The organism is Mycobacterium sp. E735 (assembly GCF_001666955.1).
In the GTDB taxonomy this organism is placed as follows: domain Bacteria; phylum Actinomycetota; class Actinomycetes; order Mycobacteriales; family Mycobacteriaceae; genus Mycobacterium.
Window position 1 is genome coordinate 1 of sequence record NZ_LZIX01000228.1, and the last position, 47,085, is coordinate 47,085.

Consider the following 47,085-nt stretch of genomic DNA (forward strand, 5'->3'; position numbering starts at 1 on the left):
CGCGGAGCTCGGGTGGCGTCAGCGCCGGATTCATCAGCGCGGCCGCGGCGCCGATGCGGGCCGCCCCGAGCACGGCCGCGATCGAGAGCAGGCTTCCGCCGTCGACCACGGCGACGCGTTGGCCGGCCACCACACCGCGGTCGGCCAGGCCGGCGGCGCAGCGGCGCACGGTCGCGGCCAGCTCGCCGTAACCGATCGCGGCCCCATCGATGATGAGCGCCACGCGAGCGGGGTCAGCCGCCTCGGCGGCCTCGAGCATTGTTCCGATATTCATGCGCGCGGCTCAGTACAGGGGTGACCACGCGGAGGTGCGCAGCAGGCGGCTGGTCCACTGGTCTCGCAGGTCGAGGGCGTCGTGCAGCCAGGTGCCCGGCGCCCGGTGTTCGGCGGGAATGCGGGTCTGCAGCAGCGCCAGAAGCCGTTCGGGCCGCTCGATGCGCTGCATCAGGACGACCTCGCGATGCAAGTGGCTGCCCAGTGCGAGCTGAAAAGCCGCCTGGATCAACAGCATTGACGACGGCCGGTCCAGGCTTTGGGCGTACACGTCACCGCTGCGCTCGATGTATTCCTCGAACTTGCCCGGGAAGGGCCACATGGTGTCTTCCATGTAGAGGCTGAGTTCGTGCTCCTGACCGTCGACCGGCACCTCCCCCAGTGGCAGCTCCCGCAGCGGCGACCACGGCAGTGGTGCCATCAGCTTGGCCTCGACGTCGTAGCGCAGTTCGTCCAGCTCGCGCATCCAGCCCCGCAGATCGCCCTGTTGCACCCGCAGCGCCAGGCGCTCCCACGCGGCGCCGTCGCGGACCGCGGTGACGGTCACGACGGTGTAGGACGGGCCGCTGCCCTGGGCGTGGTCGGCGTACCAGAGCAACCGGGCGTCATCGCCGGCGGCGAGCATGGGCAGCCAGCCCCGCCGGAAGGCGGCCTCGAAGTCGTCTTCGCAGCGGCCGCGGACCTTGTGCACCTCGTGCATGAACAGCATGCCGAGACCTCCCACCGGGCGCGCTCGGCCGTGAGCGCCCCGTCCAACGGACGCTAACGCCGTGGAGTTGTCGTGTCCATGGGCGGTTTTGCGGCACCCTGGACAGCCGGGGGGCGAACTGGTTTGCTCGACTCAGTAACTACCTCACCGGGCAGGAGTCGCCGATGGCCCGTCTCACCGTGCCGGATGGCCCGGGCGGCGAAGCCGCGATGATCTGGACGCTGCGGCCGCAACTCGGCGACATGGTGGAGCGGATGATCCGGGGCGCCTATCAGCAGAGCGTGTTGCCCGCCGACGAGCGCGAGCTGGCCAGGATGCGGATCGCGCAGATCAACGACTGCGTCGCCTGCTCCGGATTCCGGGCGCAGTCGGTGCTGGACGCCGGCGTCGCAGCGGAGCTCTACGACAACGTCGCCGCGTACGCGAGCTACCCCGGCTACACGCCGCGCCAGCGGCTCGCGATCGAATTCGCCGAGCGCTTCGCCACAGACCACGCCTCCCTGGACGACGGCTTCTTCGAGCGGCTGCGGGAGTCCTTCTCCGACGCCGAGATCCTCGACCTGACCCTCTGCGTCGCGGTGTTTCTCGGCCTGGGCCGGTCGTTGACCGTGTTGGGTGTCGATCAGTCCTGCGCAATCGATCTCTAGTGAGGAACACCGGATGGACCTGGCCACGGTCGACGAACTGCTGACGACGACGCGGTCGGTGCGCAAGCGCCTCGACCTCGACCGCCCGGTCGGCCGCGACGTGATCCTCGAATGCATCCGGCTCGCGATGCAGGCGCCCACCGCGAGCAACACGCAGGACTGGCGGTGGCTGGTGATCACCGATGCCGACAAGCGCGCCGCGATCGCCGAGATCTACCGCAGCGTCGGTGCCGAGTATCTGGCGCACGCCGCCAAGGAGGCGTCGGACCCCCAGACCCGGCGGGTGTACGCCAGCGCGTTCGCCCTGACCGACACGCTGGGCAAGGTTCCCGTGCATGTGATCCCCTGCCTGGCCAACCGCATCGACAACTCCAACCTGCTGGTCGCCGCGTCGGCCTGGGCGTCGATCATCCCGGCGGGCTGGAGCTTCCTGCTCGCCCTGCGGTCCCGGGGGCTGGGCTCGGTGTGGACGACGATGCACCTGGCCAAGGAGCGGGAGGTCGCCGAGCTGCTCGGCATCCCCGACACGGTCACCCAGGCCGCGTTGTTCCCGGTGGCCTACACCATCGGCACCGACTTCCGGCCCGCCGCGCGCCCGCCCGCCGAGACCGTCACGTTCTGGGACGGCTGGGGCTGATGCAGTCCTACACCGTGCGGTTTCACGTCGACGCGCCACCGGCGAAGGTGTGGCGGGTGCTGCATCCGCCCGCCCCGCCCGACGCGCCGCGGCCGCGCGTCCTCGAGTGGCCCGGCGGCAGCATGGAGATCCTCAACGAGGGCAACGAGGCCGGCGAGGGCCTGGTCCGCACCTGCGTCTACGAGGTGCCCAAGTACCTGCTGTCGGGCGGCCGGGCACGGTCGTGGGAAACCGTCACGGAGGCCGAGAAGAACAAGCTGTCGCGGTACGTTGCCGTCGGCGCGCCGCTCTGGTCCCGGGCCGAGGGCTACCACCGGCTCGACGAGCAGCCGGACGGGACCACCGTGCTGACCTTCCACGAGACCTACCACGCCTACAACCCGGTGCTGCGGTTCCTTCTCGAACGGCCCGTGCACGCGCGGATTTCTCGCGACAACCTCAAGACGTACGAGCATGCGCTCGGCTATGCCGGCCGCGTTCGGCGCCTGACTTAAAGGTTCCGACCAGGGCTAACGTGCCCGACGGGAGCGACCGGCGTATGCCGCATTGTGTGATTTACGGTGCCCGCCCCGGTACGCTGGCGTGCTATGGGGTTTGAGGCTGGTGTTCCTACCGCGGCACGGTTGGCCGTCGCGGGACTGATGATCGCGGGTTGGACCGCCTCGGCGGGGTTCGCGGGGGCCGACCCGGACCAGACGCCTGCGCCGTCACCGTCGCCGGCAGCCTCGCAGGGGCCCCCACCGGGCCCGCCTCCATCATCTGCCTCGCCGGCGCCCGCGCCGGCCGCCTCGTCGGCGCCCTCACCCGCGGCCTCCCCCGGAGCCTCACCCGCCGCCACACCGGCACCGGGACCGAAGACGACGATCGATAAGGACGGCATCTACAACGTCGGCTCCGACATCGCCCCCGGCATCTACAGCTCGGGCGGCCCCGTCAACAACGGCACCTGCTACTGGAAGCGGACGGGCAACCCCGACGGCAACATCATCGACAACGCGATGAGCAAGAAGCCACAGGTGGTGCAGATCGACCCGACCGACAAGGCGTTCAAGACCTCGGGTTGTCAACCCTGGCAGCTGACCCCGGACGCCGCCCTGCCCCCCACCGCAGCGCCCGGCAGCGTGCAGGGCACGCTCGGGATCCTCAACGGGTTGCTCGGCGGTCAGGGGGGGCAGCAGCCTCCCCATTCCTGACGAGCGCTGACGCGATTTCGCCCGGTTTCGTTACGGTGGCGCCGTGGCCAATGCGCAACAGATCGTCGTCGTCGGTGCGGGAGTAAGCGGGCTGACGTCGGCCGTGTGCCTGGCCGAGGCCGGCTGGCCGGTGCGAGTCTGGACGGCCGCCCCGCCGCAGCAGACGACGTCGAAAGTGGCGGGCGCGGTGTGGCTGCCGCCGCGGCCCGCGGAGCGGGCCGGCGACACCCTGGCGTGGACCGCGCACTCGCTGCGGGTGTTCAGCGAACTCGCCGACGATCCCGGCTCCGGCGTCCAACTGGCCCCGGCGATGGCCGTCGGTGAATTGACGGCCACGGAGGCGATGTCGTCCGCGGCGGCGCTGATCCCCGACCTGCGGCCGGCCGATCCGGCCGACCTCCCGGACGGCTTCGGCAACGGCTTTCGAGCCACGCTGCCGATGATCGACATGCCGCACTATCTCGACTACCTGACCCGGCGACTGGCCGCGGCCGGCTGCGACATCGAGGTGCATCCGGTGCGGTCGCTGGCCGAGGCCGCCGACGCCGCGCCGATCGTGGTCAACTGCACCGGCCTCGCCGCGGGACGACTGAGCGGTGACGACAGCGTGCGCCCACTGTTCGGCCAGCACGTGGTGCTCACCAATCCCGGTCTGCGCCAACTGTTTCTGGAGTTCGACGGCGGCCCGGAATGGACCTGCTATTTCCCCCATCCTCAGCGGGTGGTGTGCGGCGGCATCAGCGTCGCCGGGCGCTGGGACACCGCCGCGGATCCCGATGTGACCGAGCGAATCCTGCAGCGCTGCAGGCAGATCGAGCCCCGCCTGGCCGAAGCACAGGTGATAGAGATCATCACCGCGCTGCGCCCCGACCGTCCCACGGTGCGGGTGGAGGGCGAGCCGCTGGATGGTGTCCACGGCGAGGCTTGGTGCATCCACAACTACGGCCACGGCGGCAACGGCGTGACCTTGTCGTGGGGTTGCGCGCGCGACGTGGTCCGGCTGGCCGGCCAGGCGGCGCAGTGAGCATCGACTACGCGCTGGACGCGCACATCGCCACCATCACGATCAACCGCCCCGAGACGCGCAACTCGCTGGACATGGCGCATTTCCGCGACCTGGCCCACGCGTGGGAGGCGTTCCGCGACGACGCCGACGCGTGGGTGGCGGTGATTACCGGGGTGGGGCAAGACTTTTGCACGGGCGCGGACCTGAAAAAGTTCATTCCCGAACTCACGGGCGAACTACCGCAGCCGGAAGGGTGGAACAAGGAAGACGCCATTCACGCCGTCCTGCACCGGTTTCCCGTCTACAAGCCGATCGTCGCCGCGATCAATGGCACCTGCGTCGCGGGCGGCTTCGAGATGCTGAGCTCCACCGACATCCGGATCGCAGTACCCGCCGCGCGATTCGCGGTGATGGAGCCCAAGCGTGGCCTCTTCGCCGGCGGCGGTAGCACCGTGCGACTGCCGCGGCAAATGCCCTACCCGTTGGCGATGGAACTGCTGCTGACCGCCGACATGGTGGACGCGGACCGCGCCCTGGCGATGGGGCTGATCAATCGGGTGGTGCCGCCGGAGCGGCTGATGGACACCGCGTACGACTACGCCGAGCGCATCGCGGCGAACGCACCGCTGGCGGTGTACGCGACGAAGCAGTCCGCCGTCGAGGGGTTGGCGCTCGACCTCGAGTCGGCGTATGACAACGAAACCCGGCACAGCGACCGCATTTTCGAGACGCAGGACGCCAAGGAGGGGCCGCGCGCCTTCGCCGAAAAACGACCACCGCGCTGGCAGGGCCGCTGAGCCCTCAGGCCCGGGTGCGGCGGCCCACGTCGCGAATCACCAGCGACAGCAGCCAGCTCACGATGGACAACACGATCGCCGCCCAGATCGCCGTCCACCAGAAGTGATCGATCTGCAGACCCCAGTGCGTGGTGTGCTCGGTGATGCGGGCGGTGAGCCACAACATCAGCGCGTTGACGACGATGTGGAACAACCCAAGGGTGAGGATGTAGAGCGGGATGGACAGAATCTGGACGATCGGCTTGATGAACGCGTTGACCAAACCGAAGATGACGGCGACGACGAAGATGATGCCGACCCGCTGAAGCTTCGTGTCACCGCCGACGAACGTGATCCCGTGCACGAATTTCGTCACCAGCCACAAGGCGAAACCGGTCAGTGCGGCGCGAAGCAGAAAGGGGCCCATGCCCACGATCCTCTCACCACCGGTGCGAGAACGGCAGCCGTTCAGCTCACCGCCGCGCTAAGCGTCACCGCGCTGCGACGCCAAGTGCTTCACCATCTGGCAGAGGTTGACGACGGCGGCGCTCAACTTGGCAATGGTGGCGTCCCGATCCGCCACACAGGACTCCCAGTCGGGAAACTCCTGCGGGGGTCTCTGGTTGTCCGCATTGAGATGGATTTTCTCCTCGATCTGGTCGCAGACGTCCGCAAGGGTCAATTGTCCCGGCGCGCTGATGTCGGAGAACCACTTGTCAGCCATGCAGAACCTCGTCTCGACGCAAATTTCCGTATCGTCCGAGGCTATCGGGTCGCTTGACACGACGTTTGTGCGGGAGGCCGGCGACAACGCGGTACATCCGCGACCATCATTGAGCCAACGGTCGCTGGTTGCCAGTCGCCAACCAGCAGAACCTAATTCAGGTTGTAGAAGCGCTGCGCGTTCAGCCCACCAATTTTTTCGCGCGCCTCGTCGCTGATGTCCGGGCGGGTCCGCAGGTGCTTGGTGCTTTCCGGCCATTCGCCGTCCCAGTGCGGGTAGTCGCTGGCGAACATGATGAAGTCGGCGCCTAGCACGTCGATCACCCCGGGCAGGATGGGCTCCTCCGGCTCGCACGTCACCCAGATATTGCCCGCGGCCAGATATTCGTGCGGATCGCGGCGCCAGCCGCGTTCGACCCAGTCGCCTCGCTTCTCGTAGTGCTCGTGCAGGCGATCCATGAAGAACGGGACCCACCCCGCGCCGGCCTCGAGGAAGGCGACGCGCAACTGCGGGTGGCGCTCGAAGACACCGCCGGACACCAACGCCGTCATCGCCGTCATCTGGTCGAACGGAAAACTGATGCAATGCACCTGAATGTAATTGGTGAACCGGTCCACGCCGATCTTCGGCAGGTGAATGCCCGGGGCGCCGTGGATGCCCAACGGCATCTCCAGATCCACCGCCGCGGCGTAGAAGGGGTCGAGGTCGGGGTGGTCGAGGTTTCGCGTCTTGAGCGCCGGCGGCACCAGGGTCGCCACCAGCCCAAGGTCTTTCGCTTCGGTCATGACGTCGATCGCCGCCTGGCCATGCTCGATCGGGGTCACGGCGACGCCCCGCAACCGTCCACCCGACGGTGCGCAGTAATCCGCGATCCACTGGTTGTAGAGCCGGGCGAACCCGGCGGCGAACTCGGGATCCTCGAGGGTGGGCGCGCACAGGCCGAGGCTCGGGTACAGCACCATCGTGTCGATGTGGTCGCGGTCGGCGTCGCCCAGCACGCCCTCGGTGGATCGACAGTTGATGTCGGGCGCATCGCTGATGCCGTGCTCCGGCGGACACCCCGCACCCGGGCCCCGGTCCTCCGGGTAGTTGCGGCCTTCGAACGTCAACCGCATCCGCCCGTCGGTGCTGGGCTTGACGTACTGCGGCCAGCGTTTGATCGCTTCGATCGCCAGCGAGGGATTCTCGGCGACGTGTCCGTCGGCGTCGATGATGCGCATGTATCCGGAACTTACTCTCGCGGATTGCATGTGGAAACGGCTCTGCGACCGCGTGGTGAACTATTCGGATCTCATTCCGCTGCTACCGCCGTGCCCCTACGAGCACGTCGGCGCCGCGATCTACATCAACAGCGGCGGTCCCGGCGCACTATGGCGCCACAGCCTCTACGCCTATCGGCAAGGGCTGCGGAGGTTGGTGGGATGAGCGCGGTGTGAAACCCGCCGTCGTGGCACGCGGGCAGAAAGACTCGCCATCGCGCGCCCGGTAGGCCACGATGCTCAACGTGACAACACAAAGTCCTCGAAACAAGCTGACCGCCGATCAGCGGAACTCGTTCGTCGCGGCGTTGCTGGGCTGGACGATGGACGCCTTCGACTACTTCATCGTCGTGCTCGTCTACGCCGACATCGCCAAGACCTTTCACCACAGCAAGGCAGAGGTCGCCTTCGTCACCACCGCCACCCTGATCATGCGTCCCGTCGGCGCGCTGCTGTTCGGGTTGTGGGCCGACCGTGTCGGGCGCCGGCTCCCGCTGATGGTGGACGTGATGTTCTACTCCGTGGTGGGCTTCCTGTGCGCGTTCGCACCCAACTTCACCGTGCTGGTGATCCTGCGGCTGCTCTATGGCATCGGCATGGGCGGTGAGTGGGGCCTGGGCGCCGCGCTGGCGATGGAAAAGGTTCCCGTCGAGCGACGAGGCTTCTTTTCCGGGTTGCTCCAGGAGGGCTACGCGTTCGGCTACCTGCTGGCGAGCGTCGCCTCGCTGGTGGTGATGAACTGGCTCGGGTTGTCGTGGCGGTGGCTGTTCGCGCTGAGTATCGTCCCCGCTCTGGTCAGCCTGATCATCCGTTACCGCGTGGAGGAGTCCGAGGTCTGGGAAGCCGCGCAGGATCAGATGAAACTGACCAGCACCAGGATCCGCGACGTGCTGCGCGACGGGGCGATCATCCGCCGATTCTTCTACCTGGTGCTGCTGATGACGGCATTCAACTGGATGAGCCACGGCACCCAGGACGTCTACCCGACCTTCCTGACCTCGACCGCCAACCACGGCGCCGGCCTGTCCAGCGCTACCGTCAAATTGATCGTGATCGTCTACAACATCGGCGCCATCATCGGCGGGCTTGTCTTCGGCACGCTGTCACAGCGGTTCAGCCGCCGCTACACCATCATCTTCTGCGCGATGCTCGGCCTGCCGATCGTGCCGCTGTTCGCCTACTCGCGCACGGCGGCGATGCTGTGCCTCGGTTCATTCCTGATGCAGCTATTCGTGCAGGGCGCGTGGGGCGTAATCCCCGCCCACCTGACCGAGATGTCGCCGGACGCGATCCGCGGCCTGTACCCCGGCGTCACCTACCAGTTGGGAAACCTGTTGGCGGCGTTCAACCTACCCATTCAAGAGCGCCTTGCCGAGTCGCACGGGTATCCCTTCGCCCTGGCGGCGACGATCGTGCCGGTGCTGATCGCGGTCGCGTTCCTGACGCTGATCGGCAAGGACGCCACGGGCATCCGCTTCGGCACCGCCGAAAGCGCGTTTCTGCCAACCGAAATGACGTGATCGGGCGTCGCTCCTAGTCGGCCGCGCTGAGCAGTCGCAGCAGCAGGTGCATCGCCACGGTCGTCGAGCGCTCCCGGATGTCGGAGCGGTTGCCGGGCAGCCGCAGGGTTCGGGTGTCCTTGCGGCCGTCGATGAGGGTCACGTTGAAACAGACCGTCCCGACGGGTTTTTCGGGTGTGCCACCGCCGGGGCCTGCGATGCCGGTGATCGCGACGGCGGTGTCCGCGCCGAAGCGGCGGATGGCGCCGGCCGCCATCGCCTCGGCCACCGGCTCGGACACCGCTCCGTGCGCCTCGATCAGCGCCGGGTCAACGCCGAGCAGCTCCGCCTTCGCCTCGTTCGAGTAGGACACCACCCCGCCGGCGACGTAGTCCGACGATCCGGGGCGGTCGGTCAGCCGCGCGGCCAGCAGCCCCGCCGTGCAGGATTCGGCCGTTGCGATCCGGCGGCCGGCCAGCGCCCGGGCCACCAGGTCGTCGACCGTGGAGCCGTCCTCGGAGAAGAGCTGCTGAGAGTGCTTGTCGCGCACCAGCTGCATCAGTTTCGCGTAGCTGGCTGCGGCGTCCGGCTCGTAGCGCGTCACCATCTCGACCTCGCCCCGCCGTAGGCAGGTGGTGATCTCGAGCGACTCGAAGCCCGGCACCGACGTCTCGGCGTCGCGCAACGTCTCGGCCAGACCCGATTCGGGCAGCCCGAACATTCGCACGGTTTCCTGCCGATAGAGCGTTCGGCCGGCGATCGCCTGCTGCGCCGCGGGCGTCTCGATGGCCCGGCTCCACATCGGCTGCAGCTCGCGCGGCGGGCCCGGAAGGACGATGACCGTCGGCTTGCCGGGGACGACCACACCGGGCGCGGTGCCCACCGGGTCGAGCACCTGCGCTCCGGCGGGAATCATCGCCTGCTTGCGGTTGGCGGCGCGCACCGCGTCGAAGTCGACGCCCTCGAAGCGGGCCATCAGCTTCTTGAGGATGTTCGCGATCTTGTTCTCGGTCTCGTCGTCCAGCACCAAGTCGCGGCCGCAGAAGCGCGCCACCACCTCGACCGTCATGTCGTCGGCCGTCGGGCCCAGGCCGCCGCTGGTGACGATCAGGTCCATGCCTTGTTCCGCCATGAAGCGCAGCTGCGCCTCGATGTCTTTGGCGCGGTCGCCGCAGATCGTGATGTGCGCCAGCTCGACGCCCAGCTCCAGGAGGCGATCCGCGATCCAGGGACCGTTCGCATCTTGGACGCGTCCGGTGAGGACTTCGGTTCCGGTGACGACGATGCCTGCGCGTGCGCTCACCGGCATGAGCCTACTGGCAGCGCGAGAAGGCATAGCCGAGCGAGGCGTTCTGGGTTAGCCGCCTTCGAGGTAACGCTCGACGGTGGCGACCTTCTGCGTGATCGCGTCGCTGACCCCGGCCCGCCAGTCCGCCTTGATCACCGTGCTGACCCGGGGCGCGCGGGCGGCGACCGCCTCCACGGCGCGCTGTACGACCCCCATCACCTCTTCCCAGGTTTCGCCCTCGATGACGGTGAACATCGAATCCGTCCGGTTGGGCAGGCCGGATTCGCGGACCACCCCAACCGCTTCGGCGACGATCTCGCCGACGCCCTCGCCCACCCCCATCGGGGTGACGGAGAACGCCACGAGCACAGACATCCAACGAGCCTACCCAAGCTCTTCCGGCCCGGCCTGGCAGCATCAAGGCCCATGCGGGTCCTGGTGCAGCGGGTGACGTCGGCGACGGTGGCGGTCGACGGTGCAGTGGTGGGCGCCATTCGGCCGGCCGGTCAGGGCTTGTTGGCCTTCGTGGGCGTCACCCACGGCGATGATCTCGACAGGGCGCGCCGGCTCGCTGAAAAGCTCTGGTATTTGCGGATTCTCGACGACGAACGATCGGCGGCCGACGTTGGCGCGCCCATACTGGTGGTCAGCCAGTTCACCCTCTACGCCGACACCGCCAAGGGCCGACGGCCGTCGTGGAACGCGGCCGCGCCGGGCGGAGCAGCCGAGCCGCTGGTCGCGGCGTTCGCCGACGCGCTGCGGCGGCTGGGCGCCGAGGTCCAGACCGGGGTGTTCGGTGCGAGCATGCAGGTCGAACTGGTCAATGACGGTCCCGTCACGGTGCTCCTCGAACTCTGAACCGACGGGTACGTTGGATACGTCTCTTGCCGGGGCCGATTGTTGATGGGAGGGGCGATCATGAGCCCGACGCCTGAGTTTGGGTCGCTCCGTTCCGACGACGACAACTGGGACATCGTCAGCAGCGTGGGTTACACCGCCCTGCTGGTGGCCGGATGGCGCGCGCTCCACGCGCTGAGCCCGCGACCACTCGTCCGGGATGACTACGCCAAGGTTTTCATCGAAGCGTCGCGAGACCCCTACTTGGCGGCCAAGCTCGCAAACCCGGGGACCTCCGAAGACGAGCTGGCCTTTCCTCGCCTCTACGGCGTGCAGACGCGGTTCTTCGACGACTTCTTCGTCGAGGCCGGCGCCGCGGGCATCCGCCAGGCGGTGATCGTCGCCGCCGGTCTGGACTCCCGCGCGTATCGGCTCGAATGGGTCCAGGGCACAAGGATTTTCGAGGTCGATCTACCGAAGGTGCTGGAGTTCAAGGCCCACGTGCTCGCCCAGCACGGCGCCAAACCCAAGGCCCCCCGGGTCGAGGTCGCGGCCGACCTGCGCGCCGACTGGTCCAGAGCCCTGGAGGACGCGGGCTTCGACGTGGAGCGGCCCAGCGCCTGGTCGGTGGAGGGCGTGCTGCCCTACCTGACCGACGAGGCCCAGAACACGCTTTTCACCCGGATCAGCGGACTCAGCGCGCCCGGCAGCCGAATCGCCATCGGGGCGTTGGGTTCCCGCCTCGACCATGACCAACTCGAGGCCCTGGAGACGGCCCATCCCGGCGTCAACATGTCCGGCGACGTCGACTTTTCCGCCCTGACCTACGAGCCCCAGACGGACCCCGCGGAACGGCTGGCCGCCCACGGTTGGTCGGTCGATCCCGTCCGCAGCACGCTCGACTTGCAGGCCGGCTACGGAATGACCCCGCCGGACGTCGACGTCAAGATCGACAGTTTCATGCGGTCCCAATACATAACGGCCACCCGGTAGCGGGCTACGGCGTAAGCAGGATCTTCACGTCGTCGCCCGACCGAGACGCCGCCGTGGCGTAGCCCTTCGCTGCCTCGTCCAGCGGCAGCGTCGTCGTGAAGATGCCGTCGACATCCAGCCGCCCGGACTGCAGCAGCGGGATCAATTCCGGCCAGGTGCGCTGCACGGGCGCGGTCGTCATCCGCAGGGTGATGCTGCGGATCAGGCAGCCCAGGGCGTTGAGCGGGAACGGATTCATGTCGTGCACGCCGACAACCGAGACGGTACCGCCCGCTCGCACCGCATTGAGAGCGTCCGTCAGGGAGGCGTCCGTGGCGACGGCATCGATCACCGCGTCCGCGCCGCGGCCACCGGTGGCGTCGAGGATGGCCCCGACCGCGGGGGCCTTCAGGGGTGTCGCCCCCCACTTGGCGGCGCGGTCCAGCCGCCCGTCCACCTGATCGACCGCGAAAACTGTTGCGGCGCCTTGGAACAGCGCGCTGCGCAGCGAGCACAGTCCGACAGCGCCCAAGCCGATGACCGCCACGGTGCCGCCGAACGGGATGTCGGCGCGTTGCGCCGCCGCCCAGCCGGTGGCGAGGTTGTCGGTGAGCAGCAGCGCCTGTTCGGTGCTGATCGATTCCGGCATCTTCAGCAGCTGGAAGTCGGCGGCGGGCACGGCCAGCAGATCGGCCTGCGCGCCACCGAGCAAGCCGCCGCCGAATATCTGGAACCCGTTGTGGCACAAGACCGGATCGCGGGTGGCGCAGCCTGCGCAGGCGCCGCACCCGGTCACCGACGACACCATGACGAGGTCGCCCACCTTGACGGTGCGCACCTGCGGGCCCGCCTCCACCACGGTGCCGATCGCTTCATGTCCCAGCGCAATCGGCTCGGGCATCGGGAAATCGGCCTCGTAGAAGTGCAGGTCGGAACCGCAGATGCCGGCAGCGGTGACCTGGACGATCGCTCCGTCGGGGCCGGGAAGGGCGGGATCTGGCCGGTTTTCCACCCGGATGGCGCGGGGCCCGTCGACGACTACCGTGCGCATGCTGGCGTGCTCACTTCCCTTGCCGTACCACGAATTGGGACCAATCGGGCTCGCGGACCGCCGCCCAGTACTCGTTGAGGCGCCACGGACTGACGGTGTGGATCTCCCCGTCGGCGTTCTTGAAGTAGGAGTGTTTGACCGCGGGGTGCGTCCACACCATCTTCTTGATCTGGGTCTGCGTCCGCTCATGCCACGCGGCGGCGGCGTCGGGCTTCGGCTCCAGCGAGTGCACGTCCCCTTCGGCCAGCCGCGCCAGGCACTGGTCGATGTAGCGCATCTGCAGTTCGGACTGGAAGATCAGGCTGCCACCGTGGGCGAGGTGGGTCCCGGGCCCGTAGATGATGAACAAGTTGGGGAACTTCGGGACTGTGATGCCGAGGTAGGCGTACGGACGGCTCCCCCACATCTCGCGCAGGTCGACCCCGTCGCGGCCGGTGATCTTCAGCGGCCACAACACGTCGGTGTGCCGGAATCCCGTGGCGTACACGATGATGTCGGCCTCGTGCGTCTCGCCGTCTTGGGTGACGATGCCGTGTGGGGTGATCCGCCGGATGGGCGTGCGCACCAGGTCGACGTTGTCGCGTCGCAACGTCTGCAGCCAGCTGCCGTTGTCCTGCAGGGTCCGTTTGCCGCAGGCGGGATAGTCCGGCATCACCTTGCCCAGCAGTTCGTCCCCTTCACCGACCTGGCTGGTGATCCACTGGGAGAACATCATCTGGGCGGCGGCGTTGATGTCGCTGACGGCGTGGTCCTGGTCGGCGTAGTTCGGGTCGCTTTCCGCGGCGTCCAGGCCCTTGTCGGACCCGGGCCAGAGCACCAGAAACCGGTACCACCGTCCATAGAACGGCAGGTGGCGCATGGCCCAGCGCATGCCCTCGCCGACCTCGTCGTGGTACATCGGGTTGGGGAACATCCACTGCGCGGTCCGCTGGAACACGGTGAGGTGCTCGACCTCCGGGGCGATGCTGGGGGCGATCTGGAAGCCGCTGGCGCCGGCGCCGATCAGCGCGACCCGCTTGCCGTGCAGGTCGACCGAGTGGTCCCAGGCGGCGGAGTGAAATGACGGCCCCGCGAAGCTGTCGGCGCCGTCGAAGTGGGGGATGTTCGGCCGGTTCAGCTGGCCGACCGCGGTGATCAGGGCTCGCGCGCGCACGGTGCTCGTCTGGCCCTCGGCGCCGCGCAGCCGGATGCTCCAGGTGGCGTCGTCGTCGACCCACTCGGCGGCCAGCACCTCGGTGTTCCACAGCACGTGCTCGGCCAGGTCGTGCTTCGCCATGACCTTCGTGAAGTAGTCCTGCAGTTCGTGTTGTTCGGCGAAGAAATGCGTCCAGTCGTTATTGGGTTCGAAGCTGTAGCAATAGAAGTGGTTCGCGACGTCGACGCGCGCACCGGGATAGCTGTTCTCCCACCATGTTCCGCCCGGTCCGGCGTTCTTCTCCACGATGGTGAACGGAATGTTTGCCTGCTTGAGCCGGATTCCGGCCAGGATGCCCGATTCGCCGCAGCCGACGACGAGGACCGGCATGTCCGCCGCGCCGTCGGCCGGCAGGGCATGGGGGCGGCGGGGATCGACGCCGTCGAGGTCCATCTCTTCCAGGATCAGCGGCAGGTAATCGTCGGGCACGTGCTCGCAGGCCGCCCAGTCCATCATCTCCCGAATGAGGTCGAGGCTCAGGGGCTTTGGCTCTGGGCAACCGCGGTCCCGATAGTCGATGATCGCCGGCAGGGCCGCCGCGCGGGCCCGCGCCTTGTCCTCCTCGGACATGAACCCCTGAATCTCGTTGAGGAAGACGCCCATCTGTTTGAAGTCGCGGATGAACCGCGGGTCACCGGTGATGTGCACCAGCGAAAGCAACAGCGTCGGGATGCTGACGTCCGCGAGGGCGGCCTCGATCTCCGCCGTGGACGTGGTGAAGGGATCGCCGGCATAGGCGCTGCGCATCGAGCCGATCCTCTCGGAGACGGGGGTAACCCAATTACGCGACGTGCGGTGTCGTAATTGGCAGCACTACGCTACCCGCTGGCCACGGAGCGGATCAATAGTCCGATCGCTACGGCGGGTCGACGTCCTCGTCCCCGTCCGACATCAGCTTTTCGGGGTGGTGGAAGGTAGGAGTGGCCGAGAATGCGGGAAACGACATCGCTCAGCGCGGCATAGTCCGCGGCGATCTCCTCATGGTCACTCGATCGCATGTTCGAATAGTACGGCGGGCCACCGACAACAATCCGTTCGGCGACCAGACGGATGTCGAGCGGCCCCTGAATGACGAGTTTGAGCTGTCTGATCCCGCTCGCCCCGATCGCCGCTGAAACTCAAGTGGCAGAAGTGATTCCATTTCGACGTGGGGCTGGGAAACAATGGGTGCACGTCGACGCGTGCTCCCAGTGGCACGGAGATGGAGGAGCGCCATGGCCTCGTTGCTCACGGCCTGCGCCGGATTCCTGCTCGCAGTCTTGTGGATGGATCTGATCTTCGATGTGCAGGTGCTCCGATTCCGTTCTCCGCCAGCCGATCTGCCCGAGGAGGTGCTCGCTTCCATCGCGGCTTACTACCATCGCGCCACCACCACGTCTCGCCCGATGAATCGGCTGATCGCCGCCGTCATGGTGATCCTGGTGGCGGCGTTGACCTACCAGTCCGCGCTGGGGCCGGAGCCGTGGTGGCTGCTGGCACTGTCGGTCGTCCTGGCCGGGCTTCCGATCATGCTCGCGCTGACGCAAACGGTCCCCGACGCGGTGCGGCTGGGGCGGCGCGCGGACGATCCGCCCGAGCAGACCCGGCTGGCGCGCTCCGTCTGCCGGGATCACCTGGTGTGTGCCGGCTGCATGTTCGCGTTCGTGGCGCTGTGGGTCGTGCGGAGCGCCGCACTCTGACGGGGCCGACGGGTCGTAGTGACAAAACGCAGGTCAAGACCCGCTGGCCACGTCAATGCGGTTCGTACTAAACTAGAACACGTTTCAATTTGTTGAGCTTCGGTTCCGCGCCCCAGGAGTAGGCATGCACACCGCCATCTGCGATGAGCTTGGTATTGAGTTTCCGATTTTCGCGTTCACCCACTGCCGTGATGTCGTGGTGGCGGTCAGCAAGGCCGGGGGGTTCGGCGTCCTCGGCGCGGTCGGCTTCACGCCCGAGCAGCTGGAGATCGAACTCAACTGGATTGACGAGAACATCGGCGACCACCCCTACGGCGTCGACATCGTCATCCCGAACAAGTACGAGGGCATGGACTCGCACCTCTCGGCCGAAGAGCTCGCCGAGACGCTGCGCAAGATGGTGCCCCAGGAACACCTCGACTTCGGCAAGAAGATCCTCGCCGACCACGGCGTGCCGATCGAGGACAGCGACGGCGACAGCCTGCAGCTGCTCGGGTGGACCGAGGCGACCGCCACGCCCCAGGTCGAGGTGGCGCTGAAGCACCCGAAGGTGAAGATGATCGCCAACGCGCTCGGCACTCCCCCGCCCGACATGATCAAGCACATCCACGAGGCCGGGCTCAAAGTCGCCGCGCTGTGCGGCTCGCCGTCGCAGGCCCGCAAGCACGCGGACGCGGGCGTCGACATCGTCATCGCCCAGGGCGGCGAGGCCGGCGGCCACTGCGGTGAGGTGGGCTCAATCGTGTTGTGGCCGCAGGTGGTCAAGGAAGTCGCCCCCGTGCCGGTGCTGGCGGCCGGCGGTATCGGCAGCGGCCAGCAGATCGCCGCGGCGTTGGCGCTGGGGGCCCAAGGCGCATGGACGGGCTCGCAGTGGCTGATGGTCGAGGAATCCTCGAACACGCCGGTTCAGCAGCAGGCGTACGTCAAGGCGGGCAGCCGGGACACCGTTCGCAGCCGGTCGTTCACCGGTAAGCCGGCCCGCATGTTGCGCAACGACTGGACCGAGGCGTGGGAGCAGCCGGACAACCCGAAGCCGCTCGGTATGCCGTTGCAGTACATGGTCTCCGGCATGGCGGTGCGGGCCACCAACCGGTACCCGAACGAGAGCGTGGACGTCGCGTTCAATCCGGTCGGTCAGGTCGTCGGTCAGTTCACCAAGGTGGAGAAGACGGCGACCGTCATCGAGCGCTGGGTGCAGGAATACCTGGAAGCGACCAACCGGCTTGACGAACTCAACGAGGCCGCGTCGGTCTGACGGCGGAACTAGACCTCGTCGTCGTCCAGCGCGTCGCGGCCGCTGAACATCTCCCTCGTCCTGTCGACCGCGTACGTGCCGATCTCGATCGAGTTCTGAACGATCCCGCTGGCGCCGCCGGAGATGTCACCGCGGATGATGTCGCTGGCGTGTTCGACGATGTCGGAGGCCTTTTCGACCGCGTTGGTCGCGATGTCCTTGGCCGCGTCGACCGCATCCTTCGGGTTGAAAGCCATCTCGAGTCTCCTCTGGTCGCAGGACAGTTGCTATGACTCTAGCCGGGGTGCGCCGGGCTAGTAGTTCACCAGGCTGCGCCAGTAGTCCTCGGGGATTTCGGCCCCGGACCGCAAGATTCGGGCCAGGCCGACGGCCATCGCGATCCCCAGCAGGCCGAGCCACAGCCCGGCCAGCCCGATGATTCCCCACAGCACGGCGGTGACCGCGGGCCACGGCGACAGCACTGCGAGGACCGGCGCGAAAAAGAATCCCGTCCCGATGTACCACGCCGAGCCGGCACGATCGGACGCGAGGACGAACCGAAGCCAGCGCGGGACGAGGGTCTCGCCGGGCCGGCCGTCGTTCATGACTCAGCCGCTCATCCGGCCGGAGGGAAGAATCCCGCCCCGGTGAACCAGCCCTCTTGCCAACCCTGCGCCCCCAGGCACAGCATCGGCAGCCCGCGATCCGACTGCGCCGCCGCCTGCGGTCCAGGGCACTTCGCGCCGGCCTGCTGCACCCCGTACAGGGGGTAGGAGATGACCCAATACCCGGTGGTGGCCGCGGGGAACTGGTTCGGCGGGGGGAAGTGGCACGCCTCGGCCTGGCCGCTGGGGCCCCGACCGAAGATGAAGCGCTCGTAGTTGTCGCACGGCGCGCCCAACGAGGCCTGATAGTTCATGCCTGGCACGTCGCCGTCGTACCCGGCTGCGGCGCTCGGCGCCATGCCGATCGCGATGCCCGCTATCGAAGCGGCGCTGAGCAGTTCCCGAATCATGTTCCACCCCGCCTGTCGTCGCCGGTGACCTGCACCAAAGCATATCCATCGAGACGCGGGCCACAAGACCGTATCGGCCAAGCGGCCCGAGAACGAGGAACACGTTTCAATTTGTGCCCGGCGATCTTGTGTCAACGCTTCCCAACCGTGGTGCGGCAATGGTTTATTTGCACAAAGACGACTAGACCACTTCGTCATCGAGGAGCGGGCAATGCCAACCGTCGAGCCAACCGCCAAGCCGGTCCCCAATCTTCCTCCCGGATTCGACTTCACCGACCCGGACATCCACGCCGAGCGGTTGCCGGTGGAGGAACTGGCCGAACTGCGGCGGACCGCGCCGATCTGGTGGAACGAACAACCGATCGGGGCCGGCGGATTCGACGACGGCGGCTTCTGGGTGGTGTCCAAGCACAAGGACGTCAAAGAGGTCTCGCTACGCAGCGACGTCTTCTCCAGCCTGAAAAACACCGCGCTGCCGCGCTACAAGGACGGAACGGTCGGCGAACAAGTCGAACGCGGCAAGTTCGTCCTGCTCAACATGGATGCGCCGCAACACACTCGGCTGCGCAAGATCATCTCGCGGGCGTTCACCCCCCGGGCCATCGAGCGCCTGCGCGACGACCTCGCCGAGCGGGCGCGGCGCATCGTCGCGGAAGCGGCGGCGGAGGGGCGCGGTGACTTCGTCGAGCAAGTCTCGTGCGAGTTGCCGTTGCAGGCGATTGCCGGGTTGATGGGTGTGCCGCAGGAAGACCGCAAGAAGCTCTTCCACTGGTCCAACGAGATGGTCGGCGACCAGGATCCGGAGTTCGCCAGCAACGACGCCATCACCGCGTCCGTCGAACTCATCATGTACGGCATGCAGATGGCCGCCGACCGGACGGCGAATCCCGGCGAAGACCTCGTCACCAAGTTGGTCCAGGCGGACATCGACGGCCACAAGCTCTCCGACGACGAGTTCGGCTTCTTCGTCATCCTGCTGGCCGTGGCCGGCAACGAAACAACCCGCAACTCCATCACCCAGGGCATGATGGCCTTCACCGACTTCCCCGATCAGTGGGAGCTGTTCAAGAGGGAGCGCCCCGCCACCGCGGCCGACGAGATCGTCCGGTGGGCCACCCCGGTGACGTCATTCCAGCGCACCGCGCTCGAGGACTACGAACTGTCCGGCGTGCAGATCAAGAAGGGCCAGCGGGTGGTGATGGTCTACCGCTCAGCCAATTTCGACGAGGACGTCTTCGACGACCCGTTCACCTTCAACGTCCTGCGCGACCCGAACCCGCACGTGGGTTTCGGCGGGACCGGCGCGCATTACTGCATCGGCGCGAACCTGGCGCGCATGACCATCGACCTGATGTTCAACGCCATCGCCGACGGCATCCCGAACCTGGAATCGATCGGGAAGCCCGAACGGCTCCGATCCGGCTGGCTCAACGGGATCAAGCACTGGCAGGTCGACTACCACACCGACGGCGCGAAATCCCCTGCCGCCCAGTAGCCTCAACTGCATGGCAACCCATCGAGCAGTTCACGTAGCGTCGGCCGGGGCACCGTTGGAACTGGTCGATGTCGAAACCAAGCCACCGGGACGCGGTGAGGCGCGGATAACCGTGACCGCGTGCGGAATCTGCGGCACGGACGCACACTTTGTCGCCGGTGGCTTCCCCGGCATGACGTGGCCGTTGACGCCCGGGCACGAAATCGCCGGGACGATAGCCGAACTCGGTGCGGGTGTGGAGGGTTTCGCCGTCGGCGATCGGGTCGCGGTCGGGTGGTTCGGCGGGTGCTGCTACCACTGCGATGAATGCCGGAAAGGCCACTTCATCCATTGCGAGAACGGGAAGGTCCCCAGCTACCAATATCCAGGCGGGTACGCGGAATCGGTGACCGTCCCGGGGAGCGCGCTCGCTCGCATACCGGAAGGGCTTTCCGACGCAGAAGCCGCGCCGATGGGATGCGCCGGTGTGACCACCTATAACGCGCTGCGCCATACGAAGGCGGTGCCGGGCGACCGGGTCGCCATCCTCGGTGTCGGCGGGCTCGGGCACCTCGGGGTGCAGTTCGCCCGGGCGATGGGCTTCGAGACCATCGCCATCGCTCGCGGCACCGGCAAGGAGGGGGACGCCCGGAAGTTGGGCGCCCACCACTATATTGACTCCACCGCCACCGATCCCGCGGAGGCGCTGAAGGCCTTGGGTGGGGCCGCGGTCGTGCTGGCGACCGCGGGCAACTCGCCGGCGATGGCCGCGACCGTCGGCGGGATATCGCCGCAGGGCGAGCTCGTCACCATTGGCGTCACGCCGGAACCGTTGCCGATCAGTCCCGTCCAGCTCATCACACCCGGGATCAGCATCGTCGGGCATCCCTCGGGCACGGCGAAAGATGTTGAAGACACAATGCATTTCGCCGTGCTGTCCGGGGTGCGGGCCTGGGTCGAGGAACTGCCGCTGTCGCAGGCCGCCGAGGGCTACGCGGCGTTGGAGCAGGGACGCGCGCATTACCGCACGGTCCTGACGATGTGATCGCACATCGGCCCATGACCGACGAGTGGCGACTGGACGCGTCCGACGGCGAACTACTGCTTGCCACGGGAGTCCGGGGCCGCGCCGCCCGGATGGGGCACCGGCTCACGATCGCGATGACCCGCTGGCACGCCACCGTGAGCTGGGCCGGTTCCGAGCCGGCCGCGGTCGAGCTCGTGGTCGAAACCGACTCGCTTGAGGTGCTGCGCGGCGAGGGCGGTGTCAAGGGATTGTCCGCGCCCGAGAAGGCCTTGGTGCGGTCCAACGCCCTGAAGTCGTTGGATGCCAGCCGGTTTCCCGAGATCCGTTTCGTCGCACGGGCGGTCGACAAGACCGGCGATGGATACCGGCTCAGCGGCGAACTCACCGTGCGGGGGAAGACGCGGAACCACGTAATCGAGCTGCGGACAGAGGATCTCGGGGACGCGTGGCGCATGTCCACCGAGTCCACGGTCCGGCAGACGGACTACGGCGTCAAGCCGTACTCACTGCTGATGGGTTCGCTCCAGGTCGCCGACGACGTTGCGTTGTCCTTCACCGCGACACACGCGAAGGACGCCTGAGCGGTTCGACGTCAGGGCTGCGGCAGCGCGGGCGCCTGTGGCGCCGAGTCGCCCGTCGGCTCACCGGCGTCGGCCGGTATGTGCTCGAGAACCCTTGTCAGGTAGGGCTGCCGGGTACCGGGTTCGGACTGCTGCACCTCTGGGGCGGCGGGTTCGGTAATCGGTTCACCGGCGGGCACCTTCGCCTGCGGGGTCAGCGGCGCTACGACCGGGGGCGGCGCCACGGCTTCGGCGATTTGTGGTGTGGGCGGCTGCACCGCGTGCCGTGGGCCAGGCTTGCTGGCCGGGGCCAACTGAATACCCACGGCGAGCGATAACGAGGAGACGAACGTGACCACACCGGCGGCCAGGGTGGTGACGGCGCCGGCGTATGAAAGCTTGCGCGGCGGTGCGGGCGGTGCGGCGGGCGCACTGTCCTGCATCACCAACTGCTCGTCGGTGAACTCGGTGCTGCGGGCGGCGGTCAGCGCCGCGCCCCGTGCGATGGTCACCTGCGCCATCGTTTGCACGAAAACCGGTACCGGCAGCGTCTTTTCGAGTTGCCAGGAGAAACCGTCGACGTCGCTCTGCGCGCCGACGACGACGACCCCGCCCGGCTGCCAGCCATTGCGGTCGAACATGCCGCTCAGCCAGCGGGTCAGGCCGTCGAAGCCGCCGCCCACCTGCTTGGTGGCCGTCCGTGTCTCCCCGTCGTGAGTGTCGACCATGGCAACTGTCGTCCCCTCACGTTCGAGCAGGCAGACGGCGGTCTGCTCGTAGCCGATGACCGGCGCGATGGCCTGGGCCAGTGTTTCGACCGCGTCGAGCGCACGGACCGGCACGACGTTGTCGAGGCCGGCGTCGGTAAGCGCTTCCAGCAGCAGTGCCGCCTGGGCGGACGCTTCGTCGTTCCAGGTAACCCCGATGACGCGCAGCCGGCGATCGCTGGCAGCCGCCTGCGCTTCCACCCGCAATACCTCGTCGGCTACTTGCTCTGCGGTACTGAGGGCGCGGACGCCGCGGCCTGGGACCAGCGCCATCTCCCGGTGGTCCAGGATGGTGCCGTCCGCGCCGTGTCCCTCAGCGAGGACCCACCCAATGGCGGTCGGCGTCACTGATAGCCCAAGTACCGTGTCCAAAACTTATGCCCCAATCGGTCCCGGACCTCCGACACCCTCACCGCACCGCGCGCACCAGTAATTCCCCTGGTGAGGTGGTTCGTGAGAGCCGGAACGAACCGAGAAAATGTGGTCTCCATCGGCTTGCTCCGTGAGAGCCTACGCGGTCGGCGCAAGTCCGGCTGCCCCGGTTCGGCTTCGCCCCCGGGCGACAACCGCCGCCCGCGGACGGGACGCGCCGGTGAGCGAGCGGCCCGCGGCGCCGCGAAACCGTCGCATGTTTCCGCCGTGATAAAGCTCTTGCGCACCGAATCGGCCTTTTCCGCTGCGGTTAGCCGTCGCGGAGCGGGCGCCCGTCACGGCGGGACCGAGAATGGGCCTTTGTGCCATTGAGTAAAACCCGGGCCCAGCCACCGCTGCCAGGCGTTTTGGACCGGTCCCCGGTGGTGCCGGGTGGCGAACCGGCCGGCCGGTAGGGCTGCCGTGCCCTAATCCGGGCCGCGAAATTGCCGGAAGAAAAGCGATACCAAATCGAGACGACACCGCGTCCCGATCGACATTCGGCCTATTCACCCGGTAAATTCCTGCTGAGACCGCCATCACATACGACAAGGGGCAGGTATGACAGAACTGAGCGAGAAGGTCCGGGCCTGGGGGCGCCGGCTATTAGTCGGTGCGGCAGCGGCAGCGGCCCTGCCGGGCCTGGTCGGTCTTGCCGGCGGCGCGCCGACCGCGGGCGCGTTTTCGCGCCCGGGTCTGCCCGTCGAGTATCTACAGGTGCCGTCCGCCTCGATGGGCCGCAACATCAAGGTCCAGTTCCAGAGCGGCGGAAGCGGCTCCCCGGCGGTGTACCTCCTCGACGGGTTACGCGCTCAGGACGACTACAACGGCTGGGACATCAACACGCCCGCGTTCGAGTGGTACTACAAGTCGGGTCTCTCGATCGTCATGCCGGTCGGCGGGCAATCCAGCTTCTACACCGACTGGTACCGCCCCGCGTGCGGAAAGGCCGGCTGCTCGACCTACAAGTGGGAAACGTTCCTGACCAGCGAACTGCCCGGGTACCTGTCGTCCGAGAAGGGTGTCAAGCCGAACGGCAGCGCCGCGGTCGGGATCTCGATGGCGGGTGCTTCCGCGATGAACCTGGCGAATTACCACCCGGCGCAGTTCGTCTATGCCGGGTCGCTGTCTGGCTACCTCAGCCCGTCCACGGGGCAGGGCTGGATAGGTTTGGCGATGGGCGACGCCGGCGGCTATAAGAAGGAAGACATGTGGGGGCCTGACAACGACCCCGCGTGGCAGCGTAACGACCCCTTGGTCAACGTCAACCTGCTTGTCGAACACAACACCCGGCTCTGGGTGTACTGCGGCAACGGGACTCCGAACGAACTGGGCGGTGCCAATTTGCCGGCCACGTTCCTCGAGAGCAACTTCATGATCGGCGTCAACAAGAAGTTCCAAGACGCCTACAACGCGGCCGGCGGCCACAACGCCGTGTTCAACTTCCCGCCCTATGGAACCCACAGCTGGGAGTACTGGGGCGCCCAGCTCAACGCCATGAAGGGCGACCTGCAGAGCAGCCTGGGCGCCACCCCCGGCGGCGGATAACCTCAGCTGTACCGAGCTCACCGCTGCGCCCGACGACGACGCCGTCGGGCGCAGCGGTGCGTTTCGGGCCCGATCAGCTCGGCCTGGCGAACTCGCCGGTGATATCGGTCCAGGCGGTCGCGTCCGCGCGGTGATCGGTCATGTTCCGGCATTCGCCGTAGACGCGCAGCACGCCCACATTGGGCTCGTCGTCGTGGCGGTAAACGATCACCGTGACGGCGTCCTTGGTAAACGTCGTGGCGAAGGCGTGATTGTTGGGCGGCAGGCCCTCGGTCCAGCCGTGGTCGGTCAGCGTTGCGGCGATTCGGGCGAAGTACATGTCGGCCCGCGGCGCGGCGGGCACCGAGAACGTCAGGTAGACCGCGCCTTGGTACGGCGGGTCGTCGCGGTTCTTGCACGACATCAGCGAGTAGCCGGCCGACGCCGTCCGCAAGGCCGCCGCGGCTACGACGTTCCGGGCCGATTGGACAACCTGAGTCCTCGACTGATCGTCACTCACCGGGCTGGCGGGATGGTCGAGGGCGTCGGCGGGCGTGGAATGCAGGCGGTCGATCATCAGGATCGCAGCGCCCAACAACAACGAAAGCGCCAGCGCAACCGCAATCAGCGCGCGAATCTGCTTCGAACGCAACGACTTTCCGCGCTTCCCGCCAACGCGCTGCGGGCCGCGCCTGCCCATGATCGACGACATCAGCACTTCAGGCTAACTCCGAAGTGCCCCGCTGCCGCAGAATCATGGTCATGACCTGCCGCCGCATCAGCCTGACCGCGCGCTGCGGCGGCTTCGTCGGCGCGCTGGCCGTGTTCGTCGCATCGCCGGCGGCGGCGGACGACGCGGACGCGCTCACCGGGTTGGTCGACGCCGCCGCGCAGCGGTTGCAGATCGCCGAACCGGTGGCCGCGGTCAAGTGGCAAACCCACGGGCCTATCGAAGACCCCGACCGCGTCCAGCAAGAACTCGCGAAATTGGCAACCCAGGCCTCGGCCCGGCAAGTCGACCCCGACTACGTCACCAAGGTCTTCGGCGACCAGATCAACGCCACCGAGGGGATCGAATACCGCCGGTTCGCGGACTGGAAGCTCGATCCCGCGGGCGCACCGACCCAGTCGGCGGACCTGGCGGCGTCCCGGTCGGCGATCGACGACCTCAACCAAACGATGCTGAACCAGATCGTGGCCGACTGGGACCTCCTGCATTCGGCCGCCTGCCCCGCGCAGCTCGACCTCGCCAGGGACGGCGTCGTCCGCACGCGCCGGCTCGACGCCATCTACCAACGGGCGCTGGCGTTAGCAACCCGGTCATATTGCCAGCAATAATTTATTTTTTCCTCAACGGTTTCTAACACTTTCTTCCCGTGCCGCAATAAGGCCATTTCCGCAGCTGGAAGGCATATCTCGCACCATTTTCGAATAGGTAACGCTTTGGCCACAGCGGCCGAAATCCATCACATGAAAATTCTCTGCAAGCCTCTCGTCAAGTCCCTGGCGGTCGGCGGGTTCGTTGCAGCGTCGATAGCTTCGTCCACCGGTATCGCCACCTCCGCCCCCACCCCCAACTGGGACGCGGTCGCCCAGTGCGAGTCCGGCGGTAACTGGCACGCCAACACCGGCAACGGTGAGTACGGTGGACTTCAATTCAAGCCGGCCACCTGGGCCGCGTACGGCGGTGTCGGCAACCCGGCGGCCGCCACCAGGGAGCAGCAAATCGCCGTGGCCAACCGGGTTTTCGCCGACCAGGGCGTGGAAGCGTGGCCGAAGTGCGGCGCGCAATCGGGCCTGCCGATCGGTTGGTACTCGCACCCCGCGCAGGGCATCAAGGAGATCATCAACGGGCTGATCCAGGCGGCGGCTCCGCACTGACGATCAACCACCGTCGCGGTCTATGACCGAGCGGGAAGCTGTGTTTGGATCAGCGCATGGAAGGTTCGGCCACTGTTCATATGGCGGCGTCCGCGGACAAGATCTGGGATCTCATCGCGAACGTTCGCAATATCGGACGGTTCTCCCCGGAAGTGTTCGAAGCCGAGTGGCTGGGTGACGCAAGTGGCCCGGCCCTCGGCGCCAAATTCCGCGGCCACGTCAGGCGCAACGAGATCGGACCGGTGTATTGGACGACCTGCGAAGTCACCGCGTGCGAACCCGGCCGCGAATTCGGTTTCGCGGTGCTGCTCGGTGATCGGGCGGTCAACAACTGGCACTACCGGTTGGCGCCCAGCGGCGGCGGCACGGACGTGACCGAGTCGTTCCGGCTCAACCCCGCCCCCTGGCTCGGCCTCTACTGGCTGTTCGGTGGCTTTCTGCGCAAGCGCCGCAACGTCCGCGACATGACCAAGACGCTGAACCGCATCAAAGATGTGGTCGAGACGGGCTGACGCGCAGTGAAATCGGTCTTCATCACCGGCGCGGGCAGCGGCATGGGCCGCGAGGGCGCAAAGCTCTTCCACGCCAAGGGCTGGCGGGTCGGTGCCGTGGACCGCAACGAGGACGGCTTGGCCACGCTGCGCGACGAACTGGGCGGCGACCGGCTGTGGACGCGCCGCGTCGACGTCACGGACAAGGCGGCCCTGGAGGGTGCCCTGGCCGACTTCTGCGCCGGCAACACCGGCGGCGGGCTCGACATGATGTGGAACAACGCCGGCATCGGCGAATCCGGCTGGTTCGAGGACGTGCCCTACGAGGCCGCCATGCGCGTCGTCGACATCAACTACAAGGCCGTGCTGACCGGCGCCTACGCGTCGTTGCCATATTTGAAGGAGACGCCGGGCAGCCTGATGTTTTCGACGTCGTCCTCGTCCGCGACCTACGGGATGCCGCGCCTCGCGGTCTATTCGTCGACCAAGCACGCGGTCAAGGGCCTGACCGAGGCGCTCAGCGTCGAGTGGCAGCGACACGGCGTCCGCGTCGCCGACGTGCTGCCCGGTCTGATCGACACCGCCATCCTGACCACGACGACTAATCACTCCAACGACCGCCGCGCGCCGATGACGGCGGAGGAGCTGCGCGCCACCGCGCCCAAGAAGGGCATGCTCCGATTGATGCCGGCGAGCAGCGTCGCGGAAACCGCGTGGCAGGCTTACCACCACCCGAAGCGGTTGCATTGGTACGTGCCCAAGAGCATTCGGCTGATCGACTTCTTCAAGGGTCTGAGTCCGGAGTTCGTGCGACGCAGCATCGTCAAGTCCCTGCCCAGGATGATGCCGGATCGGCAGTGAAGGAGGTGAACCGGTGCGAAACCGGTTACTCGCGGTTGTCGTCCTCGTGATCGCCGGTTTCGGCCTCGCGGGGTGCGGTCAGGCCCAGACCACGCCGCGGAAAGCGGCCCGCCTGACCATCGACGGCGCCACGCACAGCACGCGGCCGCCGTCGTGCAGCCAGAACCAGCAGTACCGCACCATCGACATCAAGGACCGCGACGGCGCCGTCGAGGCCGTGGTGCTCACCAGTGGTTACCGGGTGATGCCCCAGTGGGTGAAGATCCGCAACGTCGACGGGTTCACCGGCAGCTTCTGGGAAGGCGGGGTGGGCGACGCGCACGCCGAGGTCACCAACGACGCGTACACGATCACCGGCAGCGCCTACGGCATCAACAGCAGCAACCCGAACAAGGTCATCACGACCGACTTCAAGATCATCGCCGAGTGCTGACCCGGTCAGGGATTCGGGCCTAGGCTCGGAAGACATCGATCGTTGGAGGGGGCGGTGAAGGAACGACTGCACTGGTTGGCGATGCACGGTTTCATCCGGGGCGTCGCGACGCTCGGGGTCCGGCGGGGAGACCTGCACGCCCGGCTGATCGCCGATCCGGCGGTGGCCGCCAATCCGGTGGCCTATTACGACGAACTGCGGGCCGCGGGCCCATTGGTCAAGGGCCGCGTCAGCTACCTGACGGCCGATCATGCGCTCGCCCACGAGCTGCTGCGTTCCGACGACTTCCGGGTGGTGATGTTCGGCGCGAATCTGCCGGGGCCGTTGCGATGGTTGGAGGGCCGCACCCGCGACGACCTGCTGCATCCGCTTCGCGCGCCGTCGCTGCTCGCCGTCGAGCCGCCGGACCACACCCGGTATCGCAAGACGGTGTCGGCGGTGTTCACTCCCCGGGCGGTCGCCGCGCTGCGGGACCGCGTGGAGCAGACCGCCACCGAGCTGTTGGACCGGCTGGCCGCCGAGTCCGGCGCCTCCCAGGTCGTCGACATCGTGGGGCGGTACTGTTCGCAGCTGCCGGTCGCGATCATCAGCGACATCCTCGGCGTACCCGAGCCGGACCGGCGGCGGGTGCTGGAGTTCGGTGAGCTCGCCGCGCCGAGCCTCGACATCGGGCTGACGTGGCAGCAGTACCGCAGTGTGCAGCGAGGGCTGGCCGGCTTCAGCTCCTGGCTCGACGAGCATCTGAGCCGGCTGCGGCGCGCCCCGAGCGACAATCTGATGAGCCAGCTGATTCAGATAGCCGAAAGCGGCTCTGCCGAGACATATTTGGACTCCAACGAGCTGCAGGCGATCGCCGGGCTGGTGTTGGCGGCCGGATTCGAGACCACGGTCAACCTGCTGGGCAACGGGATCCGCATGCTGCTGGACGCGCCCGACCGCCTCGACACCCTGCGGCGCCGCCCCGAGCTGTGGCCCAACGCCGTCGAGGAGATCCTGCGGCTGGAGTCGCCGGTGCAGCTGACCGCGCGGGTGGCATTGGACGACGTCGAGCTGGCCGGCCAGCGGCTCCGGCGCGGCGACCTGGTGCTCGTCTATCTCGCCGCCGCCAACCGCGACCCGTCCGTCTTCGCGGATCCGCACCGCTTCGACATCGAACGATCCAACGCCGGAAGGCATCTCGCGTTCTCCGGGGGCCGGCACTTCTGCCTGGGCGCCGCGCTGGCGCGCGCCGAAGGAGAAGTGGGGCTGCGCACGTTCTTCGACCGGTTCCCCGAGGCGCGCGGGGCGGGCGCGGGCAGCCGGCGCGACACGCGGGTACTGCGGGGCTGGTCGTCGCTGCCGGTGGCGCTGGGACCGGCGCGGTCCATGGCTCGCGTCGACGGCTAGGGATCCGCGCGCCAACGAAAAGTCAGGCGCGCCAAGATGACCGCCGCCGGCAGGGCGCCGGCACCGAAAATGGCCAATTGCCAGGCCCACCCGGTCGCCTTGCTGGCCAGCCCTTCGCTGTGAGTGACCTCGTCACCGGCCGGCGTTCTGGCCAGGCAGCCGCGGCTCTTCGCCCACCAGTCGTCGTGCACCAGCCGGTAGCCGTTGCCGGCTACCCACTCCCGGCAATCCTGGCTGACGGCCCAGAACCCGTACGCGATCGCTGCGCAGCTCCCGGCCAGCAGCGCGCCGACGGCTACCGCGATCAGGAGCTTCGCTCGCCCGCTCACGGATTCATCCTCTACGAACGGTGTTGACACTCGTCCGGCAACCGAGTTTATTGGCGCTATGACAGACGTATCTATGATCTCGGTCGAGGATGTCGTATTCGGGCTATGGCAGGCGCTCTCGCGGCGGGACTGGGAGGCGGTCAAGACGTTCCTGTCCGATGACTGCCTTTACGTCGACATGCCGGTGCCCGCGTTGTCGGCGCGCGGACCCGAAGACATCGTCAAGCGGCTGAAGATGGGCCTCGAGCCGCTGGCCGCTTACGAGAATCACGACGGCGTGCTGGTGTCCAACGGTTCCGACGTGCTGTACGAGCACTCCGAGACGTGGACGTTCACCACGGGTGAGCAAGGCGTGCTGAGATTCGTGACCGTGCACAAGGTCGCCGACGGCAAGATCACCGTGTGGAAAGACTATTGGGACATGAACTCCTTGGTGGCCTTCGCTCCCCCGAACCACTTCGAGAACCTCGCGACGGCCGACACCAGCTGGGTCTTCGACGCGACAAGCTTGGTCTAGCCGACTCGTCCACTCATTTCTCTCCTGGTGTGAGCGCACAAGCGCTCCCCCTCAACTGACCAAGCGGAATGTTCCGGGCTGGGTAGCCAGACTGAGAAACGCTTCGGCGCGCCCAACCACGTTGTCGCCGTGGCAGGTTGGGCAACCCGCGTTCGAGTACTCGAGACGAGTGACTGCGGCGCCGAACATCAGATTCTCGGGCGTGGTCCTCTGACGACTTCAGGGCTCGCGCGTCAACCGACGCTGGCGCACCCGATCACGCGAATGCTTGCCAAATGGATAGGAAACCCTATCCCTAGGGGCAACCCAAATCTGGCTTCCCGGTCATTCCGCAAGCGGTGCTTCGTCGGTGACCATTTCCTTCATGACTCGAACGCAAGTCAACGAGGAGAGTGCCATGGCCGGCAGTGACATCCACCCGTCGCCTGCCGTCGACCAGCAGAAGCCTCTCCGGTCGGCGCTCTCCAAAAGCTTCCGGGCCGCCTTCATCGTGGCGGTGACTGGGGGCACCCTGGCGGGCACCGGATTGGTCCTGTGGCTGTTGAAAGCGCTCGCGACGAGCAGGTACGGCGTCTACTTCGGGGTCTAGCCCGAAGCGATCTTGGAACCTTGAGGAGGTCCCATGTTGAAGTCGGAGATCGCCGTCGTGCTCGCCCTGTGCGCCGCGCTGGCATCCGCGATCGGCGCGGTGAGCCGTCAACGGTCCGCGCACGAGGTCACCGACGGGCCAGTCGGCCACTGGGAGTTGTTCCGCATGTCGTTGCGCGACGCCCGGTGGTGGCTCGGCGGCGGTGGAGCCGTTGCCAACTACAGCCTGCAAGCCGCCGCGCTAGCTGTCGGGTCGGTGATGTTGGTGACGGCGCTACAGGTGACGGCGCTGCTATTTGCCCTGCCGGTCAATGCGCGGCTGACCCGTCAGCGGGTGACCCGCCGGCAGTGGATGTGGGCGATGGTGCTCGCCGTCGCTTTGGCGGTGGCCGTCACGGTTGGCGACCCGAAGGCCGGGCAGACGCAGGGGTCGCTGACAACCTGGACTGTGGTGGCCCTGGTCTTGGGTCCGCTACTGGTGCTCTGTGTCCTGGGTGCGCGCATTTGGCCCGGTCCCCGCGCGGCTGTACTGCTGGCGGTGGTGGCCGGTTCGTCGCTGGCCCTGTTCGCGGTGCTGACCAAAGCCGTCGTCGCGGCGGCCGGACACGGTTTCGGGGCGCTGCTGTGCGCGCCGGAATTCTGTGTCTGGATACTGGCGGCGTTGGCAGGGATGATCTTTCAGCAGTCTTCGTTTCGCGCTGGTGCGCTGACCGCCTCGATGCCGTCGGTGACCGTGGCCAAACCAGCGGTGGCATCGGTTCTGGGCATCGTGGTGCTCGGCGAGACCCTCAACGCCGATGGCGTGGGCATGATCGTCCTGGCGGCGGCGGCGATAGCGGTGATTGTCGCGATAGTGGCTCTAGCCCGCGGCGAGGCCCATCCGGACGCGCTCAGTAACGTGCGAAACGCGGAGACCTCTGATCGGCCTACGGTGCCCGAGACGCTCACGCGGCCGCGCGTAGCGTCGGGTCCGCGGTGCCATCGACACCTATGCCCGGCCGGCTCGGCGATCTCGGTCGCCTAGCTAATTCCTCTGCACTGCAACGTGTTCGGCGATACCGGCCCGAACCGCCGGGATGGTCACCCCTCGTACGTCGACCATCCCGGCGCCGGACCGCTACAAGTACTGCTGTACTCCCCCGTGTCCGTGGCACGTGCCCCCCGAATGCGGATGCTGGCTGAACGACCAGCTGCCGTCCGCGCATTGCGCGGTGGCGCCGGGTGGCTGCGACGGGCCCTGCTGCGGATAGGGCACGCAGTCGCCGGAACTGGCGATATAACAACCGGGCGACGAGTTGGCCGGTGCTGCCATACCACCGGCGGCGGCCGCGATGGCCGCGGCGACAAGAGTTGCTCGGAGCAACATCCCCCAAACCTTTCCTCTTCGATGCGTTTGGTGACGTTGCCCGATTCGTCGATCGGAGCGTATGCCGCGCGGCGATTGATTACATGCCAAATTGGAAAAATGGCTACGACTCGGCCAGCTTCCGCAGGCGTTTCAGCGTTTCGGCGAGATTGCGTCCCACCTGGCCGACGGCGATCCGGTCGGCGATGTAACCCACGATGCCCCCCGGCGCCTGATACGAGAGCCGGAACGTGACCTTCGTGCCGCCGTCGCCGCGGTCGCGCAGCCGGATCCGCCCGCGCAGCGTGACCCCGGTGATGCCCACCCAGGCCAGGTCCCGGCCCTCGTCGAATTCGACCACCTCGATGAGGCCGCCCACGGGTACGGAGCCGATCTTCCAGTGGACGGTGTAGCGGGCGCCGACGCCGGCCGGCTTGTCGTTGGACGACTCCCAGCGTTCCAGGCTCGTCATGAACGACGGGTAGCAATCCGGGTCGCTGACGATCTTCCAGACCGCGTCGCGGTCGGCATTGATGACGCAGCGGCGTTCGACGCGCATCAGCCGATCACCGGGAATCGCCGTTCGGCCGCCAGTCGGTCGACCCCGCCCTGCAGGCTGGCCATCACCTTGTCGTGCACCGCCTGGTCGTCCCCGTCGACCTCGATCGGGTCCTGGACCTCGATCACGATCTTGGTGGGCAACGGGATGTGGCCCGCCAGGTCGCTGATGTTCAGGCCCCAGGGCAGTGCCAGCGATATCGGGACGCTCTTGAGGCGGAGCAGCCTGTCGGCCATCAGCAACTTGGCCAGCCACTGCCCGCGGTTGAGGAACAACGCGCTCTCCTGCCCGCCGACGCTGGCGACGGGCACGATCGGCACCCCGGCCTCACGGGCCAGCCGCACGTAGCCCATGCGGCCGCCGAAGTCGACCTTGTGGCGCTCCCATGAGGGCCGGAACACCTCGTAGTCGCCGCCGGGGTAGACCAGCAGGGCGGCACCGGAATCCAGTGCGAGACGGGCGTTCTCGGGGTTCGCGGCCACGGTGCCGAACTTGCGCAACCAGCCCAGCGGCGGAGCGGAGACGACGAGGTTGTGGGCCAACTGGTAGAAGGGCCGCTCGACGCCGAAGTAGGAGCAGAACGCCAGCGTGAAGACGAAGGTGTCGGGTGGCACGTTGCCGCCGCTATGGTTGCCCACCAACAGCACCGGCCCCTCGGCCGGGATGCGATCCAGGCCCCGCACGTCCGCCCGGAAGTAGAACGACGCCAGCAGCCAGGTCCCCGGCAGCTGATCGCGGATGTAGTCGGGGTCCCGCTGGTCGAGGTCGGCCTTGGGCACCCACGACACGACCTTGTCCCGGGCCCACTCCAAGACGCCCCTCGCGGTCGCCATAATCGCCCGTATACCCCGGTGTCACCGGGGGTCAAACGCGGTAAAGCCCGGCGGCGTTGCCGTGGGCGATCAGGTCGACCACCCGGATGGCGTCGGCCTCGCTCCAATCGTCGTCGACCACGAAACCGCGCAACACCCGATGAATTGCCCTGCGCCACAGGGCCGCACCGAGGAAATGGAGCTCGGCGGGGCCGAACCCGTCCGACGAGTAGAGGACCTTGCCGAAGGGGGCCAGCTCCAGCAGCCGCGCGATGAAGGCCGGCGCCCGCGCCCCGAGCTGGTTCACGCTCAACCCGCCGTCGACATATACGTTGTTGAAGGCCTGCGCCAGGTACCCGGCCTCGCGCTCGTAGGGATAGCAATGCAACAGCACGATCGGGGTGTTCGCTGACTGCCGCAGGAAGTCGAGCAGCAGCAACGGGTTGGTCTTGTGCAGATCGCAGTCCCGGTCGCCGAGGCCGACATGGAATTGCAGGGGCTTGCCCAGCCGCAGCGCCTGATGCAGCCCGAACCGCAGCAGCACCCGGTCCTGCACTCGGGTGCCGCCGCGGTCGCGCCACCGGTCGGCCGCCTCGGCCACCTGCGCGGGCTCCGGCTCGCTCAGGTCGCCGTCGAACCCGCCCCGGTAGGCCAGGATCGACTTGGTGCCGACGGCCGTCGCCGCGCGCCGGTGCAGGATGTCCTCGAAAGCCGACGCGTAGTCGCCGGGCGCCTGAGCGGCCTGCTCGGCGACCTGCTCGAGGCGGATCACCTCGTGCGCTCGGTTGCCGGACAACTCGGCCATGTCGGCGGGGGCGGCGGTGTCCGCGCCGATCCCGGTGTCCACCAGCCAGTCGCTCACCCCGGCGGCCGGCAAGAACATGCGGGCCAGCTCCGCCTCGCCGAACACGTCGCGACGCTCCCAATACGATTGCGGGTCAGCGTGTTTCGGGAGCCCGAGGACAGGGCCGCAGTGGGCACGCACGGCGAAGCCGAGTTGGGTGTCGAATCCCGAGCCCACGAGCGGTTCGGTGTTGGCCTCGTTGAGCGCGTTTTCGAAGCGATGGCGATCCCCCGCGGTCGTCCAGCAACCGTGGACGTGCTGGTCGATGAGGGTCACTACGTCGATGTGCTCGGCCAGCGCGTGCGGGTTGGAAGCCATGGAAGCCCGTCACAGGCTCCAGGCCATGCGGAACTTCTCCGCCAGTTGCTCGGGGTCCAGGTTGCCGTACCGCTCCTGCTCGAGCGTGCGGACGGCGACCACCATGTCGACCGCGGCATCGCCCAGGATGCCCCGTATCAGCTTCGAATCATTCAGTGCGGCAATCACTTCCGCCTGGTTACGGTCAAGGCTCACGATACCGTCGCGCTCCCGCTCGGAAGCGGCGAGGTCCGCCGGGTCGATCGTGACCTCCGGGGGCAGCGGTGCTTGGCGTTCAATCCCGTCCAGCGCCAGCCCCAGGATCGCCGCCGAGGCCAGGTACGGGTTCGCTGAGGGATCGACGATCTTCACTTCGACGTTCCCGCCGCGTGGATTGCCCGGCCCACCGGTGATGAATCGCACCGCGGCCTCGCGGTTTTCGGTTCCCCAACACGCGTACGCGCCGGCCCAGTTGCCGGGGTGCATGCGCAGGCCGGACACGATCGACCCGCACAGCAGGCCCTGCGCCTCCGGCAGCCCGCGGACCACCCCGGCCACCGCGTGTTCCCCGGCGGCCGTCATGCCCCGGGCGCCCGCGCCGTCCGAGAACAGCGGTCCGTCCGGCATTGTCAGCGAAAAGTGTTGGTGAGCACCGGAGCCCACACCGTTGGCGAAGGGCGCCGGCGACAGGCTGATGCGCAGCCCGTGACGGCGGGCCACCCGCCCGACGATGAGCCGCAGCAGCACCAGCTGGTCGGCGGCGGCCACCGGCGACTGCGGCGCCATCGACAGCTCGAATTGGTTGGCCCCGTATTCGGGGTGGAACTGCTCGATCGCGATGCCCGCCGCGCCGGCCGACCGGGTGACGTCGCGGACGAACGCCTCATGCTCCAGGACGCCCGCAAGACCGTACTGCGCCCACAGCGTCGACGGCAGGCGGTCACCGTCGGGCCCCACCAACAGGAATTCGACCTCGTGCCCGATCAGCGCCTCGACTCCGGCTTCGGCGAGCGCGGCTTCCACCCGGCTCAGCGTGCCGCGGGCGCAGGCGGGGACGGGTGTTCCGTCCTGGGAGAAGAATGCGGCGGGCGCCCACGCGAGGCCGTCGCCGACGATGCGCAGGGCGGACAGGTCGATGCGGAGTCGCTGGTCCCCGATCACGCCGACATCGGGGGTGAAGGCGATGCCGCTCTGATCGATCGCGAAAGCGTGCCACGAGGGGCTGGCCCCGAGGCCGGGATCGGCGAAGGTGTTGGTCCGCCGGATCGGGACGGTCTTGGCCAGGGTCAGCCCGGCGGGATTCACGACGGTCCCGATGACGGTGTCGACGCCCTCGGATTCCAGCTGGGCGATGGCCGCGGCGGCAAGCGGTGTGCCGGTCATGGCAGTCATTGTGCAGGGGGCGAGAGGCGGGGGCTCGCGAATTCAGTTCTGGCGGGCGGTCAGCTCCGTGACGAACCGGTCGAGGAACCCGTCCAGCGGCGCCCCGCCGGCGGGCCGGATGACGAATTTCGTCAGACCCGCGTCGATGTAAGCGTCCAGCTGCCGGTGCAGCCGATCCCATCCGACGGCGATCAAATCCGCGGGGTCGACGTCCGGGCGACGGCTGCGGGCCGCCGCGGCCAGCGTCGCGGGCAGCTCGCCGTCCACCCCGTCCACGATGGCCAGCGAGATCCCGAAGTGATCGGGCTCGATCTGCCTGCCCGCCTGCGCCGCGGCGTGTTGGATCGCCTCGCGGCCGGTCCGCGCCTCCGCCGGTGTCAGGAAACTGCCCAGCCAGCCGTCGGCAAGCGTGCCGATGCGCCGGTACGCCGCCGGCGCCGAGCCGCCGAGCCAGATGTCCAGCGGGGGCTGCGGTCTGGGCATGACGGCGGCCCCGCTGACGGTGAAGTACCGGCCGTCGTAGCTCGCCGAGTCCTCGGTCAGCGCCGAACGCAGCACCCTCAGCGACTCGTCGAACACCGCGGCGCGCTCGCCGTCGGGGACCACGAACACCTCCCGCTCGGCGGGAATCGCCGACCGCAGACCGAAGACGGGAAGGACCCGCTTCGGTGCGACGGCCGCCAGCGACGCCAGCTGCTTGGCGACCAGCACCGGGTGCCGTCCGGGCAAGACGGCCACCGAGGTGCCGACCTTCAGCCGGGTCGTCCTGGCCAGTGCGTACGCCATCCCGACCACCGGGTCGACCGCCGGGGAGTACACCAGCTCGGAGAACCACAGGGAATCCACGCCGTTGGCCTCCAGGTAATCGACGATGGGGGCCAGCTGGTCCGGGGCGGTGTCCGAGCCCAACCCGACGCCGAAGCGAATCTTCACGGCTACGGCAACGCACCGGTGTCGCGGTTTGTGCCCGCGAGACATAAACCGTTGAGGCGTCTAGCGGCGTGTCCTCGCAGACGTTTATGTGTCGTGGTGGTCAGGCGCGGCTGGGGATCGTCAGCTTGCAGGCTTGGCCGATGTCGAGGGTCCGCAGGACGCGACCCATGCCGACCCACAGGGCGCACGAGAGCGCGAGATCGGCCAGCAATTCGTCGGAGAAGTGCTCGGAGCAACGGCTCCAGAAGTCCTCGTCGTCGCGCAGACCCGTGTGATCGCTGGCGAAGCGGTCCGCGAATTCGGCCGCCAGCCGTTCCTGCTCGCTATAGCCGGGCCAGGTGCGCCACTCCTGTGCGTGGTCGTACAGCTCCTCGTCGACGCCGGCGGCGGGCCCGTCCTCGTCGCGGGTGTTGACGCACACGACGCACTCGTTACGGTGCGCGATCACGGCGCGCGCCAATTCGCGGGTGCGCAGCGGCAACCGGTTCTTGGTGTAGACCGCGTTGCTGAAGCCGCCGAGGGCACCGCCGATGTCGGGGGACTTCACGAACCAGCCGGCCAGGTCGTCGTCAGCAAATGTTCCGATTCGGCTCATGGCGTGATGGTACGCCCGCACCGCCCGTTTCAGGGTGTGGTCGCCGGGATCTTCGTGGTGGGACGGTCGTCGCTCCAGTCCCGTTGCGCGAGAACGCGGCCCGCGACCCGGTTCAGCGCCGCCTCGACCACGCGACGATCCGGTCGCCCGTCGAATCCGGGTGACCGGGCGAGCTTGTCGACCAGCCAGGCCACGAGCAGGGAGTGCACGTAGTCCACCTGCTGGGCGCCCGCGGGTGTCAGCCACATCTGGTCGCCGTCGCCGCGGGCGTACCCCGTGGCGATCAGCCGCGAGAAGGTGGGCTCCAGAACCTCGAACGGTATCCGCAGGTAGTCGGCGATGTCGGTGAGCCGGGCCGTGCCATACATCTGTCCGTAGCGGTTGATGCGCAGGACGCCCCACAGCCCGGCCACGTCGAGCCGGCAGTCGGGTCGCATGGCGATGCTGCGCAATCGCATGCCGGGCACGCCGCGCAGCATGCGCTCGACCGCGCCCTCCAGCATCTGATCCGGGGTCTCGGTGCTGGGCATGCCGAACGCGTCGCCGAGATCGATTGTGCTGTCGTGCATTTCCCGCAGAGGCACCTGGCGCAGGAATAACGCCAGGACGAACCCCACCAGTGCGACCGGAACCGCCCATCCGAACACGTGGGTGAGCGACTCGGAGTAGGCGGCGACGATTGGAGCGGCCTCCTCTCGGGGCAGCCGGTGCAGCGCCTCCGGAGACGCGGCGGCCGCCGCCGGCGCGTGGCCGGCCGCGATAGCCGGGCCGATCCGGCTGTGCAGAAAGTTCGTGAACAGCGAACCGAAGATGGCCGCACCGAACGAGCTGCCGATCGTGCGGAAGAAGGTGACGCCGGAGGTCGCGACGCCCAGGTCGTCGAAGCTCACGGTGTTCTGCACGATCAGGACCAGAGTCTGCATACACATCCCGATCCCGGCGCCGAGGATGACGAGGAACAGCGATTGAACCAACACCGATGTCGACGGGTCCATCCGCGACATCAGGAAGAACGCCACCGCCATGACGGCGGTGCCGGCGACGGGAAAGACTTTGTACCGGCCCGTGCGGCCGACGATGACGCCACTGCCCATCGAGGTGGTCAGCATCCCGATCACCATCGGCAGCGTGCGCAGGCCCGACGTCGTGGCCGAGACGCCGTCGACGAACTGCATGTACGTCGGCAGGAACGTCAGGGCGCCCAGCATCGCGAAGCCGACCACGAAGGACAGGACGCAGCACACCGTGAACACCGGGCTGCCGAACAACCGGGTCGGCAGGATCGGCGCGGCCGCGCGGCTTTCCACCCAGGCGAAGAGGCACAACGCGACCACCGAGCCGGCGAACAGGCCGATGATCGTCGGCGATCCCCACGGGTACGTGGTCCCGCCCCAGCTGGTGGCCAGCGTCAGCCCGGCGGCGCCGAGCCCGACCAAGAGAATGCCGGTGTAGTCGATGACCGGTTTGGTGCGCTCGGACAGCGGCGGGATGGCGGCGGCCGCCACGAAGAAGACCACGACCGAGATCGGCACGTTGATCCAGAACGCCCAGCGCCAGGTGAAGTGGTCGGTGAAGTAGCCGCCGAGCAAGGGACCGATCACGGTGGTGACGCCGAACACGGCGCCCATCGCACCCTGGTAGCGGCCGCGGTCCCGCAGCGGGATCACCTCGCCGATCAGCGCCATGGCGGTCACCATCAGCCCTCCGCCGCCGATGCCCTGCAGCGCCCGCGACGCGACCAGCATGCCCATCGAGCTCGAGAGCCCACACAGCACCGACCCGGCGACGAAGAACACGACGGCCGCCTGGAACACCCGCTTGCGGCCGAACAGGTCACCGAACTTGCCGACGAGGGCGGTGATTATGGTCGAGGCGAGCAGGTAGCTGGTGACAACCCACGATTGATGGCCTGCGCCACCAAGATTGGCGACGATAGTGGGCAACGCGGTCGCCACGATCGTCTGGTCCAGCGCGGCCATCAGCATGCCGAGCAGGATCGCCACGAAGATGAAATTGCGCCGCTGCGGGTCGACCGCGACGTCCGCGGGGCCGGAGTCCGAAGCGCGGCCGGCCGGAGCCGCCGCTGGTGTCGCCCTCGTCATGCCCGCCTTCCCACGGATTTCGATGGTAGTGAGTGCCCACGGTCAACCCGTGGCAACCAAAACCCGCGAAGGCGTGGGCTGTGCTAGCTCGGCGGCCGCGAAACGCACTGCGCGGAGTAGAGCTCCACGCCGAGCTTGTCCATCAGCTCCAGCTGGGTTTCGAGGTAGTCGATGTGCTTTTCCTCGTCCGCGACGATCTCTTCCAGCAGGTTGGCGCTCGTGGTGTCCTGCTTCTCGCGGCACATGATGATGCCGGGCTTGAGCCGGTCCATCACCTCGTATTCGATGGCCAGGTCGGCCTCGAACTGCTCGCGCAGCGTCTGACCGATGCGCAGCGAGAACAGCCGCTGGTAATTGGGCAACCCGTCGAGCAGCAGGATGCGGTCGGTGATCGCCTCGGCGTGCCGCATCTCGTCGAAGGACTCGGCCCGGGTGTGCTCGGCGAGCTCGGTGAAGCCCCAGTTGTCCTGCATCTTGGAGTGCAGGAAGTATTGGTTGATCGCGGTGAGCTCGCCGGTCAACTGCTCGTTGAGCAAGCGCAAAACATCCGGATCCCCTTGCATGATCACTCCCCTACGGTGACGGTCGAAACGGTGGTCATTCCTGGCCTTGGCGGGGTGCGCTGGGCTGCGCGCACCATGCGGGGCCGTAGTCGCACTTTGCCATGCCGAAGTTCAATCTGCCAGCAAGGTATGGCTGTGCTCAGTGTGTGTCCTGCGCCGCCCCCGTGACCGACGTTGCTGGCGACTAAGGTTAGACTGCGCTAACGAACTTAGGTTAGACTCAACTAATATGGCTGTCGGTTCGGCATTTTCTTCGGGAATCCCGTTGACACGGGATGCCGAGAGGGAGGACGAATTGCGCACGCGTGGCCACGCCGTCGGGCAAGAGAACGTCGCCCGCATGCAAGGGATGCGCTGATGTACGTATGCCTGTGTGTCGGCGTGACCAACCACACGGTGTCCGAGGTGGTCGCGCGCGGCGCCTCCACCTCGAAAGAGGTCATGGCCGCGTGCGGGGCCGGGGGCGACTGCGGCCGTTGCAGGCGAACGCTGCGGGCGATCATCGCCGCGTCGGCGAACCTCGAGGTCGCCCCGTCGCGTTAGCCGGCGTCAGCGTTTGTTGAAGTCCGCCAGCGCCGCGGCGTTGGCCTGGGCACCCATCAGCTCGGCGAAGTGAGCGTTTTCCCGCGCAGTGGCCGCCGCGATCTCGGGCCGGACCGGCTCCACCATCGTGTGCTTGACCGCCATCAGGCTCGAAATGGGGCGGCTGGCAAGGATTTCCGCGTGCCGACGGGCTTCGGGCAGCAGATCGTCGGGCTCGCAGACCCGCCACACCAGACCCATCCGCAACGCCTCGTCGGCGTCCACCCACTCCGAAGACATCAGCAGCCATGCGGCGTTCTGCCGGCCCACCAGTTGCGGCAGCAAGTATGACGACGCCGCCTCCGGCGCCACCCCCAGGCTGGTGAAGGGGCACTTCAGCCGGGCGGTCGATGACATGAATGCCAGGTCGGCGTAGCCGAGGATGGTGGCGCCGATGCCCACCCCGACGCCGTTGACCGCGCAGATGAGCGGCTTGGGGAACGCACTGAGGGCATCGATCAGGCCGATGAAGCCGTGCTTGCCCGGCGTGAAGTCCGGATCGGTGATGCGGCCCTGCATCTCGGCGAGATCGGTTCCGGCGCTGAAGCCGCGGCCCGCGCCGGTCAACAGCACCACGGCGACCTCGGGATCCTCGGCCGCGGCCAACAGCGCCTCCGCGGTGGCGTCGTACAGTGCCTCGTTGAACGCGTTCAGCGCCTCGGGCCGGTTCAGCGTGAGGGTGCGCACCCGCTTGTCGTCATCGATCTGCAGCGTCACGGCTGCAGCCTAACCAGGTCAGCCGTTGCTGTAGACGCGGGTGGGCGCGATCAGCACAACCGCGCGCCGCTCCCGGGCCATGACGCGGTCGTACTCGTCCCAGTCGTCGTGCGTGCCGCCCGCGGCGGTGAAGACATCGCGGAGCAAGAGTCGCAGCTGGTCGTCCGTGGTCAGCCAGGGCTGGGCGTCCTCCGGGCCGGCCAGCTCCGCGCGGCCCTCGACGGTCGCCCACTGCCAGCCCTTGCGGAAGGTGACCGCCAGCTGGGGCCGCGCGCGCAGGTTGGCCAGCTTGACCTTGCCGTAGGTGGTGAAGCCCAACGCCTCCTGGCCGGTTGCGGGATGCGGCAACAGGCCGACGTTGACCAGCGACGCCTGCACCGTCGCGTCGGCGCGAACCGTGGAGACGACCGCCAGGCCACTTTCCGCCGCGGCCAGGGCCGTGGCGTCGCGCAGAGATGTCATGTGGGTTCCTCGATGAACGGTGTCTTGAAGACGTAGCGGCTGGTGGGGACGGTGTCGATGTTCTCGTTGGCGCCGAACGCCGTGGTGCTGGCGACCATTCGGCCCAAGCGGTCCTGCAGGTCCTTGTCGTCGGCGGCACCGAAGAACGCCTTGAGATCGGTGATCGCCTCCGCGGGGAACAACTCCTCGACGATGCCCGCGATTCCCGGCGCGCCCGGGGTGAGGGCACGCACCACCCAATTCTGGGTGTAGCCGAAGGTCGACTGCGTCTCGATGGCCACCGAGGTGTGGTCGCGCTGCCACCGGTTCAGCCAGCTCGCCTGGTCGAGGGCCTCGGGCCGGCGCAGCAACGCGATGTTGGCCAAACCCGTTGTGCGCGAACCCGGCTCGGTGCTGGGCCCTTTCAGCGGCACCGATTCGGTGACGAGGTACGCGGCGAGTTGGTCGCATTCGGCGGACAGCAGGTCGAGGGCCGCGGTCATCTGCTCGCCGTAGCACTGCTGCGTCCACATGCTCACCACCGCGCCGACGGGCGGGTCCAGCGTCGTCAGCGTCATCAGCGAATGGCGCACCGCGTCGTCGCGCACGTTGACCGACAGCCCGGGCAAACCCAGGTCCAATAGCGCGTCGGCGACCGGTCCCCGCTGGCGGGCACACCAATCGTCGCCGAAATCGGCCGTCCTGAGCACCGCGATCACCTTTTCCATAGGCAGAACCTACAGCCGCGCTCTGGGCGCAATGCACTAGTCGTTCCCTAGTCGGGACGAAAAGCGCAGTAGTGCGTCCCGGACCGTTTTTCGTCGTTTCGGTCGACGATGGTCGGCGACCGCGCCGGCCGACGAGAGCAAGGATTCATGGACTTTTGGTCGTTGCCCCGGAGGTCAACTCGGGGTTGATGTATGCGGGCCCGGGGTCGGGGCCGCTGTTGGCCGCGGCAACCGGCGCGCCGGGCCTCGCGGGAACCGCGGGCACCCAATCTCAGCTCAACGTGGACGCCCTGATGGACGCCCTGGCAGTCGCCGCCGAGTGACGCTCTTTGACCAACCGCACCCGCTGTTCGCCGCCGATCGACTCTCCGATGATGGCGGCCAGCCGCCGATAGGATTCGTCGCGACCGCTCGACGACCGGAACACCAGCCCGATGCGCCGGCCCGGGCGTGGATTCGCAAACTGCGCCAGTCCGAGCCGGCTGCGTGCCGCCTCGACGGGCGCGGCGCTCTGCGGAATCAGCGTCACGCCCAGCCCGCCGGTCACGCACTGCACCGCGGTGGCCAGCGACGCTGCCCGGGTGTCCGCGAGTTCGGCTCGCACACCGGCCTTTTGGCAGACATCCAGGGCTTGATCGCGCAGGCAGTGGCCCTCGTCCAGCAGTAGCAGCGGCAAATCCGCCAGCGCCGACGCCGGCACCCGGCGCTTGCCGGACAGCGGGTGCCCCTGCGGCACCGCGAGCAGAAAGTCCTCGTCGTAGATCGGTACCTCGGTGAGTCCGGTTGCGTCGGCGGGCAGCGCGATCAGGGCGGCGTCCAGGGACCCCCCGCGCAATGCGGTGAGCAGGCGTTCGGTCTGGTCCTCGATCACCCGCAGGGTCAGCGCGGTTAGGCGATCGGCGACGCCGGCCAGCACGGTGGGCAGCACGTAGGGCGCTACCGTGGGGATCATGCCCAGCCGCAGGGTGCCCTGCAGTGGGTCCGACGTTCCCGTTGCGGCGGCCGCGAACGCCTCCGCCGCTTCGACCACGGCCTGGGCGCGCGGCAGCAGTTGCGTACCTTCGGGTGTCAACAGGACACGCCGCGTCGAGCGCTCGACGAGCTGGGTTCCCAGCCCGGTTTCCAGCGCCGCCAGCGCCTGTGACAGTGTGGACTGGCTGACGCCGAGAGATGTTGCGGCGCTGCTGAATTGGCGCCTTTCGGCGACCGCGACGAAGGCGCGCAGGCCGGCGATAGTCGGCTGATAACTCTTATCGGGCATGCCTATAAGTGTAGTGGGAAATATCACCTTTACTTCAGACAGGGTATGCGGGCAACATGACAGGGAAAGCTAATCTTGAGTAAATCCAAATTAGGAGAGCCATGCCTTTGCTGACCATCGGCGACCAATTCCCCGCCTACGAGCTCACCGCCCTGATCGCGGGCGATCTGTCCAAGGTCGACGCCAAGCAGCCCGAGGACTACTTCACCACCGTCACCAGCGAGGACCACGAAGGCAAGTGGCGCGTTGTGTTCTTCTGGCCCAAGGACTTCACCTTCGTGTGCCCGACCGAGATTGCCGCGTTCGGCAAGCTCAACGACGAGTTCGCCGACCGCGACGCGCAGGTGCTGGGCGTCTCGATCGACAGCGAGTTCGTGCACTTCAACTGGCGGGCCCAGCACGAGGACCTGAAGAAGCTGCCGTTCCCCATGCTGTCCGACATCAAGCGGGAGCTGAGCCTGGCCACCGGCGTTCTGAACGCCGATGGCGTCGCCGACCGGGCCACCTTCCTGGTGGACCCCAACAACGAGATCCAGTTCGTTTCGGTCACCGCCGGATCGGTGGGCCGCAACGTGGAGGAAGTGCTGCGGGTGCTCGACGCGCTGCAGTCCGACGAGCTGTGCGCCTGCAACTGGCGCAAGGGCGACCCGACGCTGAACGCCACCGAGCTGCTCAAGGCCTCGGCGTAATCACCTAGGGTCTGATCAGGGAGGCGAGATGAGCGTAGAAAACCTCAAGGAGGCGCTGCCCGAGTACGCCAAGGACCTCAAGCTGAACCTGGGCTCTATCACGCGCACCACGGAGCTCAACGAGGAACAGCTGTGGGGCACCCTGCTGGCGAGCGCCGCGGCGACTCGGAACACCCAGGTGATCAGCGAGATCGGCGCCGAGGCGGCCGACGTCCTGTCGGCCGAGGCGTACAACGCGGCGCTGGGGGCCGCGTCGATCATGGGCATGAACAACGTGTTCTACCGGGGCCGCGGCTTCCTCGACGGGAAGTACGACGATCTGCGCGCGGGATTGCGGATGAACATCATCGCCAATCCCGGTGTGGAGAAGGCAAACTTCGAGCTGTGGTGTTTCGCGGTGTCGTCGATCAACGGATGCCCGGACTGCGTGGCCGCCCACGAGCACACGCTGCGCGAGGCGGGCGTGAGTCGCGAGACCATCCAGGAGGCGCTGAAGGCCGCGGCCATCATCTCCGGCGTGGCGCAAGCGATCGTCGCCTCCCAAACGCTGGCCACCGTCGGCTGACGCGGTGACGGAACCAGCCTGGGTAGAACACGCGATCTGGTGGCAGGTCTATCCGCTGGGGTTCGTCGGCGCCTTTCCCGCGTCGTCGGAGCCGCCGCAACCGGGCGAACACCGGCTGCGGCGGCTCGTCGACTGGTTCGACCACGCCATCGCCCTGGGGGCGTCGGGCGTTGCGCTGGGGCCGATATTCGCCTCGCGCACACACGGTTACGACACCACCGACCATTACCGCATTGACCCGCGGCTGGGTGACGACGCCGATTTCGACCACCTCGTCGCCGAGGCCCGCCGCCGCGGCCTGCGCATCCTGCTCGACGGCGTGTTCAACCACGTCGGCGTGGATTTCCCGCGCTACCAGGAGGCTTCGCACGATGACGCGGCCGCGCGCTGGTTCCGCGGACGCCCCGGCGCCTTTCACACCTTCGAGGGCCACTCCGAGCTGATCACGCTCAACCACGACAACCCCGAGGTCGTCGACTACACCGCGGATGTGATGGCGCACTGGCTGGGGCGCGGCGCCGACGGCTGGCGCCTCGACGCGGCTTACACGGTGCCGGAACGCTTTTGGGCGGCCACGCTGCCGCGGGTTCGCGAGCGCTTCCCGGATTCCTGGTTCGTCGGTGAGCTCATCCACGGCGACTACGCCGCGGTGGTGCGCGCCGCCACGTTCGACTCGGCCACCCAATACGAGCTGTGGAAGGCGATCTGGAGCAGCCTCAACGACGGCAACTTCTTCGAGTTGGACTGGGCGTTGCAGCGGCACGCCGAGTTCCTGGCCGGCTTCGCACCGCTGACCTTCATCGGCAACCACGACGTCACCCGCATCGCCAGCCGCCTCGAACGTCCTGAGCACGTCGCGCACGCGCTGGTGATCCTGCTGACCGTCGGCGGCGTGCCCAGCGTGTACGCGGGCGACGAATTGGGCTTCCGCGGCGTCAAGGAAGAACGTTACGGCGGCGACGATGCCGTGCGACCCGAATTCGGCTCGCCCCCAATGCAACTGGATAGGTTCGGCACCGATATGTGGGCGTTGCACCAGTTCCTCGTAGGGTTGCGCCGCCGCCACCCGTGGCTGCACCGGGCGACGACGAGCGCGCTGCGGCTGGAAAACCGGCACTACATCTACGAGACCCGCAGCGGCGACGACGCGCTGCTGGTCGCGCTCAACATCGGCGACGAACCGATGCGGGTGGCGGCCTCGGAGCTGGGCACCGCCCACCGGCGGGTCATCGGCGGGTCCGCCGCGCCGCCCCAGGAGGTCCTCGACACGGTGGTCGTCGAGCCGCACGGCTGGCGGATCCTAAGCTCGGGCTAGGCGCTCCAGCGTGAGACGGTCCTGCCGGCCGTCGTAGTACTTGTCGAGCAGCGCGACGAAATCCTCGTTTTCTTCCGTCGCGTGTGCGAACAGCGTCATCGACGAGCGAAGTTTGAGGTCGTCGGGCGAGCCGAAAATGTCGCCGACCGATCGGCCCTGCACCTCGTTGACCAGCCGCGCGCATTCGCGCAGTCGCGGCCCGAGCAGATCGTGGCGCAGGTACGCGCGGGCCTCGTCGAGCGACGAGATGCCGTAGTGCACCGCGGTGGGGCTGCCGCCCAGACCGCGCAACTGCGGGAAGACGAACCACATCCAGTGGCTGCGTTTCCGCCCGGACCGCAGCTCTTCGACCACGTTGCGGTACACCGGGGCCTGCGCGTCGATGAAGCGCTGGAGGTCGAAGGGGTCGCTCTCCGGTTCCATGTGACTACGGTTGCACACTGTGGAATTGAAAAGACGGAAGGCCGTCCGACGACGAGTGCCCAAGGTGCGCGACCTCGCGCCGCTGATCAAGTTCAAGCGTCCGCAGTTCGACGCGACCAAGCGCCGCCTCGACGCCGCGTACACCATTTACGATCTGCGACGCATCGCCAAACGGCGCACGCCCAAGGCGGCATTCGACTACACCGACGGGGCCGCCGACGACGAGCTGTCCATCGCGCGGGCCCGACAGGCTTTCCGCGACATCGAGTTTCACCCGACCATCCTGCGCGACGTCTCCAATGTGACCGCCGGATGGAACGTCCTCGGTCAACCGGTCGTGCTGCCGTTCGGCATCGCGCCCACCGGATTCACCCGGCTGATGCACACCGAGGGCGAGATCGCAGGCGCCCGGGCGGCCGCGCGGGCGGGGATCCCGTTCTCGCTCTCCACGCTGGGCACCACGGCGATCGAAGACCTGGTGACCGCTGTTCCCCAGGGGCGCAAGTGGTTTCAGCTTTACATGTGGCGCGACCGCGACCGGGACGTCGACGGTGGCCAGCAGGGTGTCGAACCCCGCGTCGGCCGCGCGCTTCACCAGCGCCATCGAGCGGTCGCGGTCGCGCCACATGTAAAGCTGAAACCACTTGCGCCCCTGGGGAACAGCGGTCACCAGGTCTTCGATCGC

General features: G+C 67.7%; 58 protein-coding genes and 2 pseudogenes. 31 read left to right on the plus strand and 29 right to left on the minus strand.

Annotated elements, in window-relative coordinates; translation table 11 throughout:
• Together A5704_RS18185 and A5704_RS18190 are read right to left on the minus strand one after the other, a co-directional pair.
• A partial coding sequence (locus A5704_RS18185) for an AMP-binding protein (RefSeq protein WP_156737699.1) occupies positions 1–274 on the minus strand: 274 nt, incomplete at its 3' end.
• A 9-nt stretch (positions 275–283) separates the two neighbouring features.
• Entirely contained in the window at positions 284–982 is a 699-nt protein-coding gene (locus tag A5704_RS18190; RefSeq protein WP_067890299.1) for a hypothetical protein, read from the minus strand.
• Between the two features lie 164 nt (positions 983–1,146).
• Between A5704_RS18190 and A5704_RS18195 the strand changes: the two genes are divergently transcribed.
• From A5704_RS18195 to A5704_RS18220, 6 genes are all read left to right on the plus strand, one after another.
• Positions 1,147–1,629: a carboxymuconolactone decarboxylase family protein gene (locus tag A5704_RS18195; RefSeq protein ID WP_067784926.1), complete on the plus strand. Its 483-nt coding sequence runs from the start codon at positions 1,147–1,149 to the stop codon at positions 1,627–1,629.
• A 13-nt stretch (positions 1,630–1,642) separates the two neighbouring features.
• Positions 1,643–2,266, plus strand: a complete 624-nt coding sequence (locus A5704_RS18200) for a nitroreductase family protein (RefSeq protein ID WP_067750093.1) — start codon at positions 1,643–1,645, stop codon at positions 2,264–2,266.
• Positions 2,266–2,760 (plus strand): SRPBCC family protein, encoded by a 495-nt coding sequence (locus A5704_RS18205; protein WP_067750091.1) that lies wholly within the window; start codon positions 2,266–2,268, stop codon positions 2,758–2,760. The genes A5704_RS18200 and A5704_RS18205 overlap by 1 nt, the downstream gene beginning before the upstream one ends.
• Before the next feature lie 129 nt (positions 2,761–2,889).
• Positions 2,890–3,459 (plus strand): hypothetical protein, encoded by a 570-nt coding sequence (locus tag A5704_RS18210; RefSeq protein WP_231969174.1) that lies wholly within the window; start codon positions 2,890–2,892, stop codon positions 3,457–3,459.
• 43 nt (positions 3,460–3,502) lie between these two features.
• The gene (locus A5704_RS18215; protein WP_067890302.1) at positions 3,503–4,483 is read left to right on the plus strand and encodes an FAD-dependent oxidoreductase; all 981 of its coding nucleotides are present in this window, start codon (positions 3,503–3,505) and stop codon (positions 4,481–4,483) included.
• On the plus strand, positions 4,480–5,262 hold the full coding sequence (locus A5704_RS18220) for an enoyl-CoA hydratase/isomerase family protein (RefSeq protein ID WP_067750087.1): 783 nt from the start codon (positions 4,480–4,482) through the stop codon (positions 5,260–5,262). Before A5704_RS18215 ends, A5704_RS18220 begins: the two co-directional genes overlap by 4 nt.
• Positions 5,263–5,266: 4 nt before the next feature.
• On the opposite strand, the gene A5704_RS18225 is transcribed toward A5704_RS18220, so the two are convergent.
• The 3 genes from A5704_RS18225 to A5704_RS18235 all read right to left on the minus strand — a co-directional run bounded on the left by A5704_RS18225 (position 5,267) and on the right by A5704_RS18235 (position 7,185).
• Positions 5,267–5,668: a phage holin family protein gene (locus A5704_RS18225; RefSeq protein WP_067890306.1), complete on the minus strand. Its 402-nt coding sequence runs from the start codon at positions 5,666–5,668 to the stop codon at positions 5,267–5,269.
• Between the two features lie 57 nt (positions 5,669–5,725).
• Positions 5,726–5,965, minus strand: a complete 240-nt coding sequence (locus A5704_RS18230; RefSeq protein WP_067778451.1) for a hypothetical protein — start codon at positions 5,963–5,965, stop codon at positions 5,726–5,728.
• Between the two features lie 152 nt (positions 5,966–6,117).
• Positions 6,118–7,185, minus strand: coding sequence for an amidohydrolase family protein (locus tag A5704_RS18235; RefSeq protein ID WP_067890310.1), 1,068 nt, complete (start codon positions 7,183–7,185; stop codon positions 6,118–6,120).
• 28 nt (positions 7,186–7,213) lie between these two features.
• Here A5704_RS18235 and A5704_RS18240 point away from each other — a divergent pair, with 28 nt between their 5' ends.
• Together A5704_RS18240 and A5704_RS18245 are read left to right on the plus strand one after the other, a co-directional pair.
• Positions 7,214–7,390, plus strand: coding sequence for a hypothetical protein (locus A5704_RS18240; protein WP_156675525.1), 177 nt, complete (start codon positions 7,214–7,216; stop codon positions 7,388–7,390).
• Positions 7,391–7,460: 70 nt separating this feature from the next.
• Positions 7,461–8,744, plus strand: a complete 1,284-nt coding sequence (locus A5704_RS18245; protein ID WP_156669960.1) for a sialate:H+ symport family MFS transporter — start codon at positions 7,461–7,463, stop codon at positions 8,742–8,744.
• Between the two features lie 13 nt (positions 8,745–8,757).
• Here A5704_RS18245 and A5704_RS18250 read toward each other — a convergent pair whose 3' ends face one another.
• Together A5704_RS18250 and A5704_RS18255 are read right to left on the minus strand one after the other, a co-directional pair.
• Complete coding sequence (locus A5704_RS18250; protein WP_067890313.1) at positions 8,758–10,032, minus strand: competence/damage-inducible protein A; 1,275 nt, start codon at positions 10,030–10,032, stop codon at positions 8,758–8,760.
• 48 nt (positions 10,033–10,080) lie between these two features.
• Positions 10,081–10,386 (minus strand): MTH1187 family thiamine-binding protein, encoded by a 306-nt coding sequence (locus tag A5704_RS18255; protein WP_067890316.1) that lies wholly within the window; start codon positions 10,384–10,386, stop codon positions 10,081–10,083.
• A 51-nt stretch (positions 10,387–10,437) separates the two neighbouring features.
• Here A5704_RS18255 and dtd point away from each other — a divergent pair, with 51 nt between their 5' ends.
• Entirely contained in the window at positions 10,438–10,869 is a 432-nt protein-coding gene (gene dtd / locus A5704_RS18260) for a D-aminoacyl-tRNA deacylase (RefSeq protein ID WP_067750077.1), read from the plus strand.
• Positions 10,870–10,929: 60 nt separating this feature from the next.
• The gene (locus A5704_RS18265; RefSeq protein ID WP_067750075.1) at positions 10,930–11,841 is read left to right on the plus strand and encodes a class I SAM-dependent methyltransferase; all 912 of its coding nucleotides are present in this window, start codon (positions 10,930–10,932) and stop codon (positions 11,839–11,841) included.
• A gap of 4 nt (positions 11,842–11,845) precedes the next feature.
• Here A5704_RS18265 and A5704_RS18270 read toward each other — a convergent pair whose 3' ends face one another.
• Positions 11,846–12,871 carry an alcohol dehydrogenase catalytic domain-containing protein gene (locus tag A5704_RS18270; RefSeq protein ID WP_067890319.1) on the minus strand — a complete coding sequence of 342 codons (1,026 nt, stop codon included), beginning with the start codon at positions 12,869–12,871 and terminating at the stop codon, positions 11,846–11,848.
• Between the two features lie 10 nt (positions 12,872–12,881).
• Positions 12,882–14,813, minus strand: a complete 1,932-nt coding sequence (locus A5704_RS18275) for an NAD(P)/FAD-dependent oxidoreductase (protein ID WP_067890322.1) — start codon at positions 14,811–14,813, stop codon at positions 12,882–12,884.
• A gap of 467 nt (positions 14,814–15,280) precedes the next feature.
• Between A5704_RS18275 and A5704_RS18280 the strand changes: the two genes are divergently transcribed.
• Both A5704_RS18280 and A5704_RS18285 read left to right on the plus strand, forming a co-directional pair.
• Positions 15,281–15,745 carry a hypothetical protein gene (locus tag A5704_RS18280; RefSeq protein ID WP_067750065.1) on the plus strand — a complete coding sequence of 155 codons (465 nt, stop codon included), beginning with the start codon at positions 15,281–15,283 and terminating at the stop codon, positions 15,743–15,745.
• A gap of 124 nt (positions 15,746–15,869) precedes the next feature.
• Positions 15,870–17,000, plus strand: a complete 1,131-nt coding sequence (locus A5704_RS18285; protein WP_067890325.1) for a nitronate monooxygenase — start codon at positions 15,870–15,872, stop codon at positions 16,998–17,000.
• Positions 17,001–17,008: 8 nt separating this feature from the next.
• On the opposite strand, the gene A5704_RS18290 is transcribed toward A5704_RS18285, so the two are convergent.
• The 3 genes from A5704_RS18290 to A5704_RS18300 are packed head-to-tail and all read right to left on the minus strand — an operon-like array spanning position 17,009 to position 17,994.
• Positions 17,009–17,236, minus strand: coding sequence for a hypothetical protein (locus A5704_RS18290; protein WP_067750059.1), 228 nt, complete (start codon positions 17,234–17,236; stop codon positions 17,009–17,011).
• A 57-nt stretch (positions 17,237–17,293) separates the two neighbouring features.
• A complete protein-coding gene (locus A5704_RS18295) occupies positions 17,294–17,584 on the minus strand; it encodes a hypothetical protein (protein ID WP_067750058.1) in 291 nt (96 codons plus the stop codon).
• An 11-nt stretch (positions 17,585–17,595) separates the two neighbouring features.
• Positions 17,596–17,994: a hypothetical protein gene (locus tag A5704_RS18300; RefSeq protein WP_067750056.1), complete on the minus strand. Its 399-nt coding sequence runs from the start codon at positions 17,992–17,994 to the stop codon at positions 17,596–17,598.
• Between the two features lie 211 nt (positions 17,995–18,205).
• Between A5704_RS18300 and A5704_RS18305 the strand changes: the two genes are divergently transcribed.
• The 3 genes from A5704_RS18305 to A5704_RS18315 are packed head-to-tail and all read left to right on the plus strand — an operon-like array spanning position 18,206 to position 21,076.
• Positions 18,206–19,489 carry a cytochrome P450 gene (locus tag A5704_RS18305; protein ID WP_067890328.1) on the plus strand — a complete coding sequence of 428 codons (1,284 nt, stop codon included), beginning with the start codon at positions 18,206–18,208 and terminating at the stop codon, positions 19,487–19,489.
• A 10-nt stretch (positions 19,490–19,499) separates the two neighbouring features.
• Entirely contained in the window at positions 19,500–20,513 is a 1,014-nt protein-coding gene (locus tag A5704_RS18310; RefSeq protein ID WP_067890331.1) for an alcohol dehydrogenase catalytic domain-containing protein, read from the plus strand.
• A gap of 14 nt (positions 20,514–20,527) precedes the next feature.
• Positions 20,528–21,076: a YceI family protein gene (locus A5704_RS18315; RefSeq protein WP_067890334.1), complete on the plus strand. Its 549-nt coding sequence runs from the start codon at positions 20,528–20,530 to the stop codon at positions 21,074–21,076.
• A gap of 11 nt (positions 21,077–21,087) precedes the next feature.
• On the opposite strand, the gene A5704_RS18320 is transcribed toward A5704_RS18315, so the two are convergent.
• On the minus strand, positions 21,088–22,194 hold the full coding sequence (locus A5704_RS18320) for a hypothetical protein (protein WP_067750048.1): 1,107 nt from the start codon (positions 22,192–22,194) through the stop codon (positions 21,088–21,090).
• Positions 22,195–22,794: 600 nt separating this feature from the next.
• On the opposite strand from A5704_RS18320, the gene A5704_RS18325 reads away from it, so the two are divergent.
• Positions 22,795–23,781: an esterase family protein gene (locus A5704_RS18325; RefSeq protein ID WP_067750046.1), complete on the plus strand. Its 987-nt coding sequence runs from the start codon at positions 22,795–22,797 to the stop codon at positions 23,779–23,781.
• 73 nt (positions 23,782–23,854) lie between these two features.
• On the opposite strand, the gene A5704_RS18330 is transcribed toward A5704_RS18325, so the two are convergent.
• Positions 23,855–24,472 carry a hypothetical protein gene (locus tag A5704_RS18330; protein ID WP_197498852.1) on the minus strand — a complete coding sequence of 206 codons (618 nt, stop codon included), beginning with the start codon at positions 24,470–24,472 and terminating at the stop codon, positions 23,855–23,857.
• 44 nt (positions 24,473–24,516) lie between these two features.
• Here A5704_RS18330 and A5704_RS18335 point away from each other — a divergent pair, with 44 nt between their 5' ends.
• The 6 genes from A5704_RS18335 (at position 24,517) to A5704_RS18360 (ending at position 28,812) form a co-directional block, all read left to right on the plus strand.
• Positions 24,517–25,098 carry a chorismate mutase gene (locus tag A5704_RS18335; RefSeq protein WP_067890370.1) on the plus strand — a complete coding sequence of 194 codons (582 nt, stop codon included), beginning with the start codon at positions 24,517–24,519 and terminating at the stop codon, positions 25,096–25,098.
• A 132-nt stretch (positions 25,099–25,230) separates the two neighbouring features.
• A complete protein-coding gene (rpfC, locus tag A5704_RS18340; protein WP_197498608.1) occupies positions 25,231–25,641 on the plus strand; it encodes a resuscitation-promoting factor RpfC in 411 nt (136 codons plus the stop codon).
• 38 nt (positions 25,642–25,679) lie between these two features.
• A complete protein-coding gene (locus tag A5704_RS18345) occupies positions 25,680–26,153 on the plus strand; it encodes an SRPBCC family protein (protein ID WP_197498853.1) in 474 nt (157 codons plus the stop codon).
• 6 nt (positions 26,154–26,159) lie between these two features.
• On the plus strand, positions 26,160–26,993 hold the full coding sequence (locus tag A5704_RS18350) for an SDR family oxidoreductase (protein ID WP_067778412.1): 834 nt from the start codon (positions 26,160–26,162) through the stop codon (positions 26,991–26,993).
• A 13-nt stretch (positions 26,994–27,006) separates the two neighbouring features.
• On the plus strand, positions 27,007–27,426 hold the full coding sequence (locus A5704_RS18355) for a lipoprotein LpqH (RefSeq protein WP_067750038.1): 420 nt from the start codon (positions 27,007–27,009) through the stop codon (positions 27,424–27,426).
• A gap of 54 nt (positions 27,427–27,480) precedes the next feature.
• Positions 27,481–28,812: a cytochrome P450 gene (locus A5704_RS18360; RefSeq protein WP_067890338.1), complete on the plus strand. Its 1,332-nt coding sequence runs from the start codon at positions 27,481–27,483 to the stop codon at positions 28,810–28,812.
• Here A5704_RS18360 and A5704_RS18365 read toward each other — a convergent pair.
• Positions 28,809–29,141, minus strand: coding sequence for a hypothetical protein (locus A5704_RS18365; RefSeq protein ID WP_067750035.1), 333 nt, complete (start codon positions 29,139–29,141; stop codon positions 28,809–28,811). The two genes, A5704_RS18360 and A5704_RS18365, sit on opposite strands and share 4 nt — an antisense overlap.
• Before the next feature lie 73 nt (positions 29,142–29,214).
• Between A5704_RS18365 and A5704_RS18370 the strand changes: the two genes are divergently transcribed.
• The 3 genes from A5704_RS18370 (at position 29,215) to A5704_RS18380 (ending at position 31,270) form a co-directional block, all read left to right on the plus strand.
• On the plus strand, positions 29,215–29,658 hold the full coding sequence (locus A5704_RS18370; RefSeq protein WP_067750034.1) for a nuclear transport factor 2 family protein: 444 nt from the start codon (positions 29,215–29,217) through the stop codon (positions 29,656–29,658).
• 364 nt (positions 29,659–30,022) lie between these two features.
• Positions 30,023–30,247 (plus strand): hypothetical protein, encoded by a 225-nt coding sequence (locus tag A5704_RS18375; protein ID WP_156669957.1) that lies wholly within the window; start codon positions 30,023–30,025, stop codon positions 30,245–30,247.
• Between the two features lie 33 nt (positions 30,248–30,280).
• Positions 30,281–31,270 carry a DMT family transporter gene (locus tag A5704_RS18380; protein WP_067890342.1) on the plus strand — a complete coding sequence of 330 codons (990 nt, stop codon included), beginning with the start codon at positions 30,281–30,283 and terminating at the stop codon, positions 31,268–31,270.
• Positions 31,271–31,363: 93 nt separating this feature from the next.
• On the opposite strand, the gene A5704_RS27820 is transcribed toward A5704_RS18380, so the two are convergent.
• The 9 genes from A5704_RS27820 to bfr form a co-directional block, all read right to left on the minus strand.
• Entirely contained in the window at positions 31,364–31,612 is a 249-nt protein-coding gene (locus tag A5704_RS27820; protein WP_082950430.1) for a DUF3761 domain-containing protein, read from the minus strand.
• A 103-nt stretch (positions 31,613–31,715) separates the two neighbouring features.
• Positions 31,716–32,150, minus strand: a complete 435-nt coding sequence (locus A5704_RS18385; RefSeq protein WP_067750030.1) for an SRPBCC family protein — start codon at positions 32,148–32,150, stop codon at positions 31,716–31,718.
• Positions 32,150–32,983 (minus strand): lysophospholipid acyltransferase family protein, encoded by an 834-nt coding sequence (locus A5704_RS18390; protein ID WP_067750029.1) that lies wholly within the window; start codon positions 32,981–32,983, stop codon positions 32,150–32,152. Before A5704_RS18390 ends, A5704_RS18385 begins: the two co-directional genes overlap by 1 nt.
• Before the next feature lie 31 nt (positions 32,984–33,014).
• Positions 33,015–34,124 carry an amidohydrolase family protein gene (locus A5704_RS18395; RefSeq protein ID WP_067890345.1) on the minus strand — a complete coding sequence of 370 codons (1,110 nt, stop codon included), beginning with the start codon at positions 34,122–34,124 and terminating at the stop codon, positions 33,015–33,017.
• Positions 34,125–34,133: 9 nt separating this feature from the next.
• Positions 34,134–35,486: a glutamine synthetase family protein gene (locus A5704_RS18400; RefSeq protein ID WP_067890349.1), complete on the minus strand. Its 1,353-nt coding sequence runs from the start codon at positions 35,484–35,486 to the stop codon at positions 34,134–34,136.
• A gap of 42 nt (positions 35,487–35,528) precedes the next feature.
• Positions 35,529–36,419: a TIGR03854 family LLM class F420-dependent oxidoreductase gene (locus A5704_RS18405; protein WP_067890353.1), complete on the minus strand. Its 891-nt coding sequence runs from the start codon at positions 36,417–36,419 to the stop codon at positions 35,529–35,531.
• Between the two features lie 100 nt (positions 36,420–36,519).
• The gene (locus A5704_RS18410) at positions 36,520–37,014 is read right to left on the minus strand and encodes a carboxymuconolactone decarboxylase family protein (RefSeq protein ID WP_067750023.1); all 495 of its coding nucleotides are present in this window, start codon (positions 37,012–37,014) and stop codon (positions 36,520–36,522) included.
• 29 nt (positions 37,015–37,043) lie between these two features.
• Complete coding sequence (locus A5704_RS18415; RefSeq protein ID WP_067778400.1) at positions 37,044–39,116, minus strand: MDR family MFS transporter; 2,073 nt, start codon at positions 39,114–39,116, stop codon at positions 37,044–37,046.
• An 83-nt stretch (positions 39,117–39,199) separates the two neighbouring features.
• The gene (gene bfr, locus A5704_RS18420) at positions 39,200–39,679 is read right to left on the minus strand and encodes a bacterioferritin (protein ID WP_055405255.1); all 480 of its coding nucleotides are present in this window, start codon (positions 39,677–39,679) and stop codon (positions 39,200–39,202) included.
• Between the two features lie 357 nt (positions 39,680–40,036).
• On the opposite strand from bfr, the gene A5704_RS18425 reads away from it, so the two are divergent.
• Positions 40,037–40,222, plus strand: coding sequence for a bacterioferritin-associated ferredoxin (locus A5704_RS18425; protein WP_067890356.1), 186 nt, complete (start codon positions 40,037–40,039; stop codon positions 40,220–40,222).
• 6 nt (positions 40,223–40,228) lie between these two features.
• On the opposite strand, the gene A5704_RS18430 is transcribed toward A5704_RS18425, so the two are convergent.
• The 3 genes from A5704_RS18430 to A5704_RS18440 are packed head-to-tail and all read right to left on the minus strand — an operon-like array spanning position 40,229 to position 42,147.
• Entirely contained in the window at positions 40,229–40,978 is a 750-nt protein-coding gene (locus A5704_RS18430) for an enoyl-CoA hydratase/isomerase family protein (protein ID WP_067890359.1), read from the minus strand.
• Between the two features lie 18 nt (positions 40,979–40,996).
• Entirely contained in the window at positions 40,997–41,440 is a 444-nt protein-coding gene (locus A5704_RS18435) for a TIGR03618 family F420-dependent PPOX class oxidoreductase (protein WP_067750019.1), read from the minus strand.
• Positions 41,437–42,147 (minus strand): EthD domain-containing protein, encoded by a 711-nt coding sequence (locus tag A5704_RS18440; protein WP_067890362.1) that lies wholly within the window; start codon positions 42,145–42,147, stop codon positions 41,437–41,439. Before A5704_RS18440 ends, A5704_RS18435 begins: the two co-directional genes overlap by 4 nt.
• Positions 42,148–42,335: 188 nt before the next feature.
• On the opposite strand from A5704_RS18440, the pseudogene A5704_RS29830 reads away from it, so the two are divergent.
• A pseudogene (locus A5704_RS29830) lies at positions 42,336–42,398 on the plus strand (hypothetical protein); the annotation flags it as partial.
• A 20-nt stretch (positions 42,399–42,418) separates the two neighbouring features.
• Here the strand turns inward: A5704_RS29830 and A5704_RS18445 are convergent.
• Positions 42,419–43,408: a hydrogen peroxide-inducible genes activator gene (locus tag A5704_RS18445; RefSeq protein WP_067890365.1), complete on the minus strand. Its 990-nt coding sequence runs from the start codon at positions 43,406–43,408 to the stop codon at positions 42,419–42,421.
• A 101-nt stretch (positions 43,409–43,509) separates the two neighbouring features.
• Between A5704_RS18445 and A5704_RS18450 the strand changes: the two genes are divergently transcribed.
• From A5704_RS18450 to A5704_RS18460, 3 genes are read left to right on the plus strand one after another with little or no spacing between them, the layout of a single operon-like run.
• A complete protein-coding gene (locus A5704_RS18450; RefSeq protein ID WP_067750011.1) occupies positions 43,510–44,097 on the plus strand; it encodes a peroxiredoxin in 588 nt (195 codons plus the stop codon).
• 28 nt (positions 44,098–44,125) lie between these two features.
• Positions 44,126–44,662, plus strand: coding sequence for an alkyl hydroperoxide reductase (locus tag A5704_RS18455; protein WP_067750009.1), 537 nt, complete (start codon positions 44,126–44,128; stop codon positions 44,660–44,662).
• Positions 44,663–44,666: 4 nt separating this feature from the next.
• On the plus strand, positions 44,667–45,977 hold the full coding sequence (locus A5704_RS18460; RefSeq protein WP_067890367.1) for an alpha-amylase family protein: 1,311 nt from the start codon (positions 44,667–44,669) through the stop codon (positions 45,975–45,977).
• Here A5704_RS18460 and A5704_RS18465 read toward each other — a convergent pair.
• Complete coding sequence (locus A5704_RS18465; RefSeq protein WP_067750005.1) at positions 45,963–46,400, minus strand: DUF1810 domain-containing protein; 438 nt, start codon at positions 46,398–46,400, stop codon at positions 45,963–45,965. The two genes, A5704_RS18460 and A5704_RS18465, sit on opposite strands and share 15 nt — an antisense overlap.
• Positions 46,401–46,425: 25 nt before the next feature.
• Between A5704_RS18465 and A5704_RS18470 the strand changes: the two are divergent.
• A pseudogene (locus A5704_RS18470) lies at positions 46,426–46,947 on the plus strand (alpha-hydroxy-acid oxidizing protein); the annotation flags it as partial.
• Positions 46,948–47,085 lie beyond the last annotated feature (138 nt).

Excerpts from the sequence above, each read along its gene's own strand:
- A5704_RS18190 (WP_067890299.1), bottom strand. The coding sequence starts at position 982 with ATGCTGTTCATGCACGAGGTGCACAAGGTCCGCGGCCGCTGCGAAGAC.
- A5704_RS18195 (WP_067784926.1), top strand. The coding sequence starts at position 1,147 with ATGGCCCGTCTCACCGTGCCGGATGGCCCGGGCGGCGAAGCCGCGATG.
- A5704_RS18200 (WP_067750093.1), top strand. The coding sequence starts at position 1,643 with ATGGACCTGGCCACGGTCGACGAACTGCTGACGACGACGCGGTCGGTG.
- A5704_RS18205 (WP_067750091.1), top strand. The coding sequence starts at position 2,266 with ATGCAGTCCTACACCGTGCGGTTTCACGTCGACGCGCCACCGGCGAAG.
- A5704_RS18225 (WP_067890306.1), bottom strand. The coding sequence starts at position 5,668 with ATGGGCCCCTTTCTGCTTCGCGCCGCACTGACCGGTTTCGCCTTGTGG.
- A5704_RS18230 (WP_067778451.1), bottom strand. The coding sequence starts at position 5,965 with ATGGCTGACAAGTGGTTCTCCGACATCAGCGCGCCGGGACAATTGACC.
- A5704_RS18235 (WP_067890310.1), bottom strand. The coding sequence starts at position 7,185 with ATGCGCATCATCGACGCCGACGGACACGTCGCCGAGAATCCCTCGCTG.
- A5704_RS18240 (WP_156675525.1), top strand. The coding sequence starts at position 7,214 with ATGTGGAAACGGCTCTGCGACCGCGTGGTGAACTATTCGGATCTCATT.
- A5704_RS18245 (WP_156669960.1), top strand. The coding sequence starts at position 7,461 with ATGCTCAACGTGACAACACAAAGTCCTCGAAACAAGCTGACCGCCGAT.
- A5704_RS18250 (WP_067890313.1), bottom strand. The coding sequence starts at position 10,032 with ATGCCGGTGAGCGCACGCGCAGGCATCGTCGTCACCGGAACCGAAGTC.
- A5704_RS18255 (WP_067890316.1), bottom strand. The coding sequence starts at position 10,386 with ATGTCTGTGCTCGTGGCGTTCTCCGTCACCCCGATGGGGGTGGGCGAG.
- dtd (WP_067750077.1), top strand. The coding sequence starts at position 10,438 with ATGCGGGTCCTGGTGCAGCGGGTGACGTCGGCGACGGTGGCGGTCGAC.
- A5704_RS18265 (WP_067750075.1), top strand. The coding sequence starts at position 10,930 with ATGAGCCCGACGCCTGAGTTTGGGTCGCTCCGTTCCGACGACGACAAC.
- A5704_RS18270 (WP_067890319.1), bottom strand. The coding sequence starts at position 12,871 with ATGCGCACGGTAGTCGTCGACGGGCCCCGCGCCATCCGGGTGGAAAAC.
- A5704_RS18275 (WP_067890322.1), bottom strand. The coding sequence starts at position 14,813 with ATGCGCAGCGCCTATGCCGGCGATCCCTTCACCACGTCCACGGCGGAG.
- A5704_RS18280 (WP_067750065.1), top strand. The coding sequence starts at position 15,281 with ATGGCCTCGTTGCTCACGGCCTGCGCCGGATTCCTGCTCGCAGTCTTG.
- A5704_RS18285 (WP_067890325.1), top strand. The coding sequence starts at position 15,870 with ATGCACACCGCCATCTGCGATGAGCTTGGTATTGAGTTTCCGATTTTC.
- A5704_RS18290 (WP_067750059.1), bottom strand. The coding sequence starts at position 17,236 with ATGGCTTTCAACCCGAAGGATGCGGTCGACGCGGCCAAGGACATCGCG.
- A5704_RS18295 (WP_067750058.1), bottom strand. The coding sequence starts at position 17,584 with ATGAACGACGGCCGGCCCGGCGAGACCCTCGTCCCGCGCTGGCTTCGG.
- A5704_RS18300 (WP_067750056.1), bottom strand. The coding sequence starts at position 17,994 with ATGATTCGGGAACTGCTCAGCGCCGCTTCGATAGCGGGCATCGCGATC.
- A5704_RS18305 (WP_067890328.1), top strand. The coding sequence starts at position 18,206 with ATGCCAACCGTCGAGCCAACCGCCAAGCCGGTCCCCAATCTTCCTCCC.
- A5704_RS18310 (WP_067890331.1), top strand. The coding sequence starts at position 19,500 with ATGGCAACCCATCGAGCAGTTCACGTAGCGTCGGCCGGGGCACCGTTG.
- A5704_RS18315 (WP_067890334.1), top strand. The coding sequence starts at position 20,528 with ATGACCGACGAGTGGCGACTGGACGCGTCCGACGGCGAACTACTGCTT.
- A5704_RS18325 (WP_067750046.1), top strand. The coding sequence starts at position 22,795 with ATGACAGAACTGAGCGAGAAGGTCCGGGCCTGGGGGCGCCGGCTATTA.
- A5704_RS18330 (WP_197498852.1), bottom strand. The coding sequence starts at position 24,472 with ATGTCGTCGATCATGGGCAGGCGCGGCCCGCAGCGCGTTGGCGGGAAG.
- A5704_RS18335 (WP_067890370.1), top strand. The coding sequence starts at position 24,517 with ATGGTCATGACCTGCCGCCGCATCAGCCTGACCGCGCGCTGCGGCGGC.
- rpfC (WP_197498608.1), top strand. The coding sequence starts at position 25,231 with ATGAAAATTCTCTGCAAGCCTCTCGTCAAGTCCCTGGCGGTCGGCGGG.
- A5704_RS18370 (WP_067750034.1), top strand. The coding sequence starts at position 29,215 with ATGATCTCGGTCGAGGATGTCGTATTCGGGCTATGGCAGGCGCTCTCG.
- A5704_RS18375 (WP_156669957.1), top strand. The coding sequence starts at position 30,023 with ATGACTCGAACGCAAGTCAACGAGGAGAGTGCCATGGCCGGCAGTGAC.
- A5704_RS18380 (WP_067890342.1), top strand. The coding sequence starts at position 30,281 with ATGTTGAAGTCGGAGATCGCCGTCGTGCTCGCCCTGTGCGCCGCGCTG.
- A5704_RS27820 (WP_082950430.1), bottom strand. The coding sequence starts at position 31,612 with ATGTTGCTCCGAGCAACTCTTGTCGCCGCGGCCATCGCGGCCGCCGCC.
- A5704_RS18385 (WP_067750030.1), bottom strand. The coding sequence starts at position 32,150 with ATGCGCGTCGAACGCCGCTGCGTCATCAATGCCGACCGCGACGCGGTC.
- A5704_RS18390 (WP_067750029.1), bottom strand. The coding sequence starts at position 32,983 with ATGGCGACCGCGAGGGGCGTCTTGGAGTGGGCCCGGGACAAGGTCGTG.
- A5704_RS18395 (WP_067890345.1), bottom strand. The coding sequence starts at position 34,124 with ATGGCTTCCAACCCGCACGCGCTGGCCGAGCACATCGACGTAGTGACC.
- A5704_RS18400 (WP_067890349.1), bottom strand. The coding sequence starts at position 35,486 with ATGACCGGCACACCGCTTGCCGCCGCGGCCATCGCCCAGCTGGAATCC.
- A5704_RS18410 (WP_067750023.1), bottom strand. The coding sequence starts at position 37,014 with ATGAGCCGAATCGGAACATTTGCTGACGACGACCTGGCCGGCTGGTTC.
- A5704_RS18415 (WP_067778400.1), bottom strand. The coding sequence starts at position 39,116 with ATGACGAGGGCGACACCAGCGGCGGCTCCGGCCGGCCGCGCTTCGGAC.
- bfr (WP_055405255.1), bottom strand. The coding sequence starts at position 39,679 with ATGCAAGGGGATCCGGATGTTTTGCGCTTGCTCAACGAGCAGTTGACC.
- A5704_RS18425 (WP_067890356.1), top strand. The coding sequence starts at position 40,037 with ATGTACGTATGCCTGTGTGTCGGCGTGACCAACCACACGGTGTCCGAG.
- A5704_RS18435 (WP_067750019.1), bottom strand. The coding sequence starts at position 41,440 with ATGACATCTCTGCGCGACGCCACGGCCCTGGCCGCGGCGGAAAGTGGC.
- A5704_RS18440 (WP_067890362.1), bottom strand. The coding sequence starts at position 42,147 with ATGGAAAAGGTGATCGCGGTGCTCAGGACGGCCGATTTCGGCGACGAT.
- A5704_RS18445 (WP_067890365.1), bottom strand. The coding sequence starts at position 43,408 with ATGCCCGATAAGAGTTATCAGCCGACTATCGCCGGCCTGCGCGCCTTC.
- A5704_RS18450 (WP_067750011.1), top strand. The coding sequence starts at position 43,510 with ATGCCTTTGCTGACCATCGGCGACCAATTCCCCGCCTACGAGCTCACC.
- A5704_RS18455 (WP_067750009.1), top strand. The coding sequence starts at position 44,126 with ATGAGCGTAGAAAACCTCAAGGAGGCGCTGCCCGAGTACGCCAAGGAC.
- A5704_RS18465 (WP_067750005.1), bottom strand. The coding sequence starts at position 46,400 with ATGGAACCGGAGAGCGACCCCTTCGACCTCCAGCGCTTCATCGACGCG.